Genomic DNA, 57,671 nt, shown 5'->3' on the forward strand with positions numbered 1-57,671 from the left:
TTCCGCGCCATCACCACCCAACTGACGTACGCGACACCGAAGATCCCGATCGTCTCCACCGTCACCGGCTCCCTCACGACCAGCGAACTGACCGACCCCGACTACTGGGTGCGCCAGATCCGCGAGCCCGTCCGCTTCCTCGCCGCCACCCGCACCCTCGAAGCCGCCGGCGCCACCACCCTCCTCGAACTCGGCCCCGATGCCATCCTCACCCCCCTCGCCACCGCATCGATCGGCGACGCGGACACTGTCGCGAGCATGGCCGCGCTGCGCGTCGGCCGCCCCGAGGCCGAGTCGCTGGTCGGCGCTCTCGGCGCGTTGCACAACCGGGGGGTCGGCGTCGGCTGGGCGGCGTTCTTCGCAGGCTCGGGCGGACGGCGCGTGTCCCTGCCTTCGTACGCGTTCCAGCGCGAGCGCTACTGGCTGAACCCGGCCGCGGGGACGGCCGACGCCGCCGATCTGGGTCTGGCTCCGGCCACGCATCCTCTCCTGGGCGCGACGGTCGAACCGGCGGACAACGGCCTGACGCTGTTCACCACGCAGGTGTCGCTCCGCACGCATCCGTGGCTGGCCGAGCACACGGTGCACGGCACACCGGTGCTGCCCCCTGCCGCGGTGGCCGAACTCGTCGTGCACGCGGGCGATCACCTCGGCACCAGCACCCTCGACCGTCTGACCCTCCACTCCGCTGTTCCTCTGGCCACGCCCACCCAGCTCCAGCTCGCCGTCGGCCCGGCCGACGACGAGGGCCGTCGCCCCTTCACCCTCCACGCCCGACCGACGGCCGACACACCCTGGACCGTGCACGCCGAGGGGCTGTTGGGCTCGGCCCCGGCCGTCGCGCCCAACGACCTGGCGCAGTGGCCGCCCGCCGACGCCACCGAGCACGGGCCCGCGGCCTGGCGGGTGGGGGACGTGCTCTACGCCGAGGTGGAGCCGGCCGAGGACGCCCAGGTGGACGCGGCCGGGTTCGGGCTCCACCCGTCGCTGCTGGAGGCGGCCCTGCGCGCCGCCCTGCCCGCGGACGCCGACGGGCACGACCGGCTGGTCTTCGACTGGCGCGGCTTCCAGCTGCATGCCACGGGTGCCACCGCGCTGCGGGTGCGGCTGACGCCGCTCGCGGACGGGGGCTGGTCGGCGCTGCTGGCGGACCGTTCCGGTCAGCCGGTGGCCACGGTGGAGCGTGCCGTGTGGCGGACGGTCGACACGCACGAGATCGACGAGGCACGCGACCGTCGGCAGGACGCGCTGTTCCACGTGGACTGGCGGCCGGTCGCCGCGCCCGCGGACATCGGTCCGGTCCGCTGGGGTGTCCTGGGCGCGACGTCCGCCGACGGGCCCGCCGTCGACGCCGTACTGCTCCGGGCAGCGGGCGGGGTCGGCAGTGACGGCGGGGACGGCGACGACGACGTGCCCGCCGCGCTGCACCGCCTCACCCGGCGGACGCTGACGCAGGTGCAGGAGTGGCTGGCCGACGAGCGCACGAACGGGGCACAGCTGGTCGTCGTCACCCGGGGCGCGGTGGCGGCCGCCGGCGAGGACGTGCCGGATCTGGCAGCGTCGGCCGTGTGGGGTCTGCTCCGTTCCGCGCAGTCGGAGGCCCCCGGCCGGATCGTCCTGGTCGACACGGACGGCAGCGAGGTGGGCACCGAGCTGCTGTCCTCGGTCCGGGCGTCGGGCGAGCCGCAGGCGGCGATCCGCGGGGGCAGGATTCTGCTGCCGCGGATGCGGCGCGCAGCGGCGCCGGCCGTGGGCGGGGACAGCGGGTCGGGCCGGTGGAGCCCGGAGGGTACGGTCCTGATCACCGGCGGCACGGGCAGCCTCGGCGCCCTCGTCGCCCGCCACCTGGTCACCGCCCACGGCGTACGCCACCTGCTCCTCCTCAGCCGCCGCGGCGACCAAGCACCCGGCGCCGACCAACTCCGCGACGAACTCACCGCACTCGGGGCGCAAGTCACCATCACGGCCTGCGACGCCGCCGACCGCGACGCCCTCGCCCACGTCATCAATGCCATCCCCGACGACCGGCCCCTCACCGCCGTCGTCCACACCGCAGGCATCACTGACGACGGCCTCCTCACCGCGCTCACTCCGGAACGGCTCGACGCCGTGCTGCGCCCCAAGGCCGACGCGGCCTGGAACCTCCACATCCTCACCCAGGACCACGACCTCACCGCGTTCGTCCTCTTCTCCTCCCTCGCAGGTGTCATCGGTGGTGCGGGACAGGCGAACTACGCGGCCGCCAACGCCTTCCTCGACGCCCTCGCCACCCACCGCACCGCCCACGGCCTGCCCGCCACCTCCACCGCCTGGGGCCTGTGGGCGATGGATTCGGGTATCGCGGGTGAGCTGACGGAGGCCGACATCGCCCGTATCGCACGCGCCGGTTTCCCGCCGGTCGAGGCGGACCGGGGCCCGCGGCTGCTCGACCTCGCCCTGCGGCTTCCGTACCCGGCGCCGGTCATCACACCGCTGGATGTGGCGGCGATGCGGGAGAACCCGGGCCAGGCAGGGCCGTTGCTGAGCGCACTGGTGCGCAGGCCGTCCCGGCGTACGGCGCAGAACAGCGACACGGGGGCGGGCGCCCTGAGTGAGCGGCTGGCCGGGCTGGACGAGGCGGGGCAGCTGCGGCTCGTCCTGGACGTCGTGCTCGCCGAGACGGGTGCCGTGCTCGGGCATGCGGATCCGGCGGGCATCGACACCCAGCAGGCCTTCTCCCAGGTGGGGTTCGACTCGCTGACGTCCGTGGAGCTGCGCAACCGGCTGAGCACGGGCACCGGCCTGCGGTTGCCCGCAACGCTGGTGTTCGACCACCCGACGCCCGTCGCCCTTGCCGGGTTCCTGCGGGACGCCCTGGTCCGACCGGGTGGTGGGGGCGGTGCACCGGCGCGCCAGGAGGTCGACTTCGCGGCGGAGATACGGCTGGCGGACGACATCCGGCCGGCGGCCCGGACGGTCCTGGCGGTGGAGGATCCGCGCGAGATCTTCCTGACCGGTGCGACCGGGTTCCTCGGGGCGTTCCTGCTGCGCGATCTGATGCGGGAGACGCGGGGCACGGTGCACTGCCTGGTGCGCGCCGCCGACGCCGCCGAGGGGCTGGCCCGGCTGCGGGCGAATCTCGAGTGGTACAAGGTGTGGGACGAGGTGGACCCGGAGCGGCTGCGGATCGTGACCGGCGACCTCGCACAGCCCCGGCTGGGCTTGAGCGAGGAGGAATTCGACGCCCTGGCCCGTACGGCCGACGTGGTGTACCACGCGGGGGCGACCGTCCACTGGCTGCACCCGTACACGGCGCTGAGTCCGGCGAATGTGCGGGGCACCGAGGAGGTACTGCGTCTGGCGGCCCGTCATCGCACGGTGCCGGTGCACCATCTGTCGACCACCGGCGTGTTCGACGGTGCTGCGGCGGGCGGGAAGCCGCTTCGAGTGGAGGACAGGAGCGGACCTGCCGAGGCGCTGCCCAGCGGCTATCTGCAGAGCAAGTGGGTGGCCGAGCAGGTCGTCGGGCTGGCCAGGGACCGGGGTCTGCCGGTGTCGGTCTACCGCGTCGACGTGGTATCCGGCGATGTACGCGGCGGCGCCTGCCAGACCCGTGACTTCGTCTGGCTGAGCCTGCGCGGGCTCGTTCAGGCGGGGGCGGCGCCGGCCGGTCTCGTCGGGAAGGTGCCTCTGACGCCGGTCGACTACGTCAGTGCGGCGGTGGTCGCGCTGTCGAGGAAGCCCGGCTCCGCGAGCGGTACGTTTCACCTCTACAACCAGAGCCGTCTGAGCTTCGGCGAATTCGTGACGCTGCTGCGCAAGGGCGGCTATGTGCTTGACGAGCTGGAATGGGACGCCTGGCGCCGACGCGTCGAATCGGACCCCGACAATGTGATGCTGCCCTTGCTGGAAGCCTTCGAAATGATGTCCTTCAACAACGAGTCGTTCTATCCACCGGTGGACACGAGCGTGGCCGAGCGCGCACTGGAGGGATCCGGGATCGAGTGCCCGGAAATGACCGGTGAACTCTTCGGGAAATACATTGAATTCTTTGTCGGGGCGGGCTTTTTCCCGGCGGCCGAGGTGAGGGTGTGAGTGTCCTGACGAGCCAGTGGTTCAGGCAGTACCAGCGGGACTCGGCGAGCGGGCTGCGGCTGTTCTGCTTCCCCCATGCGGGGGGCGCGGCGAGTACGTACGTTCCGCTGGCCCGCGCGCTGGCGCCCGCGGCCGAGGTGGTGGCGATCCAGTACCCCGGCCGGCAGGACCGCCGGCACGAACCGCCCGCCGAGTCGATCACCGGGCTCGCGGAGCTGATCGCGCGTGAGCTGCTCGCCTCCTTCGACGAGGACAGGCGTCCGTACGCGTTCTTCGGGCACAGCATGGGTGCGGCCGTCGCGTACGAGACGGCCCGTCTGCTGAAGACGGAGACGGAGACGGAGACGAAGGTGAAGGCGCCGGATGCCGTACGGCGTCCGGTGCGGCTGTTCCTGTCCGGGCGGGGCGCCCCGACGCCCGGGCCGCGCAGCAGCGACCGGCTGACCGGGGACGCCGCGCTGATCGCGGAGATCCGGCGGCTGGGCGGCACGGGAAGCCGGGTGCTGGACGAGCCGGAGCTGCTGGAGATGGTGCTGCCCGCACTGCGGGCGGACTACGGGGCGCTCAGGGCGTACGCATGGGTGCCGGGGCCGCCGTTGGCCACGCCGTTCACGGTGCTGGTGGGTGACTCCGACCCGGTCGTGCCGGCCGCGGACGCGCGGGGCTGGCTGGAGCACTCCGCGGTGCCGGGCGAGTTCCGGACGTTTCCCGGCGGGCACTTCTATCTCGACAGCCGTACGCGGGAGGTGGCGGAGCTGGTGACGGCGACGCTGGGGGCTGCGACGGCCCGCTGATACGCGCGCTCGACATGCCGATGGGGCGTGAACCGGAGGTCCGGTTCACGCCCCATCGGCGTTGTCACGAAGCTCGGCCGGTTCAGACGGTTCAGACGGTTCGGTGGCCGGTCAGTGGCCCGGTCCTTGCCAGGTGCGGGGACCGCGAAAGCCCCGCGCCCGTTCCGGCCTGCGCCAGTGGGTCATCGCCCGCTCGCGACGCGAGACGTCGTCCGGTTCGGCGCCGACGGCGGCCGCGCGGGTGAGGAGGACCGCGGTGAGCGCCGCGAGTTCCTCGGGGTCGGGGTTCCCTCGTTCGACGCGTACGAGCGGCTCCTCGTCCCGTAGGCGCGCCTCTGCCTCCCGCACGGGCGGCTGCGCGGCCCGCTCGCCGGGGCCCGGTCGGGCGCTCACTGCGGCGGGTTGCCGTGCTTGCGGACCGGCAGCTCGGCGTGTTTGGCCCGCAGCATGGCGAGCGAGCGGATGAGGACGGAGCGGGTGTCGCGGGGGTCGATGACATCGTCGATCAGTCCGCGCTCGGCCGCGTAATAGGGGTGGACCAGCTCGCTCTTGTAGTCCTTGATCTTCTGGGCCCGCATGGCGTCCGGGTCGTCGGCCGCAGCGATCTCCCGGCGGAAGACCACATTGGCCGCGCCCTCGGCGCCCATCACCGCGATTTCGTTGCCAGGCCAGGCCAGTGCGACGTCGGCGCCGATGGAGCGGGAGTCCATCACGATGTACGCGCCGCCGTACGCCTTGCGCAGCACCACGGAGATCCTCGGCACGGTCGCGTTGCAGTACGCGTACAGGAGCTTCGCGCCCCGCCTGATGATGCCCTCGTGCTCCTGGTCGACGCCGGGCAGGAAGCCGGGCACGTCGACGAGGGTGACGATCGGGATGTTGAAGGAGTCGCAGAACTGGACGAACCGCGCTCCCTTCTCGCTCGCCTTGATGTCGAGCACTCCGGCCATGGACGAGGGCTGGTTGGCGACGATGCCCACGGCCTGGCCGTCGAGACGGGCGAGGGTGCAGACGATGTTGGGCGCCCAGGCCGCGTGGACCTCCATGTGCTCGCCGTCGTCGACGAGTTCCTCGATCACGTCGCGGATGTCGTAGGCGCGGTTGCCGTCGGCCGGGACCAGGTCCAGCAGGGCGTCGCCCGCGCGGTCGGCGGGGTCCTCGCCGAGGTGGGCGGGCGGCAGTTCGCGGTTGTTGGACGGCAGCAGGGACAGCAGGTAGCGCACCTCGGCGAGGCAGGTGTCCTCGTCGTCGTAGACGAAGTGCGCTACTCCGGAGACGCCGCCGTGGACGTCGGCGCCGCCGAGGCCGTTCTGCGAGACCTCCTCGCCGGTGACGGCCTGCACGACGTCGGGGCCGGTGATGAACATCTGGGAGATGTCCCGCACGGCGAAGACGAAGTCGGTCAGCGCCGGCGAGTAGGCGGCGCCGCCCGCGCAGGGGCCGAGCATCACGCTGATCTGCGGGATGACGCCGGAGGCGCGGGTGTTGCGCTGGAAGATGCCGCCGTAGCCGGCGAGGGCGGAGACGCCCTCCTGGATCCGGGCGCCTGCACCGTCATTGAGGGAGACGAGCGGGGCGCCGGCGGCGATGGCCATGTCCATGATCTTGTGGATCTTCTGGGCGTGCGCCTCGCCGAGCGCGCCGCCGAAGATGCGGAAGTCATGGGCGTAGACGAAGACGGTGCGGCCCTCGACCGTGCCCCAGCCGGTGACCACACCGTCGGTGTGCGGGCGCCTGGCCTCCAGGCCGAAGCCGGTGGCCCGGTGCCGTCGCAGCGCCTCTATCTCGGTGAAGCTGCCCTTGTCGAGCAGTAGCTCTATGCGTTCATGGGCCGTCAGTTTGCCCTTGGCGTGCTGGCGTTCGGTGGCCTTGGGATCGGGCCCGTTGCGGGCGAGGCTCTTGAGCTCGGCGAGTTCGTCGAGCCGGTCGGGTGCCTGGGAGTCGACGGTCAGCAATGTTCCACACTTCCCTTGAGAGAGGTCGCGGTGGTCGGTCGCGGTGGTCGGTCGGTCGTGGTGGTGTCACGTGAGCGCGCGCGAGACCGGCAGCAGGGCGCACACGCGCGGCTCGACGGCGGCGACGATTCCGGTCGCGGTCGCGTCGTCGGCGTACAGGCTGTCCTCGGGCAGCCGGCGCACGGTGCAGCAGTGGTCCTGCGCGCTCCGGAACGCGACGGCGGCGCAGTGGCCGCTGTGGTCGCTCTGGGCGCTGTGGCGGGAGCCGGTGGGCACGTTGCGTACGGTCCAGCCGGCCGGGCCGGGCGGGGCGCCGGGGCCCTCGCGCTCGCCGAGGTAGTCGGCGGACAGGTCACGGCTGAGGCCGGTGCCGATCGCCTTGAGGTAGGCCTCCTTGCGCGTCCACAGCCGTGTGAAGGCGCGGCGGCGTTCGCCGGTGGGCAGGAGGGCCAGTTCCTTCTGCTCGGCGGGGTGGAGCGAGGGCGTGCACAGGTCCACCGTCTCCGCCGATGGCAGCTGTTCCACGTCCACGCCCACCGGGTGCGTGGCGACGGCGATGAGGACGAGGCCGTGGCTGTGGGAGAGGGAGAAGTGCAGCGGGAAGGGCGCGTCGGCGACCACGGGGCGGCCGTGCGGACCGCCGCAGCCGGGGCAGGGTTCGCGCCCCAGGAGCACGTCGCGCGGGTGGACGCCCAGACAGGCGGCGAGGACGCGACGGAGGGCGAGGTGTGCCGACACGTACAGGAGTCGGTCCTGGGGCCGTTGGAAGGAGGCGGCGCGTTCGCGTTCGCGGTCGTCGAGTCCGGACACCGTCAGCGGTCGCGCGGCGCTCTCGGTCCAGGGCCGGCGCAGCATCCACAGCTGCAGTTCGTCGTCCGTGACGGTGAGGGGGGCGGCGATCCGCCGGCCGGGGAGAACGCCCGGACGGCCCGGGAGTACGTCCAGTTGGTCCACGGTCATCGCCGAGCGCCGCCAGGACCGGTCAGGTGCGCCTCGGCACGTCCTTCCAAGCGCATCGCCAGCAGCACGGCCAGTTCGGTCACGCTGTCGTCGCGCAGGAGCTCGACGGGCGAGATCCGGACCCGCAGCCCGCGTTCCAGGAGGCCGGCGATCCGGACGGCCGCGATCGAGCCGGCACCCTGGGCGCGGAGCGGCCTGCCGGTGGCGACGCGGTCGGCGGACGGGAGCCTCAGGGTGAGGGCCAGCTCCCGGCGTATGGACTCCTCGATGCTCCGCACCCGTGTGTCGAACCGGACGGCACGCAGCGCGTCGGGGTCGGGGAAGCGCCTTCGATGAGTCAGGCGCCTTCGGTCACCGGGCACGGCCTGTGCGGTCATGGTCAATTCCCTTCGGGACATGCTCACCGCATTGAAGTCTGCGGCGATTTCCGTCGGGGTCAATGATGACCGTTAATTGTTTAATCAGTTCGCTGTCGAGTAACTGAACGGTCTGCGGTGACAAGGGAATTACCGGACGGTGATTCCGGTACGGCGGCAAGCCGGGGCAGGAGGAGTTCCCAGAAGCCGGCCAGCGTGTTCGGGGAAAGCCACTCCCGGCTCTCCCTGCCGAGCAGTCCGAACCCTACGGTGGCGGCCACGATCACGGCGACGACGTCGTGCGGGACGACGGTCCGCATCAGCCCGCCGCCGTCGCGCGCCTTGTCGATCAGGTTCTGCACGCACGCGTGCCACTCGTGCCGCAGGTCCAGGTCGGACCGGCGGGTGATGTCGAAGTTGAGCTGGAAGCCGGCACGGAACACCACATTGGCGCGCAGCAGCCGTGACACCTCCTGGGAGGCCTCGGCCAACGCCTGGAGCGCGGGTTCGGCGCTCCCGCACGCCTCGCACACGACGGCCCGCAGTTGTTCGTACGCGGCCGCCTCGACCGCGGCGGCGAGCGCCGCCTTGTTCTCGAAGTGGAAGTGCAGGGCGCCGGTACTGACGCCCGCTTGGTCGCTGATGGTCGCCAGCGTCGCCTGCACATAGCCGTACTGCTCGAACGCGACGGCCGCCGCATGGACCAGGTCACGGCGGGTGCGTACTGCCCTTTCCTGCTTCGACACGGACAGCTCCCTGCTGCTCTACTCCTGGACGTCGGACGGACGGACTCCGTACGCCCATGGGCCGATCGGCCATGGTCCGGCGAGCGCGCACGCGACGTGCGGACGTCGCTCTCCGGAATCCCCGGTGCACGGAGAGCACTGTACGGCAGCCCGGCTTATAAAACCATCCACGCTGTATGTTCTTGCCTGAAGCGACCAGTACCGGTCGGACACACCCTTTCGTTGGCCAGTTTCCGGCGTGATGCGGTATCAAACAAACCGGGAAAATGGTTTGTTTGATACCGAGATCCCGACGTCGAGATCCCGAGGTTCACTCCGGCATGCGCTCGATCGCCACCATGGCGGCGTCGTCCCCCAGATGTCCGCCGGCATGGCGCAGCAGGTCGCTGCACAGGCGGCCCAGGAGGGCGTGGGGGCCTTTGGCGGACCAGGTGCTCACCCGTTCCTCCAGGGGGTAGAACGTGCCGTTCCGGTCGCGCGCTTCGATGACACCGTCCGTGTAGAGCAGGACGATGTCTCCGGGCTCGAAGGCGAACGTCTCCACGGACAGGTCGCACTGCACGAACTCGGTGAGGCCCAGCGGCGGCAATCGCCGTCGCACGTCGAGCGGAAGGACCAGGCCGTCGCGCAGCAGCAGCGGCGACGGGTGCCCGCAGTTGATCAGGCGGAGGTCCGGTTCCTTGTCAGGGACGTCCAGGACCGCCGCGGTGATGAACGCCTCGCCCCGGTCCTCGATGTCGTCGCCGGAGGCCCCGGGGTCGTCCAGATCCGAGGAGACGGCTCCCTCCAGATGCGACACCAGCGCCAACAGGCCGGCCTGATGGTGGGCGGCGCTCCGGAAGGCGCCGAGGAGGAGGGCAGCGTCCCCGATCGCCTCCAGCCCCTTGCCCCGTACGTCACCGATGACGAACCGCGTTCCGTCGGCCGTGCGGGCGGCGGCGTACAGGTCCCCGCCGATCTGCGCCTCGCTCTCGGCGGCCAGGTAGACGGAGGCGATGCGCAGCGGGCCGATCCGCTGCGGCAGCGGCCGGAGCACCACCTGCTGTGTCGCCTCGGCGACCGTGCGCAGCTGGGTCAGTTCCCTCTCGTGGCGTTCCCGTAGATGGGCGAAGAACGTCACGAACCCCGAGATCAGGATCAGGGCGATGACCTGGATCGAGTGGTTCAGATCGGTGAGGGTGGTACGCGCCATCGAGACCACCACCTGGGCGAGGACGGCGAGCGCACCGACGCACGCGGTCGTCCGGGCCCCGGCGAACGACGCCGTGACGGCGGGGGCGGCGACGAGGAAGGGACCGAGGTGGACCTCCGGCGGCGCCAGGACGTCGACCACCGTGACGAGCGCGATCAGCGCGATCGGCACCGCCAGCAGGGCATGGTGTGGCTCCCATGACAGACGATGGGCTCCGCAGAGCCGTCGAGGAACCATACGTCCTGGATACACCGCGCCCTCGCTCGGCGCCTGCGCCGCCGTGCCGGGCCTGCCCTCCCGCCCCGTGCGCAGGGGGCGCAGCCACCGGTCAGCGCAGCGAGGCGGTGGGCGGGCGCTCGCGCACGGCGCCGTAGGCGAGGAAGTACGCGGGCACCCGGTTCAGCCACCGCGAGGTGGTGAGCAGCTCGGTCAGCCGCTGTGCCCTCCTGGGGTTGCCGACGGGCGACCGGCCGGCCAACAGCGGTGCGATGACACGCGCGTGGGCGGTCCGCTGCAGCGCCTGGGTCGCGACCGCGGTCGGCCAACGGCGGCACTGGACGGCGCGTACGTGCCGGAGTCCGACGGCGCCCCGGCGCAGCGGTCCGACGAGGTACCGGGCGGCCGCCACGGCGTCCTCGACGGCGAGGTTGATGCCGATGCCGAAGACCGGCGACATCGCGTGCGCGGCGTCGCCGATGCACAGCAGGCCCGGGCGGTGCCAGTGCCGGAGGCGGTCGAGCCGCACGTCGAGCAGCTTCACGTCCTCCCAGGAACCGATCGCGTGGACCCGGTCCGCGAGCCAGGGGACGGCGGCCGTGAATTCGGCGTTGAACCGTTCGAGGCCGGCGGCGCGGCGCGCGGCGTCGGTTCCCTTGGGGATGAGCGCGGCGCACTGCCAGTAGTCCCCGCGGTCGATCATCGCGCTGAGGAACCGGTCGCCGACGCCTCCCACGAGCCCGTGCGGGTCGTTGTCGCGCCGCGGCAGCCGGAACCACCAGGCGTCCATCGGGCAGGGGAAGCTCCGCAGCCCCAGTTCGGGCAGCGACCGGGCCAGCGAGCCCCGGCCGTCGCAGGCCACCGTGAGGCCGGCCCGCAGCGTGCCGGTACGGCCGTCGGACGTGCGGTAGCGCACCCCTGTGACCCGTCCGCGCTCCTGCAGGAAGCCGGTGGCCTCGGTGTTCATCCGTACGGAGAAGGACGGCTCCCGCCCCGCCTCGTCCACGAGGAGGTTGAGCAGGTCCCACTGCGGCACCATGGCGATGTAGTTGTACTTGCCCGGCAGCGCACCGATGTTCCCGACGGTGACCAGTGATCGGTCCGGACCGATCGGCAGCTGGACCGTCTTCACCTGCCGCTGCGGCAGCTGTGCGAACCGCTCGGCCAGGCCCAGATCGTCCAGCAGCGCCAGGGTGGACGGATGCACGGTGTCGCCGCGGAAGTCGCGCAGGAAGTCACCGTGCTTCTCCAGGACCGTCACCGCCACGCCGGCCCGGGCCAGCAGCAGGGCGAGGACCATTCCGGCGGGGCCGCCCCCCACCACACAGCACATGGTCCGCTCCATCGCCGCCCCTCCCTTCGGTGAAATCCCGGGATCTACCACACTGGGACATATACCCTCAAGCCCTGATAAGTCGCCGCGGGGACGGCGACGTACTCCGGGAGGCATCATGAGCCAGCAGCCGGTCCTTCTGCCCTACGCCGACCCCGCCTTCGTGGCGGACCCGTTCCCGCTCTACCGGCAGCTGCGCGAGGACAGCCCCGTGCGCCGCGCCCTCATCGCGGGCGGCCTGGAGGCCTGGCTGGTCACGCGCTACGAGGACGGACTCGCGGCCCTGTCCGACCCCCGGCTGAGCAGCGACGTGCGCGACGCGTCGGACCACCGGCTCCTGCAGCAGCTGCCGGAGACGGAGCGCGATTCGATGCTGAGCAACATGCTCCGCTCCGACCCGCCCGACCACACCCGCCTGCGCCGCCTGGTCTCGAAGGCGTTCACCGCGCGCCGCATGGCCGAGCTGCGGCCCCGCATCCAGGAGATCACCGACGGGCTGCTCGACGCGTTCGTGCCGGCCGGCCGGGCCGACCTCGTCGCGGACTTCGCGCTGCCGCTCCCGGTCACCGTGATCAGCGAACTGCTCGGCGTGCCGGTGGAGGACCGGCACGAGTTCCAGCGGTGGACCGACGACATGATCATGCGGGGGGCCGAGCTGCCGGACCCGGCCGTGGTGAACGCCGCCTGGCAGGACATGCGCGCGTATCTGACCAAGCTGCTGGAGACGAAACGGGCCCGGCCCGCGGACGACCTCCTCAGCGCGCTGATCACCGCCCGGGACGAGGAGCAGCAGCTGAACGAGGACGAGCTGATCGCCATGGCGTTCCTGCTGCTGGTCGCCGGGTACATCACCACGGTCAACCTGATCGGCGGCGGCATCGCGGCGCTGCTCGCGCACCCCGACCAGCTGGAGCTGCTGCGCTCCGACCCGGAGCTGCTGCCGGGCGCGATCGAGGAGTTCCTCCGCTACGACGGGCCGGTCAGCCCCGGCATCGCCCGGTTCGCGCGCGAGGACGTCGAGATCGCGGGCGTGACCGTCCCGCGCGGTGCGACCGTGCTGATCGCCTCGGCCATCGCCGACCGCGACCCGGGGCGGTTCCCCGACCCCGACCGGCTGGACATCACCCGGCGGGACAACGCCCACCTCGCGTTCGGGCACGGCATCCACTACTGCCTGGGGGCACCGCTGGCCCGGCTGGAGGGCCAGGTCGCCATCGGGACCGCCCTGCGCCGCCTTCCCGGGCTCGCCCTGGCCGTGCCCCCGGGCGAGCTGCGGTGGCGGCCGGGCGGACTGCGCGGACCCGAGAGCCTTCCGGTCACCTTCACGCCCGACGGCCAGGTCCTGGGCCGGTAGCGCGCCCGGCGGACGACCGTCCCGGGCGACAGGGCCCGCGGCGGCGAGTGATGCGCTCGGGGGCCCGCTAGCTGGATTGCCTTGTGAGGTTGGGAACGTGGCCGGCGGGTGGTTTGCCCGCGAGCGCGGCGTGTCCGCAGTGGCGGGGCCCGCCGGCGCGGGCGATGCGCTCGGAGGCCCGCGACGGGCTGGTGTCGCGCGGTAGCGTGCGACCATGATCGCTATTCAGTTCGACCGCTTCGGCGGTCCGGAAGTCCTCACGCCCGTGGAACTGGCCCCTCCCGCCCCGGGCCCGGGGGAGTTACTCCTCACGGTGGAGGCCGCCGGTGTCAACTTCGCCGACACACACCAGACCGACGGCTCCTATCTGAGCGCCGACCAGCTGCCGTACGTCCCGGGGAGCGAGGTCGTGGGACGCACCCCTGACGGCCGGCGGGTGCTGGCACGCGTGTCCCACGGGTACGCGGAACAGGTGGTCGCCAAGGAGTCGTCCGTCTTCGGGATTCCCGAGGAGCTCGACGCCGCGCAGGCGCTGGCCCTGCTGATGCAGGGACTGACGGCCTGGCACCTGCTCCGTTCCGCGGCCCGGCTGCGCCGGGGCGAAACCGTGGTGGTGCACTCCGCGGCGGGCGGTGTCGGCACCCTCGCCGTCCAACTGGCCAGGGAGTTCGGTGCGGGGCGGGTGCTCGCGCAGGTGTCCTCCCCGGCCAAGGCCCGGCTCGCCCTGGAGATCGGGGCGGACGAGGTCGTCGATTACCCACTGGAGAAGGGAGCCGACGTCATTCTCGACGCCGTCGGCGGGGAACTCCTCGACCGGGCGCTGGCGTCGCTCGCGTCCTTCGGCCGCCTCGTCACCTACGGCAACGCGTCCCGCAGCGGATTCACCCCGGTCGACCCCGCCCGCCTCAGCCGGCTCAACGCCTCCGTCGTCGGCTTCTGGCTGCGCCCCACGCTGGCGGCCCCGGGCGCCGTCGAAGGGCCGCTCGCGGAACTCCTCGACCTGGTGACGCGCGGCCGCATCACGCCCGTCACCGGAGGCAGCTACCCGCTGGCCGACGCCCGGCGCGCACACGAGGACCTGCTGGGGCGGCGCACGGTCGGAAAGGTCGTCCTGCGCCCGTAGGAAGGTCCGCAGGAACGCCCGTTGTCACCCTCGGGCGACGACGCGGACGCGCGGACAGCCGACCGAGAGGCCCCCGGACGGTCACCGTATAGGCTCACACCAGGACGCATCAGTATGAGATCGATCGCATGGCTATCCAGAGGAGTGACTCATGGTCGACACGCCCAAGGGGTTCGCTGTCCACGTGGCTCCGGTCGGCGCGGGTGACGACGGCCGGGACGACTTCACCGTGCTGCTGTCCACAGAGCCCGCACAGGTCAGCGCGGTGTTCACCCGGTCCAGGTTCGCCGGCCCCTCCGTGCTCCTGTCCCGCGAGGCCGCGGCCGACGGCGTCGCACGAGGCGTGGTGGTCGTCGCGCGGAACGCGAACGTCGCCACGGGCGCGCAGGGTGCGGCCAACGCCCTGGAGGTACGGGACAGCGTCGCCAAGGCGGTCGGCCTGCCGCCCGGGGAACTGCTCGTCGCCGCCACCGGGGTGATCGGCCGTCACCTCCCGATGGAGAGCATCAGGGCCCATGTCGCGACGCTCGGCCTGCCGTTCCCCGAGGACCAGGGCTTCGAGGCGGCCGCGCGGTCCATCATGACCACCGACACGCACCCCAAGATCGCGACGGCCCGCGTCGGCGAGGCGACGATCACCGGTATCGCCAAGGGGGTGGGCATGCTGGAGCCGGACATGGCGACGCTGCTCACCTTCTTCGCCACCGACGCACACCTCGCGCCGGAGGTGCAGGACCGGGTGTTCCGCGAGGTCATGGACGTCACGTTCAACGCGGTGAGCATCGACACCGACACCTCCACGTCGGACACGGCCGCGCTGTTCGCGAACGGGCTCGCCGGCGAGGTCGACGCGGACGCGTTCAGGACCGCGCTGCACCGCGTGGCGCTCGACCTGGTGAAGATGATCGCCTCCGACGGCGAGGGCGCGAGCAAGCTCATCCAGGTCGAGGTGGCCGGAGCCCGGGACGCGGCGCAGGCGAAGCGGGTCGGCAAGTCGGTCGTCAACTCACCGCTGGTGAAGACCGCCGTCCACGGCTGCGACCCGAACTGGGGCCGGGTGGCGATGGCGATCGGAAAGTGCCAGGACGAGACGGACATCGACAAGGACAAGGTCACCATCCGCTTCGGGGACGTCGCCGTCTACCCGCCCCGGGCCGACGAGGAGACGATCCTCGAGGCCCTGACGGAGTACCTGAGCGGAGACGAGGTCGTCATCAGGATCGATCTCGGCATCGCCGACGGCGCGTTCACGGTGTACGGCTGCGACCTCACCGAGGGATACGTGCGGCTGAACTCCGAATACACCACCTGAGCCGGGCCCTTCGCGCGCTCTCGCCCAGCTGTTTATGGGCGACGCCGTGGGTGACGCACCTTCCCGAACCAGGGGCGAGCCCCCGGTTGCCGGGAGCGCTGGGCTCCCCGAGCAGCTAACTCCGGCCTCCCCCGGCGGCGGCCGGGGCAAGCAGTTCCAGCGCGCGCTCCCACCGGAAGGGGGCCGGCGCGTCCCCGTTTCCGTCTCCGGACTCGGACTCGGACTCGGACTCGGACTCGGACTCGGACTCGGGCGCTTCCGCGTGGGTGTCCGAGGCGAAGAGCACGCCCATCCCGCGCAGCCGCTCCACGCTCGCCCGGTACGCGGGGTGAGCCGCGAGGTCAGCGTTCACGCTCGGAAGTACGACCGTCGGCACGCCGGCCCCGTACGCCTCGCAGAGCGTGGCCACCGCAAGCGTGTCGGCGATCCCGGCAGCCCACTTGTTTATGGTGTTGAACGTGGCCGGAGCCACGACCATGGCGTCCGCGGTCGGGAAGGGGCGCGCCTCGCCGGGGCGGCGCCAGGCCGACCGGACCGGATACCCCGTCCGGGCCGACACCGCGTCCGCGTCGATGAACCCGAGGCCCTGCGGGGTGGCGATGACCCCGACGTCCCACTGCTGCTCCTGCGCCGCGGTGATCAGCTTCCCCACATCGCCCGCGTTCCCGGCCGCGCACACGATGATGTACAGGAACGGCTTCCTGGGCTGGTCACTCACGCGTTTCCTCCCGCTCGACGGCTGCTTCAGGCGGTTGCTTCAGGCGGTTGCTTCAAGCAGCTGCCTCGGCTGACTGCTTCACATGACCGCTTCGGGTGATCCGGGGATGCGGGCAGCGTACGTCGAGTGCCGGGTGGGCAGGGACGGCCCAACGGAGGAGTACCATCCCTGGCTTTGGGGTCCGGCGAGGATCGCGTGGGGTCGATCACAGGAGGAATCTCATGGCATCCCCTTCCGGCTCGGGCCGGGGCGTGCTCGCGCGGCTGGCCGAGCTCAGCATCGGGGTCTCCGAGGAGCGGGGCGGAGCATTGTGGCGCCTCGCGGAGAGCACACGCCAGCTCGACGCCAATGTCGTACGGCTGCCAGCGGACGCCGGCGTCGCCGAACACATCGAGCCCGATCTGGACGTGCTGCTGTACGTCACCGGAGGCGGCGGAGTCCTCCACGTCGACGGGGAGCCGCAGAGCATTGCCGCCGGTTCGGTGGTCTGGCTGCCGCACGGCAGCCGCCGCGCCCTGCGTGCGGGACCCGAGGGACTCGTCCAACTGAGCGTCCACCGGCGCCGCCCGGGCCTGGCCATCCAGAGCACCGGCGGTGAGCCCGCATGTCTCCTGGACCGGGTCTGCATGGACTGCGGGCGCCTCGCGACGGAATCGGACGCGCGCTACTGCGCCCGCTGCGGGAAGCCCCTCCCACTCGGCAGCTGACCGCCGGACCACGGATACGCCGGGACGCCGGGACCTCTCAACCAGCGCCGGGAGGGGGCGGGTTGTCCCGGGTGGGGGATCGCCCCCTGCCGGCGCGGGGACGACCGGGACAACCCGCCCCGGCCCCGCCCGGCGGATCACGCCGGAGTCTGCGCCGGAGTCGGTACGGCAGGTGCCGACAGATATCGGCAGTTGCCGACAACGTTGTCTCGTGCGTACCTCACGACCGTACTGGCTTCTCCACCCCGCTGTCCGCCCTCCCGCGCTGTCCGCTTGCGGGCGGTGTCGTCTTTCCGTCACACGAGCGAGGCCCAGACGAGCAGCACGAACGAGGCCAGAATGAGGACAGTACGGACAATGTGGAGGCGGTTCCACTTGGCCTCGAAGGCCGCACGGACCTCGGAGTCGGGTGAACCCTCCGAGGCTGCCAGTGCGTTGTTCAGCGGGATGTTTCCGGCAATCGTGACCAGATGATTCAGCACGGCGCACACCAGCCCGGCCAGGATCAGCCATTTCTGGGTGCCCGAACGTCCGTCGATCGGCACGGCAAGCGCCGCCGCGGGGAACGCGATGATGGCCAGAAAGACCACCAGGAACACCGCCCGCGGCACCTCTTCGTTGATGCGCCGCATCGCCGGCGCGAACTGCTCGTCGGACAGCCTGGCCAGCGCGGGCATGATCGCAGTCTGGAAGATCAGCATGAAACCCGCGTACAGGCCGGTGGAAACGACGGCGAGGGCGAGCAGCAACGTGGCCATACGGCACATCATGGCGCGCCGAACGCCCTTACGCAGCACACCCACAACGCCGCACCACGCCGCATCGCATCACGCCGCATCGCATCGCATCGCATCGCGCCGCACCGCACCGCCGGCGACCACGAACCTGGCGGGCCGGGGTCGGCGTCCCGGCCCGCCACACCGGCGAGGCTTGAGCAAGGCCGGGACCGAGCGCCGGCCAGGGTCGGTCCGGGCCCCGGCCGGATTAGGGCCGGTGTCTCACTCGAGCAGCCCGTCGGCCTGTCGTATCGATTCCGCCAGCTGACGTACGGACGCGTCCTCCGTGCGCCGTGCGAGGGTGCCGGCGCGCTCGGCGAGCTCGTCCAGCCCGAGGGCGCCGGGCGTCTCGGCGCCGCGCAGGGCCTGGGCGAAGTACGCGGCCGTGGCACTCACCTGCAGCCGCGGCGCCGTCCCCGCGGACCAGAGGTCACGGTCGAGCGCACCCGCCTCCACCGTGCCGGATGCCTCGTGGGGGGACCGGTTCGCCGGGTCGAGCCAGCGCACGGTCGCCGTGGCGACGTGTCCGCCAGCCCCTTCGCGAAGCCGCACCGCATAGAGCGCGGTCACCGTGTGGCCGGGACCGACCTCGCCGCCGTCCACCCTGTCGTTGCGGAAGTCCTCGTCGGCGACAGCCCTGTTCTCGTATCCGATCAGTCGGAACTCCTTCACCGTCTGGGGGTCAAACGCGACCTGCGCCTTCGCGTCGCGGGCGCGCAACTCGATATGTGCAGGGAGCTGGTCGACGAACACCTTCCTGGCCTGCGCGGACGTGGACACATAGGTCGTGTGGCCGTCGCCCCGGTTCGTGAGCCGCTCCATCAGCTTGTCGCCGTAGTCGCTACCGACGCCGACACCGAAGAGCGCGATGCCGTACTCCCGACGGGCTTCGGCGATCCGCTCCAGGATCGCGTCGGCCTCCGTCTCACCGGTGTTGGCGAGCGCGTCGGAGAGGAGCACCACCCGGTTGTTGGCGCCCCGCCGGTGACCCTCGACGGCAACGTCGAAGCCGGTGCGGACGCCCGCCTCCACGTTGGTGGAGTCGGTCGGTTCCAGCGAGTCGACGATGCGGTGGATACGGTCCCGGTTGCCGTCGAGCCGGGTCATCGGCAGCCGAGTCTCGGCCTCGTCGCTGAAGGTGACGAGGGCGATCGAGTCGTCGTCGCGCAGCTGGTCGGTGAGGATGCCGAGCGACTCGCGGACGAGATCGAGCCTGCCGGCCTCGGCCATCGACCCGGAGATGTCGACGACGAACGTCAGCGCGGCCGGTGGCCGTTCACCGCTCCTCATCGATGTGCGGGTGGCGAGCCCCACACGTACCAGCGACCATTCCTCCTCTCCCTGGCCACCCATGCGGGCGCCGTCCACGGTCACGGTGAAGCCGTCGCCTTCGGGCCGTGGATAGTCCTGACGGAAGCTGTTGATGAACTCCTCGGGCCGTACGGAGTCGGGCTCCGGCAGCCGCCCCTCACCGAGGACGCGCCGCGCGTATCCGTACGAGGCCGTGTCCACATCGAGCGCGAAGGTGGACAGGTAGTCGGCCGGGGGTGCGAACTCCCTCTGAGCGTCGCCCTTCTGCTCACCCTCCCTTCCGCTTCCGCTTCCGCTGTCGCCTTCCGCCGGACGGCCGCCGCCGTCGGGTGGCATCGGGGCCTGCAAACCGTCCTCGGCCCGGTGCGCGCCCCCGCCGTTCGACGCGCGGTCGGCCTGCCCGCCCGCCCCGCAACCGGTCAGCAGCATCGCGCCGGCCAGTAGCGCGACGAACGCTCCCTTGTACGTCCTTGCCCGGTACGTCCTTGCGCAGAGATTCATCTGCCGCCCCCTGGATCGTCAGCACTTGTGAATGTGACGTCCGGGACGGCCCGAAGGAGCATGCGAAGGAGTTGCGGATGGATCTCAATGCGGCAACGGCGGCGACTGGGGCCGGGGTTGAGCGGGCGTTTCCGTACCGCCGCACGGCAACGCCCACCGTTCGGGTGGAGCGGGAGGGACCGGGACCTGGGGTCAGCCCTCTTCCCAGCCCACGCTGCCGACTCCGGTCCCGCCGCCGCAGGTGGCGGAGGATCGGCCGGACCAGCCCGGGTGCAGCGTCACCCAGTGGCCGTATGCGTCGGGCCACCAGCCGCAGACCACGACGACACGGAAGGCGACGACCTGGCTGCTCGGGTTGGAGCAGTCGGCCCAGCCCGTCCAGCCGTCCGTGCCGGTACTGCAGGAGAGCAGGGCGGTGGGTCCGCGGGTGTCGTCTGGGGCTTCGTCCGCCTGGGCCGTTCCTGCGCTCGGGGACAGGACGGCCAGGGGGAGCGCCGCTGCGACGGCCAGGAGTGCGCGCGGTGCCCGAACGGGCCGTCTGTTCGTGCGTCGGGTCATGCGTCGGACCATGGGTGATCTTCCCTTCTCCTCGCGGATCGCCTCTCGCGCCGCTCCTCCAGACTGGCGGGCATGTCGCTGCCGGCTGAAGCGACTGGCGGGGACTCGCCATCCCCTGAACTTGGGGTTGTCACGATGCGCAGCCGCGTGCATACATGGAGTGGCGTACGGCTCCGAGATCGGGGGGTGGTCAGCCGTGCCCAATGTCATCGCCATTCCCAGACCGGGCTCCGTCGTGTGCGGGCAGGTCCTGACCGAACAGCCCGGTCCGGGCCGGCCGGTCAGAGGACTGGCGCAGGTGAGCGCCACGCTGACCGGGCTGGTCCATGCGGCCCGGCACGAGTTGCTGACGTTCGACGACCCGGTGGGCTCGCCGACCGTGGCCGAGCCGTTCCGCGCCCTCGCAGGGGCCTGTGTGCGAGCGGCCGACGAACGGCCGGCGACGGTGCGCCGCATCGTGCCACGGCGGGCGCTGTCGCATCTGCCGCCGCCCGGGCGGCTCGGCGGCCGGGCCCGAGTGACCGACTCGATCCCGTTCAAGCTGGTCGTCGCGGACCGTTCGGTCGCTGCCGTGCCGCTCGATCTCGAACTGCACAGCAACGGGCTGCTGTTGATCCGCGACCCCGTCGTCGTCCAGGCCCTGGTCCGCACCCATCAGTCGTGGTGGGACGGCGGGGACGAGGTTGCGGTCGCCGTGTCGGGGTCGGCGCCCGCGCATCTGCGTCCCGTGCTCGACGCGATGCTGGCGGGGCTCACGGACGAGACGGCCGCGGCGCGTCTCGGGATGTCGGCGCGGACGTACAGCCGCCGTGTGGGAGAGCTCCTGGCAGCCCTGGGCACGGCGAGCCGCTTCCGCGCGGGGGTGGAGGCGGCTCGCCGTGGCTGGATCTGAGTGGACGGACGCGGCCTGCCCGGCGTCAGGCGTCAGGCGTCAGGCGTCAGGCGTCAGGCGTCAGGCGTCAGGCGTCAGGACACGATGTCCTTGCGGGCGAAGCCGCGGAAGGCGAGGGCGAAGAGGATCAGGGCGTATGTCACGGATACCGCCGTGCCCTTCAGCATCCCGCCCCATTCCAGCTGCGGCTGGAGGGCGTCCGCCCAGGCGAACTGCCAGTGCGCCGGGAGGAAGTCGCGCCAGGAGCCGAGCGCGGTCACCGCGTCCAGGACGTTCCCAATGATCGTCAGGCCGACCGCGCCGCCGACCGCGCCAAGCGGTGCGTCGGTCTTGGTCGACAGCCAGAACGCCAGGCCGGCGGCAACCAGTTGGGACACGAAGATGAACGCGACGACGAGCGCGAGCCGCGGCAGCGTTTCCGAGGTCGGGAGGGACCCTCCGGTGGGCAGCTCCAGCGGGCCCCAGCCGTAGGCCGCCGTGCCCGCCGCGAGTGCGACGAGCGGCAGCAGCAGCATCGCCGCGGCGCTGAAGCCCAGCGCCACGACCAGCTTCGACCACAGCAGTCGGGACCGCGGTACCGGTGCCGCGAGCAGATAGCGAAGGGAGGACCAGCTTGCCTCGGATGCCACGGTGTCCCCGCAGAACAGTGCGACGGGCACCACCAGCAGGAACCCCGCCGATACGAAGAGGCAGGTGGCGGCGAAGTTCGCGCCGGACGCGGTCGCCGTGTCCATCAGCGTGATCCGGTCGCCGCCGCCCCCGCCGCGCTCGCCCGGTGTGCCGCCGATCGCGAAGGCCACGATCAGGACGAACGGCAGCGCGGCCAGGATCGCGCCCATCACCAGCGTCCGCCGGCGCTTCAGCTGGCGTACGGCCTCGACGCGCAGCGGCAGGGTGTGCCGCGGCCGGTAGCCGGGGGCGGTAGCCTCGGCCGCCCTGGTGTGCACAGTGCTCATGCGGATGCTCCTCCGATCAGGGTGAGGAACGCGTCCTCCAGGCGTCGGTGCGGGCCGACACCGGTCACCGGCACGTCCAGCCGTACGAGTTCGGTGATGAGCGCGGTGGCGCTCGCCCCGTTCAGGCTGACCAGCAGCCCGACCCCGTCGTCCGTGCGGACGGCGGAGCCGATCCCGGGCAGGGCCGCGATCTTCTCCACCAGCGGCTCGGCCACCTCGGCCGCGGTCGTCACCAGCAGCGTGTCGCCCGCGCCGGTGATCTCCGCGACGGGGCCTGCCTGCACGAGCCGCCCGCGGTCCATGACCACCAGATCGGTGCAGGACTGCTCCACCTCCGCGAGGAGGTGGCTGGAGACGATGACGGTCCGGCCCCCGGCCGCATACCGGATCATCACGTCCCGCATCTCGCGGATCTGTGGCGGGTCGAGCCCGTTGGTCGGCTCGTCGAGGATCAGCAGATCCGGCAGTCCGAGCATGGCCTGCGCGATGGCGAGCCGCTGCCGCATGCCCTGCGAGTAGGTGCGCACGGCGCGGGCGAGGGCGTCGCCGAGGCCGGCGATCTCCAGGGCCTCGTCGATGTGGGAGTCCTCGGCGGGGCGGCCGGTGGCCCGCCAGTACAGTTCGAGGTTCTCCCGCCCGGACAGATGCGGCAGGAAGCCCGCGCCCTCGACGAAGGCGCCGACCCGGGAGAGGACGGGCGCGCCGGGTTTGACGGCGTGTCCGAAGACGCGGATCTCGCCGTCGTCGGGGGTGATCAGGCCCATCAGCATGCGCAGCGTGGTGGTCTTCCCCGCGCCGTTCGGGCCGAGGAGTCCGAGAACCTGGCCCTTCTCGACGCGGAAGGACAGGTCGCGCACGGCGTAGCGGTCGGCGGAGTTGGCGTACCGCTTGGTCAGTCCGGTGATCTGCAGGGGTACGTCAGCGAGCTCGGGGTCCGGCGCCGGTGCGGTGGTGCGACGGCGGGCGGTGAGCAGCAGCGCAGCGGCGACGACCGCACCCGCGGCGGGCAGTCCCCATACCCACCAGGGCAGGGCGGCCGCCTGGGTGGTGACGGCGGGCGCGGTGGGCACCGTGAGCTGCCCTGCCAGGGAGACGGTGTAGGTGGCCGGGGCGGCCGGGGACGCGTAGCCGAGGTCGGTGGCGGCGAGGACGAGGCGGAGCCGGTGGCCTGCCTCGATCTCGTGGTCCACGGCGGGCAGGGTCAGGGCGACGGCCTTGCCTGCCGTGGCGCCCTCGACCCGGACGGGGGCCACGAGTTGGGCGGGCAGCACCTGTCGGCGGCCATCGGGCCCGATGTCGTACAGCTTGCCGAAGAGGACCGCCTCCCCGCTGTCGGACGTCACTTCGACGCGGACGGTGGGCGAGCCGGTGATCCGCAGGGGCCGGTCGACGGGCCGGGAGTCGAAGCGGGCGTACTGCCCGGGAAAGTCGAGGGAGAGGCCGACGCCGAGGGAGGAGAGCTGGGAGAGTCCGCCGCCGACACCGGGGACGGCGGAGATACCGGGCGGGTTGGCGCCTGCCGGGTTGCGGAAGGACTGTGTCCGGCCGGTGAGTTCGACCGTACGGCCGCCTGCGCCCAGGCCCGGATAGCCGGGCGCGGTGGCGCCCCGCAGGGTCGCCTGTCCGTCGGTGGAGTCGACGCCGCCGGTCCGGCTGACGCGGAAGGCAGGGCCGGTGTCGGTGGCCTTGTCCTCGTTCAGATACCGGTCGAACCAGGCGGAGACCCGGCCCTGGATCCGGTCGGCCTCGAGGTCACCGCCGTCATGCCCACCCGCGATCCAGTCGACGGCCACGGGCGCACCGTTCCCCTTGATCGTCTTGGCCATCGCGTCGGCGTGCGAGAGCGGGAAGAGCGAGTCGGACTGCCCCTGCACGATGAGCGCGGGCACCTTGATCCGGTCGCCGACGGCGGACGGGCTGCGGGCCTCCAGCAGGGCGCGGGCCTCCGCATCGGGCTTCCCGGAGGTGGCGACCCGCTCGTACATGGCGCAGAGGACGGGCTGGAAGCGCCCGCATGCGGGGACGGCGGCCGCCACGCCCTCGGCCTGCCGGCTGCCGGCCTCGGCCGCGCCTTTCTCGGTCCCGCCCGTCCCGACCTGGGCGTTCCCGTCCGTCGGAGCGTTCCCGCCCGTCGGAGCGCTCGGGTCCGCCGGGGCCTCGGTGGCCTCCGGGGTGAGTCCGGCCGTGCCCGCCGAACCGGTCGTGAAGAAGATTCCCGCCCAGAGCTTCTTGAAGACGCCGTCCGGGAAGAGCGCGTCGGCGAGGTTCCAGTACGTGATCTCCGGGGCGATCGCGTCGACCCGGTGGTCGTACCCCGCCGCGAGCAGGGAGATCGCCCCGCCGTACGACGCGCCGGTCACGCCCACTCGCGGGTCGTCGGCCGCGTCCAGCCGTACCTCCGGCCGCTTCGCCAGCCAGTCGATCAGCCGGGAGACGTCCTTGACCTCGTGGTCCGGGTCGTTGAGGCCGATCCGGCCGGTGGATGCGCCGAAGCCACGCGCGGACCAGGTCAGCACGGCGTATCCGTCACGGGCCAGCGCCTCCGCCTGTTCCCGCACGGACTCCTTGCTGCCGCCGAAGCCGTGCCCGAGCAGCACGGCGGGCCGGCGACCGCCGACGCCACCGCCACCGCCGTCGCCGTCGCCGTCGCCGGAGGTGAAGTACGAGGTGTCGATCCTCGCCCCCGGCATGGTCAGCACCTGGTCCTCGCGGTGCACGGTCGGCACGTCGTCCGAAGCGGCGGCCGTCCAGGTACCGGCGCCGGCGAGCACAGCGAACGCGGCGACGCCCGCGAACCATCGCCCACGGCGCCGGCGGACGGCGGCCCGCCCGGGAAGTCGGATCTTCATGCTTGAAACCCTATGCGCGGCGCCGCCCCCATCGCGGCTGCCGCCGGGCGGAACTCCCCGACCTCCTCGGGTAGTACCGAGTACCGTCGCCGTACACCAGACGCGGTACACGGCGCACAGCGGTACACGGCGCACATTGATGCGCAGCGCCCAGCGGTAGACAGAGGAGCCCACGGAGGAGCCGCATGGAGATCCGCCGCGCGACGACCGTCGCCGAGCTCATCGCCGCCGAGCATCTGTACGACGGACCCGCGCGCACGGAGTGGGCGGAGCGCTTCCTCGCCGCCCCCGGCCATCTGATGCTGATCGCGTACGTCGACGGCGCCCCGGCCGGGATGGTCTCGGGCATCGAGATGCACCACCCCGACAAGGGCACGGAAATGTGTCTGTACGAGTTGTCCGTGGCCGAAAATCATCGGCGGCACGGTATCGGCGGGGCGCTGACCGAGGCCCTCGCGGCAGTCGCCCGGGGGCGCGGCTGCTACGACATGTGGGTCGGTGCCGACACCGACAACGACCCCGCCCTCGCGACGTACACATCGGCGGGCGCCGCGAACGAGGGCGAATTCACCATGCTGACCTGGGACTTCATGACAGGTGACGGTTCGGGCGATTCGCGCTGAGGTGCCGCTCGGGCAAGGGCACCACGTGCGCCGCGCCGATGTCGCTGATGTCCGCCAAAGTACCCATGCCACCTGGGCATTGGCTTGAACCCATCAGTAACAACCCCTTGTGCACTCGATCACCGCACGAGACGCTGTGCGGCACATCCGCAGCCCCAAGCGGATGTTTGTCGTGTTCGGATCAAAGAGAGAGGTCAGGTGCACGAGATGAGATTCACTGCCCGCCGCTCCATACGTCTGGGCGCGCTGCTCCCCGCAGTCGCCCTTGCGGCCGGTCTCCAGTTCGCCGTCACCCCCACCGCGCAGAGCGCGTCGATCGGCGATCTCCGTCTCGCCCCCACTGCAACCGCCGTACAGAACAGCTGGATCGTCGCCCTGAAGGACGGCAGCACCAGCGTCTCCGACATCGCCGCCGACCAGGGTGTGAACCCCCAGCACACCTTCCGCTCGGTCCTCAAGGGCTTCTCCGCCTCCATGTCCAAGGCGAAGGCCGCACGTCTCGCCGCCGATCCGCGCGTGGCGTACGTCGAGCAGAACGCCGTCGTCCGCCTCAACGACACCCAGGCCAACGCGACCTGGGGCCTCGACCGCATCGACCAGCGCAACCTGCCGCTGTCGACGACGTACACGTACAACACGACGGCGTCGAACGTGAACGCGTACATCATCGACACCGGCATCCGCACCTCGCACAGCGAGTTCGACGGCCGCGCGAGCGTGGGCACGGACACCGTCGGCGACGGCCAGAACGGCCAGGACTGCCAGGGCCACGGCACCCATGTCGCGGGCACGGTCGGCGGAAAGACCTACGGCGTCGCCAAGAGCGTGAAGCTCGTCGCCGTGCGCGTGCTGGGCTGTGACGGCTCCGGTACGACGGCCGGGGTCATCGCCGGTGTCGACTGGGTGACCGCGAACGCCGTCAAGCCGGCCGTCGCCAACATGAGCCTGGGCGGCGGGGCCAGCACCGCTCTGGACGACGCGGTGAAGAAGTCCATCGCCTCGGGCGTCAGCTACTCGATCGCGGCGGGCAACGGCATCCTCATCGGCATCCCCGTGAACGCCTGCAACTACTCGCCGGCCCGCGTCCCCGAGGCGATCACGGTCGGCGCGACGGACAGCACGGACCGGCGGGCGTCGTTCTCCAACTACGGCAGCTGCCTGGACCTGTTCGCGCCCGGTGTGGACATCACGTCGGCGTGGAAGGACAGCGACACCGCGACGAACACCATCTCGGGTACGTCGATGGCCACCCCGCACACGGCCGGCGTCGCCGCGCTCTACCTCGCGTCCCACCCCTCGGCCACCCCGGCCCAGGTCCGCGACGCCCTGGTGAACAACGCAACGAGCGGCAAGGTCGTGGACCCGCGCACGGGCTCCCCGAACAAGCTGCTGCACTCGCTGTTCTGATCCCGGCCGCGGCCGCCGCTACGCCGTGAGATGCCCGAGGAGCTCCTCCCCCGCGGGGTAGGCCCGCTCCTCGGGCATCAGCCGTGCGGCACCTTCACTGTCACCGCCGCGCACCAGTCCGTGGATCTCGTGCGCGAGCGGGGTGACGTCGTCGACGCCCACGATCCACTCGTCCGCGTACCGCGCCGACGCCTCCCCGCCGAGGCCGAGCTGCAGCGAGCGGTACGGGAGGGGCGCGAGGTGCAGATCCCGCTCGGGGTCCCACTGGACGCGCGCCGGTGCCTGCCGCAACTGCCGCTTCCAGGTGGCCTGATCGGGGTGGAGATCCGGGACGTAGTGCGAAAGACAGGCGTTGCGCAACGCCCAGTCGAAGCCTTCCCGGCTGATCTCGACGGCCAGGACCGTCTGCTGGCCCTCCTTGGTTCCCCAGCCGCAGCGGTACATCATCCACAGGAACGACGGCTTGATCCACGTCATGCGGTCGCGCTTCCAGGCAGCCGGAAACCGCCCGTCGCGCGCCGCGGGTACGCCGATGGCCGGGTCGTACGCCTGGTAGACGGTGATGGTGTCCGCCGTGTGGGCCGCGCGTATCTGGAACTTCGTTGCCATGGGCGGACCCTAAGCCGCGCGGCCCGTACGGGGTGAGGGATTTTCCGTACGGGCCGCGCGGCTCGGCCGTCGCTCGTCAGGGGCGGTCGGTGCGGCTCAGTGGTTGCGCGGGAAGCCCAGGTCCACGCCCGCCGGGGCCTCGGACGGGTCCGGCCAGCGGGTGGTGACGACCTTGCCGCGGGTGTAGAACTGAACGCCGTCGTTGCCGTAGATGTGGAGGTCGCCGAAGAGCGAGTCCTTCCAGCCGCCGAAGCTGTGGTAGCCGACCGGCACCGGGATCGGGACGTTCACCCCGACCATGCCCGCCTGGACCTCCAGCTGGAAGCGGCGGGCGGCGCCGCCGTCGCGGGTGAAGATCGCGGTGCCGTTGCCGAACGGCGAGGAGTTGATGAGCTCGAGGCCCTCCTCGTACGTCTCGGCGCGCAGCACGCACAGCACGGGGCCGAAGATCTCGTCCCGGTACGCGTCGGAGTCCGTGGAGACCTTGTCGAGGAGGGAGAGGCCGATCCAGTGGCCGTCCTCGAAGCCGTCCACCGTGTGGCCCGTGCCGTCGAGGACGACCTCGGCGCCCTGGTCCGCCGCGCCGTGGACGTACGAGGCGACCTTGTCGCGGTGGGCCTTGGTGATGAGCGGGCCCATCTCGGAGGTCGGGTCGTTGCCCGGGCCGATCTTGATCTTCTCGGCGCGCTCCCGGATCTTGTCCACGAGCTGGTCACCGATCGCGCCGACGGCGACGACCGCGGAGATCGCCATGCAGCGCTCGCCCGCGGAGCCGTACGCGGCGGAGACGGCGGCGTCGGCGGCCGCGTCCAGGTCCGCGTCCGGGAGGACCAGCATGTGGTTCTTGGCACCGCCGAGCGCCTGGACGCGCTTGCCGTTGGCGGAGGCGGTGGTGTGGATGTACCTGGCGATCGGCGTCGAGCCGACGAAGGAGATCGCCGAGACGTCCGGGTGCTCCAGGAGGCGGTCCACGGCGACCTTGTCGCCCTGGACGACGTTGAAGACGCCCTCCGGCAGGCCCGCCTCGGCGAGCAGTTCGGCGATCTTCAGCGACGGGGAGGGGTCCTTCTCGCTCGGCTTCAGCACGAAGGTGTTTCCGCAGGCGATGGCGAGCGGGAACATCCACATCGGCACCATCGCCGGGAAGTTGAACGGCGTGATGCCCGCCACGACGCCGACCGCCTGGCGGATCGCCGCCACGTCCACCCGGTTCGACACCTGGGTGGACAGCTCGCCCTTGAGCTGGGTGGTGATGCCGCAGGCCAGGTCCACGATCTCCAGACCGCGGGCCACCTCGCCCAGCGCGTCCGAGTGGACCTTGCCGTGCTCCGCGGTGATCAGCTCGGCGATCGCGTCGCGGTTGGCGTCGAGCAGCGCGCGGAAGCGGAAGAGGATCGTGGTGCGCTGGGCCAGCGAGGAGGTGCCCCACGTCTCGAACGCGGTCTTCGCGGCGGCGACGGCCGCGTCGACCTCCTCCACGGACGCGAGCGCGACCCGCGTGGTCACGGCTCCGGTCGCCGGGTCGGTGACCGGGCCCCAGTTGCCGGACGCGCCCTCGACGGTCTTGCCACCGATCCAGTGGTTGACGGTCTTCGTCATGACGAAAAGCTCCTTCGGTCCTTCAGAGATGGCGGCGTCGGGCTGCGGCCTGCCGGTCGTACTCCTCCCGGGCCTTGACCGCCGACGGGCGGGTCGCGGTCTCGGCCACAGGAACATCCCACCACGCCTGCGCGGGGGGCGCGCCCGACACAGTGTCTGCCGTTTCGGTCTCGGCGTAGACACATGTGGGGCGGTCGGACGCGCGTGCCTGTGTCAGGGCTTCGCGCAGGTCACGGATGGTCTTGGCGCGCAGCACCCGCATCCCGAGGGAGGCCGCGTTGGCCGCGAGGTCGACGGGGAGCGGTGCCCCCGTGTACGTCCTGTCGGCCTCCCGGTGGCGGTAGTCGGTGCCGAAGCGTTCGGAGCCGACCGACTCGGAGAGGCCGCCGATCGACGCGTACCCGTGGTTCTGGAGGATGACCACCTTGATGGGGATGTTCTCCTGCACCGCCGTGACGATTTCGGTGGGATTCATCAGATACGTACCGTCGCCGACGAGCGCCCAGACGGGCCGGCCCGGCGCGGCCATGGCCACGCCGATCGCCGCGGGGATCTCGTATCCCATGCAGGAGTAGCCGTACTCGACGTGGTACTGGTCGCGGGAGCGGGTGCGCCACAGCTTGTGGAGGTCCCCGGGGAGGGAGCCCGCCGCGTTGATCACGATGTCGTCCTCGGTGACCAGGCTGTCGAGCACGCCGAGGACCTGCGGCTGGGTGGGGCGTACGTCCTCGTCGCGCGCCTCGTACGCGGCGTCGACGCGGTGCTCCCAGCGCTCCTTGTCGTCCGTGTACTCCGTTTCGTAGCTGTGCTCGACGTGGTGGCCGCGCAGGGCCGCGGTGAGGGCGTCGAGTCCGGCGCGGGCGTCCGCGACGAGCGGGAGCGCGGCGAGCTTGTGGGCGTCGAAGCCGGTGATGTTGAGGTTGAGGAAGCGGACGTCGGGGTGGGTGAAAAGGGTGGCGGACGCGGTGGTGAAGTCGGAGTAGCGGGTGCCGACGCCGATGACGAGGTCGGCGGCTCGGGCCAGCTCGTCCGCGGTCGCGGTGCCGGTGTGCCCGATGCCTCCGACGTCGGCCGGGTGGTCGTGGCGCAGCGAGCCCTTGCCGGCCTGGGTCGAGGCGACGGGGATGCCGGTCGCGTCGGCGAAGGTCTTCAGGGCGGACTCCGCGGCGCTGTGGTGCACACCGCCGCCCGCGATGATCAGCGGCCTGCGGGCGGACCGTACCGCCTCCACCGCCGCCGCCAGCTCCTCCCCGTCAGGCTGCGGACGGCGTACGTGCCAGACCCGTTCGGCGAAGAACTCCTCGGGCCAGTCGTACGCCTCCGCCTGCACGTCCTGCGGCAGCGCGAGCGTGACCGCACCGGTCTCGGCGGGGTCGGTGAGGACCCGCATGGCCGCGAGGGCGGCCGGGATCAGGGCCTCGGGACGGGTGATCCGGTCGAAGTACTTCGACACCGGGCGCAGACAGTCGTTGACGGAGACGTCCCCCGCGTACGGGACCTCGAGCTGCTGGAGGACGGGGTCGGCGGGGCGGCTCGCGAAGACGTCGCCGGGGAGGAGGAGGACGGGGAGCCGGTTGATGGTGGCCAGCGCGGCGCCGGTGACGAGATTGGTGGCGCCGGGGCCGATGGAGGTGGTGACGGCGTGGGTGGCGAGCCGGCAGGACTGGCGGGCGTGGCCGACGGCCGCGTGGACCATGGCCTGTTCGTTGCGGCCCTGGTAGTACGGCATGTCGGGGCCGCTCTCCAGCAGCGCCTGGCCGATCCCCGCGACGTTTCCGTGGCCGAAGATGCCCCAGGTGGCACCGATCAGCCGACGCCGGCTGCCGTCGCGCTCGGTGTACTGGCGGGCGAGGAAGGCGATCAGCGCCTGGGCAGTGGTGAGACGGCGCGTGCCGGGGTTGGCCGTTCCAGGGCGGGGCGCGCCGGAGCGGGCCGTACCGGGGTCGGGTGTGCGGGGACGGAGGTCGGCCTGCCCGGTACCGGGCCGCGGGCCGGACGGCCCAGTGCTCGCTCCCGTGCTCATCGGTAGCCCTCCGTGTGGTCGGGGTGGAAGCAGATCCGCCATTCCCGCTCCGGGCCCGGGCCCGCCATGACGTTCAGGTAGTACATGTCGTGGCCGGGCGCGGCGATGGACGGTCCGTGCCAGCCGTCGGGGACGAGGACGGCGTCGCCGCTGCGGACCTCGGCGAGCAGGTCGGTGCCGCCGGGGCGCGACGGCGACACCCGCTGGTATCCGAAGCCGTGGTCACCGTCGATCTCGAAGTAGTAGATCTCCTCCAGTCTGGTCTCTTCGCCGGGCCGGTGCTCGTCGTGTTTGTGGGGCGGGTACGACGACCAGTTGCCGCCCGGAGTGAGCACCTCGACGGCGATGAGACGGTCGCAGTCGAAGGAGTCGGCGGCGGCGAAGTTGTGCACCCGGCGGGCGCAGCTGCCCGTGCCGCGCTGCTCGACCGGAACCTCCGGCGCGGGGCCGCGGCGAGCGGGGAGTCGTCGCTCGCACTTCGCTCCTGCCAGGGCGAAGCGGCCTCCCGCGCCGGAGGCGATCTGTGCATGGGCGTCGCGCGGTACGTACGCGAAGTCGGTGACTCCGGCGAACACGCTTTCCCTGCCCAGCAGTTCCATGGTCTCGTCCTCGATCCGCACCGTGCAGCCGCCGCTGAGCGGAAGGACGATCCACTCGCTGTCCCCGGCGCCCAGCAGATGCGTGCCGCCCGGCGGCAGTTCCAGGATCCGCAGCGCGGAGTAGCCCCATCCGGCGGTCTTGGGGTCGATGTCGAGCGCGTACGGCCCGTCGGCCGCTGTCCCTGCCCGTACGTGCCGCTCGGGTGCGGTGTCGTCCCTGTGGTCCATGAGTTCTCCGTACCCCCTAGAACAGTCCTACGGCCGTATCGACCGCTCCCGCGACGTCACCGTCGACCGGATAGAGCAGTGAGCGCCCCACGACCAGACCCTGGACGGTGGGCAGTTGCAGTGCCCCGCGCCATTTCTCGTACGCCGCCGCCTGCCCGTCGGCGGAGTCGCCCACATCGCCGCCGAGCAGCACCGCGGGCAGCGTCGAGGTCTCCATCACCCGTGCCATGTCGTCCGGGTTCTCGGTGACGGGGATCTTCAGCCAGGTGTACGCCGAGGTGCCGGCGAGGCCGGAGGCGATGGCGATGGAGCGGGTCACCGCCTCGGCGGACAGGTCGTTGCGCAGGACTCCGTCCACGCGGCGGCAGATGAACGGCTCGACGAAGACCGGCAGCCGGTGCGCGGCCATCTCGTCGATGGCGCGGGCGGTGGAGTGGAGGGTGTCGAGGGAGCCCGGGTCGTCGTAGTCGATACGGAGGAGCAGCTTCCCTGCGTCGAAGCGGAGCCTGGCGAGGTCCTCCGCCCGGTAGCCGGTGAACCGGTCGTCCAGTTCGAAGGCGGCGCCCGCGAGTCCGCCCCGGTTCATGGAACCGATGACGACCTTGCCGTCGAGGGCTCCGAGCAGCAGGAGGTCCTCCAGGATGTCGGCGGTGGCGAGGACCCCGTCGACGCCGGGGCGCTCCAGGGCGGTGCAGAGCCGCTCGAGGAGCCCGAGGCGGTTGGCCATGGCGAGCCGCTGATCGCCGACGGCGAGGGCGCCGCGGGCGGGATGGTCGGCGGCGATGATCATCAGTCGGCCGCTGCTCCCCACGAGCGGGCGCCTGCGCCGCCGGGCGGCCGCCTCGGCGACGGCCTCGGGGTGGTGGGCCCTGATCCGGACCAGGCCGGCGACGTCGACGCGGGTCACGACGCCGTCCCGGGGACAGGACCGGGGACAGGACCGGGGCCGGCGCCGGGACCAGGGACGGGACCCGGTCCGCTGCCGGGCGCCGGGCGGGGCTCGGGACCGGGCGCGATGCCTTCGAGGAGGGCGTCGACCTCATGGGGGTAGGGCATGGCGGACGAGCAGGCGAGGCGGGAGGCGACGATCGCGCCCGCGGCGTTGGCGAACCGCATCACCCGCTCCAGCTCCCACCCGGCCAGCAGCCCGTGCACCATCGCGCCGCCGAACGCGTCACCCGCGCCGAGTCCGTTGACCACCTCGACCTCCACCGGCGGGACTTCGGCGGTGGCGCCGTCCCGGTGCATGGCGAGGACGCCCTTGGGCCCCTGTTTGACCACGGCCAGCTCGACCCCGGCGGCCAGCAGTGCGCGGGCGGCCGCGTACGGCTCGCGCTCGCCGGTCGCGATCTCGCACTCGTCCAGGTTCCCGACGGCGACACTGGCGTGGGCGAGGGCCTGGGCGTAGTAAGGGCGCGCCTCGTCCGGAGCAGCCCGGGCCGCGCTCCCCCAGAACATCGGCCGCCAGTCCAGGTCGAAGACGGTCGTCCCGGACTTCGCCCGGTGTGCCAGGGCCGCGAGTGTCGCGCTCCTGCTCGGCTCCGTACACAGCCCGGTGCCGGTCATCCAGAAGACCCGTGCCGCGCCGATCGCCTGCAAGTCGATTTCGTCCGCGCGCAGTTCCAGGTCCGGCGCCTTGGGCTGCCGGTAGAAGTACAGCGGGAAGTCGTCGGGCGGGAAGATCTCGCAGAACGTCACCGGTGTTGGCAGCCCCGGCACCGCCGTCACCCAGCGGTCGTCGACCTCGAACTCCCTCAGCGCCTCGCGGAGGTAGTCCCCGAAGGCGTCCTGTCCGGTGCGTGTGACCACCGCGGCACGGCGGCCGAGCCGTGCCGCCGCGACCGCCACGTTCGTGGCCGAACCGCCGAGGAACTTCCCGAAGGTCTCGACCTGCGCCAGCGGAACCCCGGTCTGCAGCGGGTAGAGGTCCACTCCGATCCGGCCCATCGTGATCACGTCGTACGGCTCGGACGACCGAGACTGCTCCGACGACCGAGACGGCTGGGATGGCTGAGACGGCTGAGGCATACGTGTCCTTTCGGTTCCACGCCCGGCTGTTCCCTGGTCTAGCCCGCCCACCTGAGCACTGTCAATGTTTTGTCCTTACATTCGGACGAAAGCTTGACACCTTTCTCGGGCGGCCGGAAAGCTGACCGCCATGACCTCCTCCGCCCCCTCGTCCAACCGCATCCGGATCGGGTCGGCCCCTGACTCCTGGGGCGTGTGGTTCCCCCACGACCCGCAGCAGGTTCCCTGGCGGCGTTTCCTCGACGAGGTCGCACAGGCGGGGTACGAGTGGATCGAACTCGGCCCGTACGGCTACCTCCCCACCGACCCGGCCCGCCTCGCCGAGGAGACCGCGGCCCGCGGGCTGAAGGTCTCGGCCGGGACCGTCTTCACGGGGCTGCACCACGGACCGGCCGTCTGGGAGAAGACCTGGGCCCATGTCGCCGGGATCGCGGCGCTCACCCGGGCGATGGGCGCGGACCATCTCGTCGTCATCCCGTCTTTCTGGCGTGACGACAAGACGGGTGAGGTGCTGGAGGACCGCACACTGACCGCCGCGCAGTGGCGCGATCTCACCGCCCAGACCGAGCGCCTCGGCCAGGAGGTCGGCGACCGCTTCGGTCTGCGGATCGTCGTCCACCCGCACGCGGACACGCACATCGACAGCGAGGAGAACGTCAGCCGCTTCCTCGACGCGACCGACCCCGGACTGGTCTCGCTCTGCCTGGACACCGGGCACTACGCCTACTGCGGCGGCGACAGCGTCAAGCTCATCGAGACCTACGGCGAGCGGATCGGCTACCTCCACCTCAAGCAGGTGGATCCGGAGATCCTCGCCGAAGTGGTCGCTGACGAGGTGGCGTTCGGGCCGGCCGTGGCGCGGGGTGTGATGTGCGAGCCACCGCAGGGGGTCCCCGCGCTTGAGCCGGTGCTGGCGGCGGCGCGGAGGCTGGACGTCGACCTGTTCGCCATCGTCGAGCAGGACATGTACCCGTGCCCCCCGGACAAGCCCTTCCCGATCGCCGAGCGCACCCGTCGCTTCCTCCGCTCCTGCGGGGCATGACGGTCATACCGGCGACGTCACGGCAGTTGCCGCACCGTCACGCATGTCTCCGTTACGTGGGCGTTCCGTCACAGGGCCTCTACAGCCCCTCCCTCCCCATGGCGCCCTGTCGTTGCACCGGGCACAGGCTCAGTGATCGCCAGCGTCTGCGCCCCAGCTCCCCCGACGGCTCCCCCGGCCGCCGCTGCGGCGCGCGCAGGGAGGTGCCACAGATGACGGACAGAAGGCTCTGGTCCTACAAGGACATCGCCGCGCACATCCGGGTGCAGCCGGACACGGTTCGCTCGTACCGCAAGCACGGCCTCCTTCCGCCGCCCGACCACGTGGAAGCCGGAAAGCCCTACTGGTACGCGGACACGATCCGCCGCTGGGTGGCCAACCGCCCCGGCAACAGGGGCCGCAGGGAATGAGTTCCGCCGCCCTCGCGCCCAGGCCCGCACCACTTCCGGGGCGCCGGCCCCGAGCCGTGCGTCGGCGCGGGAGGCCGGGCCGTCGGCGCTCAGGGACGCCGGGCCGGCTCGATGATCGTCACCCCCGCGCCGGGGGTCGCGCCCATGGCGGAGAGCGCGGCCGGGGCGGCGTCCAGGGAGATCACCGAGGTGACCAGGAGATCCGGCCTCAGCACCCCCGAGCGGACCATCTCCAGCATCGGGCCGTAGGCGTGCGCGGCCATTCCATGACTGCCGAGGATCTCCAGCTCCAGGCCGATGAGGCGGCTCATGGGCACGCTCGGGTCCCCGGCCGCCGAGGGCAGCAGACCGACCTGGACATGCCGCCCGCGGCGGCGCAGGCTCTCCACCGATGCCGCACAGGTGGCCGGTGAGCCGAGCGCATCGAGCGAGAGATGGGCGCCGCCGCCCGTCAGCTCCCGCACTGCCTCGGCCGTACCGCCCGTGCCCGTACCGCCCGTGCCCGTACCGTCCGTGCCCGTACCGCCCGGGCCGGTACCGGCCGCACCCGCGCCCGTACCCGCGAGCGCCGTGGCGTCCACGCACTCCGCCGCGCCGAACTTCCGCGCCAGCTCGAGCGCCCGCGGCGAGACGTCCACCGCGACCACCCGTGCCCCGCAGGCCGCCGCGATCATCACCGCGGACAGCCCCACCCCACCGCAGCCGTGCACCGCGACCCACTCGCCCGGGGCCACCCGCCCCTGGGCCACGACGGCCCGGAAGGCGGTCGCGAACCGGCAGCCGAGTCCCGCCGCCGTCGCGAACGACAGCTCCTCGGGCACGGCGACGAGATTCACGTCCGCGTGCTCCAGTGCCACGTACTCAGCGAAGGATCCCCAGTGCGTGAACCCGGGCTGTGTCTGGCGCTCGCAGACCTGCTGGTCCCCGGCCGCACACGCGGCGCAGCGGCCGCAGGCACAGACGAAGGGGACGGTGACCCGGCCCCCGGGACGCCAGTGGGCGACGTCGGGGCCCACCGCCTCGACGACTCCGGCGAGCTCGTGTCCCGGGACGTGCGGGAGCCTGATGTCCGGGTCGTGCCCCATCCAGCCGTGCCAGTCGCTGCGGCACAGTCCGGTGGCCTCGACGCGCACGACCACGCCGTGGTCCGACGGCACCGGGTCCGGCACGTCCCGCACCACGGCATCCTGCCCGTACTTCTCGAACACCATTGCCCTCATCGGCACCGCCTTCCCTGGCTCCGCTGGCATCGGCTCGAACCTATCCGCCCCGGCATCGTTCGACACTCGCTCTTCAACACGCCGTCACGGACTCGCATTTATACCCCCTAGGGGTATAATCTGGGAGGAGAGGGACCCGGGGTGCCCCTGGGACTCTCCTGATGCACCTGATGCACCATGACGTCGTTCCGCGAAGTGCTCGCGAAGCGCACACGGCTCGAAGAGGAGAACTCCATGACCGCCGAGACGAAGACCGAGATCCCCCTGGCCACCGGCTCCTGCTGCTCGCCCGCCGGTTCCTGCCACGGCGGCGGCGCCACGGCCACCGAGCCGGCCGGCTTCACCGCGGTGTACGAGGTGAAGGGCATGACCTGCGGCCACTGCGAGGGCGCGGTGTCGAGCGAGATCTCCGGAATCGCGGGCGTCACGTCGGTCAAGGCGGTCGCCGCCACCGGGCAGGTCACGATCGTGTCCGACGCGCCGCTGGAGGAGGCCGCGGTGCGCGCCGCGGTCGACGAGGCGGGCTACGAGCTCGTCGGCCAGGCCTGACACCCGTTTCCGGCCGGGCCGTACCGCCGCGGCGCATGGCCCGGCCCGCCCGCCCTCGGAGCAAGCACCACCCTTGACCGGTACCGCCACCGAGACCGCGGATGCGGGCACGTCCCGGATCGAGTTCCTGATCGGCGGAATGACCTGCGCATCGTGTGCGGCCCGCGTCGAGAAGAAGCTCAACCGCATGGACGGCGTCACCGCGACGGTGAACTACGCGACCGAGAAGGCCCGCGTCGCCTACGGCGAGGGAACCGAGGTCGCCGACCTCGTCGCCGTGGTCGAGAAGACCGGCTACACGGCCACGCCGCTGAGCGCCCCGGCCGCGGCCCACGGCGCCGCGCCCAGAGGCACGACTGTCGCCCCCGGTCACCAGGCGAGCGAGGTCCCCCGGGGCACGACCCGCGGGCGTCGCAACCAAGCCCGCGCCGCGCCCCCGCGAGGACGACGCCCCGTCCGGCTCCGCCGCCGCGGCGCAGGGTACGCAGGTCACCGGCGTCGGCGCCGCGGCGCAGGGCGCGCTCGACCGGGTGCACCGCGATGCCTCGTGGGTCGCCGGCGCTCGTGCCGAAAGCGGCGGCCCTGCGCCCCGCCCCGGTACGCGCGCACCAGGAAGCCCGGATGCGCCGGACGCGGCCGGGGCCGGGGCCGGGGCCGGGGCCGAGACCAGCACACCCGCCGCCGCCCGGACGGAATCCGGCGACCGGGCGGCCGCACCCCCGCAGCCCCGGCCCGCGACCGCCCGCACCGCGGCGCCCCGGCCCGACGCGCGATCCGCACAGCCCCGGGCTCAGGCCCAGATCCAGCCCGAGACCGCCGGCGCCGGAGCCGGAGCCCGGCCTTCCGCCGACGACGCCGCCGTATCGCTGCGCCGGCGCCTGCGCATATCCGCGCTCCTCGCCGCACCCGTTGTGCTGCTGGCCATGGTCCCCACGCTCCAGTTCGACTACTGGCAGTGGCTCTCCCTCATCCTCGCCGCCCCCGTGGTCGTCTGGGGCGGGCTGCCCTTCCATCGCGCCGCGTGGACCAATCTCCGGCACGGCGCGGCGACCATGGACACCCTCGTCTCCCTGGGCACCCTCGCCGCCTTCGGCTGGTCCCTCTGGGCCCTGTTCTTCGGGCAGGCGGGGATGGCGGGGATGCGTCACGGCTTCGACCTCGCCGTCATCCCCACCGCAGGCCGCACCGATCCCGCATCGGCCATCTATCTCGAGGTCGCCGCGGGCGTCGTCACGTTCATCCTTCTGGGCCGCTGTCTGGAGGCGCACGCCAAGCGGAAGGCGGGTGCGGCCCTGCGCGCCCTGCTGGAGCTGGGCGCCAGGGACGTCGCCGTGCTCAGGGGCGGCACGGAGGTGCGCATCCCGGCCGCCCACCTCGCCGTCGGCGACCTGTTCGTCGTGCGCACGGGGGAGAAGATCGCGACGGACGGGACCGTCGTCGAGGGCACATCGACCGTCGACGCGTCGATGCTGACGGGCGAGTCCGTCCCGGTGGACGTGACCGTCGGCGACGGCGTCACCGGTGCGACGGTCAACACCACGGGCCGGCTCGTCGTGGAGGCCACCCGGATCGGCGCCGACACCCAGCTGGCCCGGATGGCGCGCATGGTCGAGGACGCCCAGAACGGCAAGGCGCAGGTGCAGCGTCTCGCCGACCGCATCTCGGCCGTCTTCGTTCCCGTCGTCCTGCTGATCGCCCTCGGCACCGTGGTCACCTGGCTGCTGGTCACCGACGACACGGCCGCCTCGTTCACGGCGGCCGTCGCCGTGCTGATCATCGCCTGCCCGTGCGCGCTGGGACTGGCCACCCCGACGGCCCTCATGGTCGGCACGGGCCGCGGCGCCCAGCTCGGCATCCTCATCAAGGGCCCCGAGGTCCTGGAGTCGACCCGCACGGTCGACACCGTCGTCCTCGACAAGACCGGAACGGTCACCACCGGCCGTATGCGCCTGCAGGACGTGTACGTCACCGGCCCGGCCACCGAGGAGGAGCTGCTGCGGTTCGCGGGCGCCCTGGAGCACGCGTCCGAGCACCCCGTCGCCCGTGCCGTCGCGAAGGGCGCCGCGGCCAGGGTCGGGGCGCTCCCCGCCCCCGAGACCTTCGAGAACGTTCCCGGCCTCGGCGTACGCGGCACGGTCGACGGCCGTAGCGTCCTCGTCGGCCGCCCGCCTGCTCGAGGAGGCCGGCGTGGAGCCGCCGCACGAGCTCGCCGGGATCTCCGGACGTACCGCCGTCGCCGTCGCCTGGGACGGCAAGGCGCGCGGCGTGCTGAGCGTGGCCGACGCGGTCAAGGACGGCAGCGCCGAGGCGGTCGCCCGGCTGCGTGCGCTGGGCCTGAGGCCGGTGCTGCTGACGGGCGACGAACGCGTGGTCGCCGAGGCGGTCGCGGCCGAGGTCGGCATCGACGAGGTGTACGCCGAGGTGCTGCCGCAGGACAAGGTGGCCGTGATCCGGCGGCTTCAGGCCGAGGGCCGTACGGTCGCGATGGTGGGGGATGGGGTGAACGACGCGGCCGCACTGGCCACCGCCGATCTCGGCCTGGCCATGGGAACGGGCACGGACGCGGCCATCGAGGACGGGGATCTCACGCTCGTACGGGGCGATCTGCGGGTTGCCGCCGACGCCGGCCGGCTCTCGCGGCGGACCCTCGCCACCATCAAGGGCAACCTCTTCTGGGCCTTCGCCTACAACGTCACGGCCCTGCCGCTGGCCGCAGCCGGACTGCTGAATCCCATGATCGCGGGAATTGCCATGGCCTTCTCATCCGTTCTCGTGGTGGGCAACAGCCTGCGTCTGCGATCCTTCACGTGATACACAGGACCTTCACAAAGAGATCCAGATCACAGATATTTGAGGGTAACCATTCGGGCTCTTCGCGAGTCTAAGTGGGCGATGCCAGAACGTCTTGGGGGACGTTCATGGGATGTCTTGGGGGACGTCCCAGGCAAGCGTTGGCCGGGGCACGTAGACCGGGGAGCTTTGAGCGGCCCTCCCGACATACGTACCCCGGCAGACCGCGAAGAGCTTCTGCTGGGTATCAGCAGACGCCCGGGCCGGATCCCGTGGGGGGAATCCGCACCGGGGATATGGGAAGCGCCCCGCTCGCCGACCCGTGGGGGGATCGGCAGCGGGGCGCTTCTCGCCTTGTTCAGGCCCGTTCAGGCCTTCTCAGCCTTGTCCGGACGGCGGCGTCGCTCGTCAGCGGGCCTCGACCGGGACGAAGTCACGCAGGACCTCGCCCGTGTAGATCTGGCGCGGGCGGCCGATGCGGGAACCCGGCTCCTTGATCATCTCGTGCCACTGGGCGATCCAGCCGGGCAGCCGGCCGAGCGCGAACAGCACGGTGAACATCTCGGTCGGGAAGCCCATGGCCCGGTAGATCAGACCGGTGTAGAAGTCCACGTTCGGGTAGAGCTTGCGCTCGACGAAGTAGTCGTCCGAGAGCGCGTGCTCCTCCAGCTTGAGGGCGATGTCCAGCAGCTCGTCGGACTTGCCGAGCGCGGAGAGCACATCGTGGGCGGCAGCCTTGATGATCTTGGCGCGCGGGTCGAAGTTCTTGTAGACCCGGTGGCCGAAGCCCATCAGGCGGACGCCGTCCTCCTTGTTCTTCACCTTGCGGATGAAGGTGTCGACGTCGTTGCCGGAGGCCGCGATGCCCTCGAGCATCTCCAGCACCGACTGGTTGGCGCCACCGTGCAGCGGGCCCCACAGGGCGGAGATGCCGGCCGAGATCGAGGCGAACATGTTCGCCTGCGAGGAACCGACCAGGCGCACGGTGGAGGTCGAACAGTTCTGCTCGTGGTCCGCGTGCAGGATGAGCAGCTTGTCGAGCGCGGCGACCACGACCGGGTCGAGCTCGTACTCCTGCGCCGGGACCGAGAAGGTCATCCGCAGGAAGTTCTCCACGTACCCGAGGTCGTTGCGCGGGTAGACGAAGGGGTGGCCGATCGACTTCTTGTATGCGTACGCCGCGATCGTCGGCAGCTTGGCCAGCAGCCGGATCGTCGAGAGGTGGCGCTGCTTGTCGTCGAAGGGGTTGTGGCTGTCCTGGTAGAACGTCGACAGCGCGCTGACCACGGACGACAGCATCGCCATCGGGTGGGCGTCGCGCGGGAAGCCGTCGAAGAACCGCTTGACGTCCTCGTGCAGCAGCGTGTGCTGGGTGATCTCACCCCGGAACGCGGCCAGCTCGTCGACCGTCGGGAGCTCCCCGTTGATCAGCAGGTACGCCACCTCGAGGAAGGAGGAGCGCTCGGCCAGCTGCTCGATCGGGTAGCCGCGATAGCGCAGGATGCCCTGCTCGCCGTCGAGGTAGGTGATCGCGGATTTATAGGCGGCCGTGTTGCCGTACCCGCTGTCCAGGGTCACCAGACCGGTCTGCGCCCGGAGCTTCCCGATGTCGAAGCCCTTGTCACCGACGGTGCTCTCGACCACCGGGTAGGTGTATTCACCGTCCGCGTACCGCAGTACTACAGAGTTGTCGCTCACGTCATCCCTCACCGACGTAGTCCTCTTCTTCGAGGTGCCCTGACTGTCTCTACCATCCCCCATTTGGCTGAGGAGAGTGCACTCGGGGTCGACCATGGGGTCATTTGGCGGCACTCAGTGCCGCCAACCTGCTCATCCTGCCCCCTTCGCCCCGGTTCCGGAAGTCTTAGGTGATCTTTCCCACGAAGCCTTCACCTGCCAGCCGGTGGTCGAGTGCGGTAAAGCGCCTGCCTGCGGATACGGTCCGCACCGCCTGCCCTATGGCCTTGCGAGAGCCGACGAGGACCACGAGCTTCTTGGCGCGCGTGACGGCCGTGTAGAGCAGATTCCGCTGGAGCATCATCCAGGCACCCGTGGTGACCGGAATCACGACCGCCGGATACTCGCTGCCCTGGGAGCGGTGGATCGTCACGGCGTACGCATGCGCGAGCTCGTCCAGCTCGTCGAAGTCGTACGGCACCTCCTCGTCCTCGTCCGTCAGCACCGTCAGTCGCTGATCGACCGGATTGAGCGAGGTCACCACGCCGACCGTGCCGTTGAAGACTCCGTTCTTCCCCTTCTCATAATTGTTGCGAATCTGCGTCACCTTGTCGCCGACGCGGAACACCCTCCCGCCCAACCGCTTCTCCGGCAGGTCGGGGCGGGCGGGTGTGATCGCCTGCTGAAGCAGCCCGTTGAGGGTGCCCGCGCCGGCCGGTCCGCGGTGCATGGGGGCGAGCACCTGCACATCGCGCCTCGGGTCCAGGCCGAACCGGGCGGGGAGGCGCCGCGCCGCGACGTCCACGGTGAGCCTGCCCGCCTCCTCGGTGTCGTCCTCGACGAAGAGGAAGAAGTCGTCGAGGCCCTGGGTGAGGGGCTGTGACCCGGAGTTGATGCGGTGGGCGTTGGTCACGACCCCGGACTGCTGGGCCTGCCGGAAGATACGGGTCAGCCGGACGCTCGGCACCGGCCCGGATCCGGCGAGCAGATCCCGCAGCACCTCCCCCGCGCCGACGCTCGGCAGCTGGTCCACGTCCCCGACCAGGAGCAGATGCGCGCCCGGCGCCACGGCCTTCACCAGCTTGTTGGCGAGAAGCAGATCGAGCATGGACGCCTCGTCGACGACCACCAGGTCGGCGTCGAGCGGCCGGTCCCGGTCGTACGCCGCGTCACCGCCCGGCTTGAGCTCCAGCAGCCGGTGCACGGTGGACGCCTCTGCGCCGGTGAGCTCGGCGAGCCGCTTCGCAGCCCGGCCCGTGGGCGCGGCGAGCACCACCTTGGCCTTCTTGGCACGGGCCAGCTCCACGATCGAGCGGACGGTGAAGGACTTGCCGCAGCCCGGGCCACCGGTGAGGACGGCCACCTTGCTGGTGAGCGCGAGACGCACGGCCTGCTCCTGCTCGGGCGCCAGCTCCGCGCCCGTGCGGTCCACGAGCCAGGCCAGCGCCTTGTCCCAGGCCACGTCCTGGAAGGCCGGCATACGGTCCTCGTCCGTGCGCAGCAGACGGATCAGCTGGGCGGAGAGGGACAGCTCGGCGCGGTGGAACGGCACCAGATAGACCGCGGTGACCGGGTCCCCGCCGTCCGGGGCGGGGACCCGCTCCCGCACGACTCCTTCCTCGTCGGCCGCGAGCTCGGCGAGGCAGTCGATGACCAGGCCGGTGTCGACCTGGAGCAGCTTCACGGCGTCGGCGATGAGCTGCTCCTGCGGGAGGAAGCAGTGGCCCTGGTCCGTGGACTGCGACAGGGCGTACTGCAGGCCGGCCTTGACCCGGTCCGGGCTGTCGTGCGGGATGCCGACGGCCTGGGCGATCCGGTCGGCGGTGAGGAACCCGATGCCCCAGACGTCCGCCGCGAGGCGGTAGGGCTGGTTCCGCACGACGGAGATCGAGGCGTCCCCGTACTTCTTGTAGATCCGCACGGCGATGGAGGTGGAGACACCCACGCCCTGGAGGAAGACCATCACTTCCTTGATGGCCTTCTGCTCCTCCCAGGCGACGCCGATCATCTTCGTCCGCTTCGGGCCGAGCCCCGGGACCTCGATGAGCTTCTTGGGCTCCTGCTCGATGATGTCGAGGGTGTCCGCGCCGAAGTGGTCGACGATCCGCTCGGCGATCCTGGGGCCGATGCCCTTGATGAGGCCGGAGCCGAGATAGCGGCGGATGCCCTGGACGGTGGCGGGGAGGACCGTCGTGTAGTTCTCGACGCTGAACTGCTTGCCGTACTGGGGATGGGAGCCCCAGCGGCCCTCCATGCGCAGCGATTCGCCGGGCTGCGCGCCGAGGAGGGAGCCGACCACCGTGAGGAGCTCACCGCCGCCGCGACCGGTGTCGACGCGGGCGACCGTGTACCCGTTCTCCTCGTTGGAGTAGGTGATCCGCTCCAGGACCCCTTCGACCACTGCCAGATTGGACATGATCCGACGCTACCGTCCGGGTCGGACAACCCGCCGCGCCTGTGGACAACTGGTCGAGGGGGGCCTGGCAAGTCAAGGGGCCCGGTCACATGACCGGGCCCCGCTCACTCCCCCTCCGACAGAACTCCCCGATCCCCCCAGATCCCTCCCCCGGGAGCCCTGACGCCAAGTACGACTCGTCTCACGCCAGAAGGGTTGCACGATCGCAGGCAGTTATTTTCGCGGAATCTCGAAATGCCGACATAGCGGGGCACTCTTAGCGTTTTCGCCATGAATGACGATTCATTTCAGCAGGACGTACTGAGCTCAGGGCAGCCTCGGCGAGGTGCTCGGCGATCTGCTGGGTGGCGGCCCCAAGAAGCAGTGAGCGCCGCGCGTCCGCCGGCCGAGCGCCCGCCGACCGGACCCGCAGAACCCGCAGAACCCGGGAATCCCCGGAGAGCCGGGAGACCCCGGGGAACTGCACCCCGGAAAGCTGCATCCCGGAGTGCTACAGCACGTGCCGGACGTAGCGCGCCACCGTGTCCGCCAGCAGCACCACCCCGTCGAGAGCCCACAGCGCGTCGTTGAAGAGCTCCACCTCGATCGGGCCCGTATAGCCCGCAGCCTCGACCTGTTCGCGCCATGTGCGCAGGTCGATCGCGCCCTCGCCCAGCTGACCCCTGCCGTTGAGCACCCCTTCCGGCAACGGGGTGATCCAATCGGCCAGTTGGAACGAGTGGATCCGCCCGCCCGCTCCGGCGCGCGCGACCGCCGCGGGCGCCTGGTCGTCCCACCAGATGTGGTACGTGTCCACGACGACGCCGACCTGCTCGGCGGGGAAGCGCTCGGCGAGGTCGAGGGCCTGGGTGAGCGTGGAGACGGCACAACGGTCCGCCGCGTACATGGGATGCAGCGGTTCGATCGCCAGGCGCACGCCCCGCTCCCCCGCGTACGGCGCGAGTTCGCCCAGCGCGTCCGCGATGCGCTCGCGCGCCCCCGGCAGGTCCTTGCTGCCGGCCGGCAGCCCGCCCGAGACGAGGAGGAGGGTGTCCGTACCCAGGGCCGCCGCCTCGTCGACGGCCGCGCGGTTGTCCTCCAGGGCCCGGGCCCGCTCCCCGGGGTCGGTCGCGGTGAAGAAGCCGCCACGGCAGAGCGTGGTGACCGTGAGCCCCGCGTCCCGCACGAGCTTGGCGGCGGCCTCGATCCCGTACGCCTGTACGGGTTCGCGCCACAGCCCGACACCGGGCACGCCGAGCCGTGCGCAGGCATCCGTGAGCTCCGGCAGCGTGAGCTGCCTGACCGTCATCTGGTTGATGCTGAACCGCGAGAGGCTGTGGGTCACTGCTCGACTCCGTACACCGTGAGCAGGGATTTCATCCGGGCCTCGGCCAGCACCGGGTCGGGGAACAGCCCCAGCCCGTCCGCCAGCTCGTAGGCCCGCGCGAGATGCGGCAGCGATCGGGCGGACTGGAGGCCGCCGACCATCGTGAAGTGGGACTGGTGGCCCGCCAGCCATGCCAGCAGGACGACTCCCGTCTTGTAGAACCGGGTCGGCGCTTCGAAGAGGTGGCGTGACAGTTCGACCGTCGGGTCGAGGAGTTCACGGAAGCCCTTGGCGTCGCCGGTGTCCAGGACACGTACGGCTTCGGCGGCCACGGGCCCCAGAGGGTCGAGGATCCCGAGCAGGGCGTGGCTGAAGCCCTGGTCGTCGCCCGCGATCAGCTCGGGGTAGTGGAAGTCGTCGCCCGTGTAGCAGCGCACGCCGTCGGGGAGGCGCCGGCGCAGGTCGATCTCGCGCTCCGCGTCCAGCAGCGAGATCTTGACTCCGTCGACCCTGTCCGGGTGCTCGGCGATCACCTGGAGGAAGGTCTCGGTGGCGGCGTCGAGGTCCGCGCTCCCCCAGTAACCGTCCAGCGCAGGATCGAACATCGGGCCGAGCCAGTGCAGGATGACCGGCTCGCTCGCCTGCCGCAGCAGGTGCCCATACAGGGTCAGATAGTCCTCCGGGCCGCGGGCGGCCGCGGCCAAGGCCCTTGAGGCCATGAGGATCGCCTGCGCGCCGCTCTCCTCGACGAGCGCGAGCTGCTCCTCGTACGCCGCGCTCACGGTCGCGAGGTCCGCGCCGGGGTGAGTGAGCTGGTCGGTCCCGACACCGCAGGCGATGCGGCCACCCACCGCCTTCGCCTCCGCGGCCGAGCGCCGGATGAGCTCCGCCGCCCCCGCCCAGTCCAGGCCCATCCCCCGCTGCGCGGTGTCCATGGCCTCCGCGACGCCGAGTCCGTGCGCCCACAGGTGGCGGCGGAAGGCGAGGGTGGCGTCCCAGTCGACGGCCGCGGGGCCGTCGGGGGTGGTGTCCGCGTACGGGTCGGCGACGACGTGCGCCGCCGAGAAGACCGTACGGGAGACGAGCGGAGCACTACCTACGGAGTAGGTAGTCGTGCGTTCGGCGACGCGCGGCTCGTACGTGCGGAGCGTGCCGTCGTCGCCCGGCAGTCGGATCGTCACAGCGTCAGCTCCGGAACGTCGAGCCTGCGCCCCTCCGCCGACGACTTCAGCCCGAGCTCGGCGAGCTGCACCCCGCGCGCGCCCGCGAGCAGGTCCCAGTGGTACGGCTCGCCCAGGGCGACATGCCGCAGGAACAGCTCCCACTGCGCCTTGAAGCCGTTGCCGAAGTCCATGTTGTCCGGCACTTCCTGCCACTGGTCGCGGAACGACTCGGTGGCGGGGAGATCCGGGTTCCACACGGGCTTGGGCGTCGCGCTGCGGTGCTGCACGCGGCACCTCCGCAGCCCGGCGACTGCCGAGCCGTGCGTGCCGTCGACCTGGAACTCGACCAGCTCCTCGCGGTTCACCCGCACCGCCCAGGAGGAGTTGATCTGGGCGACGGCCCCGCCCTCCAGCCGGAAGACGGCGTACGCAGCGTCGTCGGCCGTCGCCTCGTACGGCTTGCCGCGCTCGTCCCAGCGCTGCGGAATGTGGGTCACGACCTGCGCCTGAACGCTCGTCACCCGGCCGAACAGCTCGTGCAGTACGTACTCCCAGTGCGGGAACATGTCGACGACGATGCCGCCGCCGTCCTCGGAACGGTAGTTCCACGAGGGCCGCTGGGCCTCCTGCCAGTCCCCCTCGAAGACCCAGTAGCCGAACTCCCCCCTGATGGAGAGGATCTCCCCGAAGAAGCCGCCCTCCACGAGGCGCTTCAGCTTCAGCAGTCCCGGCAGGAAGATCTTGTCCTGGACGACACCGTGCCGGACGCCGGCGGCCTGGGCGAGCCGGGCCAGTTGGAGGGCGCCCTCGAGGTCGGTCGCGGTGGGCTTCTCCGTGTAGATGTGCTTGCCCGCGGCGATCGCCTTCTTGATGGCCTCTACGCGGGCCGAGGTGACCTGGGCGTCGAAGTAGATGTCGACGGTCCCGTCGGCGAGCACCGCGTCGAGGTCCGTGGACCACTCCGTCAGCCCGTGCCGCTCGGCGAGCTCCCGCAGGGCGTGCTCGCGGCGACCCACGAGGACGGGCTCGGGCCAGAGGATCTCTCCGTCGCCGAGGTCGAGGCCGCCCTGCTCGCGGATCGCGAGGAGGGAGCGCACAAGGTGCTGCCGGTATCCCATGCGTCCCGTCACGCCGTTCATGGCGATCCGCACTGTCCTGCGTGTCACGAAGATGCCTCCATGTTTCCCTCGTCCCCTCGTTTCCTTGCGTCCTCGTGTCCTCGATGTGTCTTCGATACGGTCGCGAAACGGTGACAGCAAGCGCTTTCTATGCGCTATGACGCTAGCCTGCGCACAGTGGCCCTGCAAGGGCTCGGTCCGATCTCCCCCCGGAGGAAAGCGATGACAGTCACGCTGGCGGATGTTGCGGCCCGCGCCCGGGTGTCCCCGGCGACCGTCTCCCGGGTGCTCAACGGCAACTACCCCGTCGCCGCGACGACTCGGGAGCGGGTACTGCGCGCCGTCGACGAGCTGGACTACGTACTCAACGGGCCGGCCAGCTCGCTCGCCGCGGCCACGTCCGACCTGGTCGGCATCCTGGTCAACGACATCGCCGACCCGTTCTTCGGGATCATGGCCGGAGCGGCGCAGACCGCGATCGGCGAGGGCGCTTCCGGCCGCGCGGGCGGCGAGAAGCTGGCGGTGGTCTGCAACACGGGCGGCTCGCCCGAGCGCGAACTGACCTACCTCACCCTGCTGCAGCGGCAGCGGGCCGCGGCGGTCGTCCTCACCGGTGGAGCTCTCGAGGACCCGGACCACATCGCCGCGATGTCGGCCAAGCTGGCCAAGCTCGCCGACGCGGGGACGACGGTGGTGCTGTGCGGCCGGCCGCCCGTGCCGGGCGAGTCCGTCACGGCGACGCTCACCTTCGACAACCGGGGCGGCGGGCGGCGGCTCACCGAGCACCTGATCGCGCTGGGGCACCGGCGGATCGGGTACGTGGCCGGGCCGGTGGAGCGGACGACGACCCGGCACCGCCTCGAGGGCCACCGGGCGGCGCTCACTGCGGCAGGGATCGACCAGGGCCCCGATGATCACGCGCGGCTGACCGTGCACGGCTCGTACGACCGGCGCTCCGGCTACGACGCCACGCTGGAGCTGCTGCGCCGCGACCCGGATCTGACGGCGATCGTCGCCGCCAACGACACGGTGGCACTGGGCGCCTGCGCGGCCCTGCGGGACCAGGGCCTGCGCATTCCGGAGGACGTGTCGGTGGCCGGCTTCGACGACCTTCCGTTCTCGGTGGACGCGGTCCCGGCCCTGACGACGGTACGGCTGCCGCTCCACGAGGCCGGGGTACGGGCAGGGCGGCTGGCCATGGGCAAGGAGGCGCCGCCGCCCGGGGGTATCGCCACGATCGGCGCGGAGCTCATGGCGCGGGCGTCGACGGCGCCGCCGAAGAGGGGGTAAGGCCGGGGCACGGCCGGGCGGGGCGGCCTGAGCGGCGCGACCTGGGCGCGGCGGCCTGAGCAGGGCGACCTGGGCGCGGCGGCCTGAGCAGGGCGGCCAGAGCGCGGCGGCCCGAGCGGGGCCGAATGCAAGGCGACGCGGGCGGGCCCGCACGCCGGCCGGGCATGGTCGTGGCGCGTCCGCGGTCCGCCAGGCTCGGGGCTCGGGGCTCGGGGCTCGGGGCTCGGGGCTCGGGGCTCGGGGCTCGGGGCGAAGTTATCCACAGGCCTTGTCGGGGGTTGCCGCCCGGACCTAGCCTTGACTCAGTCAAAGAAAGGTCAGGGGTGGATCATGGCTATTCACGAGGTCCGCGCTTTCAACCGCTTCTACACGAACCTCATCGGCGCGCTCGACTACAGCAAGCATCTGTACACGCCGTACACACTGACCGAGTCCCGCGTGCTGTACGAGCTGGCGCACGCCCCGCGCACGGACGCAGCCGACCTCCGGATGGAGCTCTCCCTGGATGCGGGGTATCTGAGCCGGCTGCTCGGCAAGTTCGAGCGGGACGGTCTGGTCGAGCGTGCCCCCTCGGAGGTGGATTCGCGGCGCCAGCGCATCACGCTCACCGAGCGCGGGCGTGAGGCGACCGCGCTGCTGGACGAGCGGTCGCGGGAAGCCGTCGGCAAGCTGCTGTCCGCCGTGCCGACGGACGACCGCCCCCGTCTGACGGAGGCGATGCGCACGGTGCGGGGCATACTGGGCGAGGCCCGCCCCGACCAGGACCGCCACCGCGAGGGACCCGTGCTGCGCGATCCAGTCCCCGGCGACCTCGGCTGGATCGTCCAGCGCCATGGCGCGCTCTACGCCGCGGAGTTCGGGTGGAACACGGACTTCGAAGGCCTGGTCGCCCGCATAGTCGCGGACTTCGCCCAGGACCACGACCCGCATCTGGAGCGCGTGTGGATAGCGGAGCTGGACGGCCGCCCGGTCGGGTCGGTGATGTGCGTACGGGACGAGGCACCGGCCACCGCCCGGCTGAGACTGCTTCTGGTCGAGCCGGAGGCACGCGGGCACGGCCTCGGTGACCAACTGGTCGGCGCAGTGGTGGACTTCGCCCGCGATGTCGGTTACCGCGAGCTGGTCCTGTGGACGAACGACGTACTGACCGCCGCCCGCAAGATCTATCAGCGTGCCGGTTTCACCCTCGTCGCCGAGAAGCCCCACCGCTCGTACGGGGCGGATCTGGTCGGCCAGGACTGGCGGCTGCCCCTCCAGGAAGGATCACCCAAGTGAAGCTCGCCTTCTCGACGCTCGGAGTTCCCGGGATGCCCGTCCCCGAGGTTGCCGCCCTCGCCGCCGCGACCGGCTACCAGGGAGTGGAGCTGAGGGCCGACGCCGAGGAGCCGGTTCATCCGGGAATCGGCATGCGCGAACGGGTGGCGGTGGTGGACGAGTTCGCCCGCGCAGGCGTGGAGATCCTGACGGTCGCCGGCTACGCACGGGTGGCGGCCGCGGGCGACGACGAGGCCGTACGCCGGGAGATCGACGAACTACTCGGTCTGGCCAGGGACTTGGGCGCCTCGTACATACGGGTCTTCCCCGGTGGCGGCGACCAGGACCAGGACACGGCGGACGCGACGGCAGCGCGACGGCTGGCCGCGGCGGCGGAGACCGCGGCGGACCTGGGCGTGCGGATCCTGCTGGAGACGCACGACTCGCACCGGACCGGCGAAGCGGTCTCCCGCATCCTGGGCACGGTCGGCCACCGCCATGCGGGGGCGCTGTGGGACGTCATGCACCCGTGGCTGGGCGACGAGGCCCCGGCGACCACCCATGCCGCCCTCGCCCCGTTCCTCGGCTATGTCCAGGTCAAGGACATCGCCTCGCGGGAGAACCGCACCCCCCTCCCCCTGGGCAGCGGCGTCCTGCCCCTCGCCGAGTGCCTGGCCCTCACGGGCGAGGACGGCTGGGTGTGCTGGGAGCACGAGAAGCGTTGGCATCCACAGGCGCCGGACCTGCCGGGGCTGCTGGAGGCGGGGAGGAAGCACCTGGAGTCGTTGTCCGCGCCAGGGAGGTGAGCGCGACTCCGCCGACGAGGAGGGCTGCCGCGCACCAGCGGAGGGGGCTGACCGACTCGTCCAGGAAGAGGGCCGCGGACGACATGCCGAAGACCGGGACGAGAAGGGAGAACGGAGCCACGGACGAGGCGGGGTGGCGGCGAAGGAGCCATCCCCAGGCACCGAAGCCGAAGACCGTGGTGATCCAGGCGACGTAGACGATGACGCCGACGCCCGGCCAGTCGAGGGCGCGGAGTGCGGCGAGGTCCTGGTCCGGGCCTTCCAGCAGAAGGGAGAGGGCGAACAGGGGGAGCACGGGAACGGCCGACACCCAGACCATGAAGTTGAGGGCGTCGGGCGGGGACGCCCTGCGGGTGAGGACGTTGGAGACGCCCCAGCAGGCCGCCGCGGCGATCACCAGGGCGAAGCCGGTCAACGGGCCCGAGCCGCCTTCGTCGACCGCGGCCACCCCGATGCCCGAGAGGGCGATCAGCATGCCGAGTACGCGTGTCCGACCCGGTCGCTCGCCCAGGGCCAGGAATGCGAAGAGCGCGGTGAAGACGGCCTGGATCTGGAGGATCAGGGAGGACAGTCCGGCCGGGGCGCCTTCGTTCATACCGGTGAAGAGCAGGCCGAACTTGGCGACGCCCAGCACCAGGCCGACGGCGACGACCCACTTCCAGGCCACCTTGGGGCGGCCGACGAAGAACACCGCCGGCAGGGCGGCGACGAGGAAGCGCAGGGCCGAGAAGAGGAGAGGGGGGAAGTGCTCGAGGCCGATCTCGATAACGACGAAGTTCACGCCCCAGACGGCGGCGACGAGGGCAGCGAGTGCGACATGGGCGGGGCGCATGGATAGATCTTCGCCGGTGGCAACCATGTAGCACCAGTGCGGATTACTTCATGGTTGATGGAAGCAACGCTAAAGCGGAGCCGGTGGGGGGTGGAGGGGAGGTGAGTAGGCTGGAGGCGGTGGTTCCATCGGCAACCCGTGGAGATTCCCCGTGAGCCAGGACCGGCACGACCAGCACCCGCAGGTCACGCGGAACCCCCAGGCCGCCCGCCACCACGCCCCCGTCCTCATCGGCTGGAGCCACGGCGACCGGGTCGTGCGCTGGACGGACGACGGGCGGACCGTGGAGAAGGTGTACGCGCGCCCCACCCAGGCCGCGCTGGCGTGGGACGGCCGGGTTCTCGTCGTCGAGGCGCTGGACGACACGCCGTACACCCCGTCGGACAACGCGGTCGTGTACGAGGCCGACGGGAATGAGCTGGTGCGGCTCAAGCCTCCGCGGGACCTGGTTGCGGAGCCGTCGTGGGTGTTCGGGTTCTACACGGCTCACCTCGGCACCGATGGGCAGCCGGTGCTCGTCGTGGCGACCCAGGTCGGGGACTTCTGGGGACGTCCGGACCTCACGGCGGGCACGCTCGTGGACGTACACGAGTGGCGCTGACGTACGTCGACGTACGCACAAACCCGGACGGGGTCACACCCGGGAGGGGTCACACCCGGGAGGGGTCACACCCGGAAGGGATCACACCCGGACAGGGTCACAACGGCATCATCCGCATCATTGCTCAGGAATGCAGGAAATCTTCGCAGTACGGGGAACCTGCGGCGATCCCGCACCGTCCAAGTCCCGTCCTGCCGGTGAGTCACCGCAGAGCGGTGTCGGCCCTCGCTGCTGGCTGCGATCGCTGACTCCCCTCTCCAGCCGCCTGCGGCCGGCAGTCCACGCCGCCACCGGTGCGCCCCCTCCCTAGCGCCGGTGGCGGCCCTCCTCCGGGCACGTCCCACTCCCCGGCCCCGAACCCACGGCCCACGTCACGCCGCCATGCCCCGCCGTCGCCGGGCTCCGTCACGCCCACCCCGCGCACCCGTCCCTGCCGGATCCCTTGACTGGCAGTTACTTTCCGGATATCCGTGGCTCCTTGGAAGTTTCCTTCACGGGAGGAGCACCAGTGCAGGACCGAACGACCCCCTCCAGACGTACTCTCCTCGCCGCGACCGCCGCCGGAGCCGCGGCCGTCGCGCTCGCCCCGGCCTCGGCCCTCGCCTCCGCCCCGGGCGACGCCGAAGCCGCCACGCGCAACCGCCTCAAGCACCTCATCTCGCGGATGAGTCTGGAGGAGAAGGTCGGCCAGCTCTTCGTCATGCGGGTGTACGGGCACTCCGCCACCACCCCCGACCAGGCCGACATCGACGCCAACCTCAAGGAGATCGGCGTCAGGACCGCCGCGGAGCTGATCGAGCGTTACCACGTGGGCGGCATCATCTACTTCGCCTGGGCGCACAACACCCGCGAACCCCACCAGATAGCCGACCTCTCCAACGGCATCCAGCAGGCGGGCCTCGCCCAGCCCACGCCCGTTCCCCTGCTGATATCCACCGACCAGGAGCACGGCATCGTCGCCCGGGTCGGCAAGCCCGCGACCCTCGTGCCGGGCGCGATGGCGCTGGGGGCGGGCGGCTCGCGCTCACGCGCCCACGAGGCCGCGCGGATCGCGGGCACCGAGCTCGCCGCGATGGGCATCACGCAGAACTACGCGCCGGTCGCCGATGTGAACGTGAATCCGGCCAACCCCGTCATCGGCGTACGCTCCTTCGGCGCCGACCCGCAGGCCGTGGCCGGGCTCGTCGCCGCCCAGGTGCGCGGCTACCAGGGCGCGGGCATCGCCGCGACGTCCAAGCACTTCCCGGGGCACGGCGACACGAAGGACGACAGCCACTACGCCCTGCCCACCATCCACCACACGCGTGAGCAGTGGGGCGAGCTGGACGCGCCGCCGTTCCGGGCGGCCGTCGCCGCCGGGATCGACTCGATCATGACCGCGCACATCGTGGTCCCCGCGCTCGACCCGAGCGAGGACCCGGCGACGCTCTCCCGGCCCATCCTCACGGGCATCCTGCGCGAGCAGCTCGGCTACGACGGGGTCGTGGTCACCGACTCCCTGGGCATGGCGGGCGTGCGCCAGAAGTACGGTGACGAACGTGTCCCGGTACTCGCGCTGAAGGCGGGCTGCGACCAGCTGCTCAACCCGCCGAGCCTGAGCATCGCCTGGAACGCTGTGCTCGAGGCGGTCAAGAGCGGCGAGCTGACCGAGGAGCGCGTCGAGGAGTCGATCCTGCGCATCCTCCTCCTGAAGTCGAAACTCGGGCTGTTCCGCGACCCGTTCGTCTCGCACGAGGGCGTGGACCGCATGGTCGGGACCCACAGCCACCTCGCCGCCGCCGACCGGATCGCCGAGGAGACCACGACCCTGCTGGTGAACGAGAACGGCTTCCTGCCGCTCTCCCGCCGCAGCCACGGCAACGTCCTCGTCGTCGGCGCGGACCCGGCGTCCCCCTCCGGCACGACCGGCCCGCCCACGGCCACCCTGGCCAAGGCCTTCACCGAACTGGGCTTCACCGCCACGGCCGTGTCCACCGGCATCACCCCGACCGCCGCAAAGATCGACGAGGCGGCGGCCGCCGCGGCCGGCAAGGACGTCGTGGTCGTCGGTACGTACAACGTCTCGGCGACCAGCCCCCAGCGCACCCTCGTGTCCCGGCTCGCCGCGACCGGCGTGCCCGTGGTCACGGTCGCCATCCGCAACCCGTACGACATCGCCCAGCTGACCGGCACCGGCTTCGCCGCCTCGCTCGCCGCGTACAGCTGGACGGACGTCGAACTCCGCGCCGCCGTAAGGGTGATCGCGGGGCACGCCGGGCCGGAGGGCAGTCTGCCGGTGCCCGTGCAGCGCGCGGCCGATCCGACGCAGGTGCTCTACCCGGTCGGATACGGGCTGACGTACTGACCGGGCCGACGCAGTAAGACGTAGCGCGGGGTACGCCGCGCTACCGGCGCACCACCCCCACACGACGGAAAGCCCCCCGCTCCCCTGGCGTGTGCCCGCTTCCGCGGGCCACGCTGGGACGGACCGACCGGGGGGAAGTGCATGCGTATGCGTCAGCTGGGCGTGGGGGTGGTGTGCGTCACGCTCGTCCTCGGCGGCGCCCTAGGCTGCCAGGGGCCGTCGGGGCGCGGCGGCTCGGACGCGGACGGATCCCGGCAGACCGAGACCGGGACAGGCTTGGTGCCGGCCGGGCCGTCCGGGTACGGGGCGGTGTTCCTGGGGCCCGGCGACTGCAGCAGCCGCGGCGGCGGGGGCGACGTCCGTGAGGTGCCGTGCACGAGCGAGAAGGCGTCCGCCCGGGTCGTCGTGCGCCACGAAGGGCGCCGGGCGGACGGCCCGGCCTGCCCGACCGCGACCGACTTCGTCCTGCACATCTCCCAGAGCCGACCGTCGGCCGACGAGGACGGCGACGGGACCGTGCCGCAGGGCTATGCGTGCATGCGCAATCTGGAGCCGCCCCATCCGGGTGACCCGGGCGGGGGCGGCGGACCGCACACCGTACCGGGCGACTGCGTCTACACCTCCCGCAAGGGGCAGGTGAAGGAGACGGCGTGTGACGGTTCGGGCGAGCAGCGGCCCGAGTTCGAGGTGGCTTCCGCGGTGGAGAGGCGGGCGCAGTGCCCGCCGGCGACCGATCTGTACGTCCAGTTGGACGGCGAAAGGCCGGTGGGCTGCGCCCGCCGTGTGTAACCACACAGCGAACGCAGCCCACAGCGACAACGGCCGCGCACCACGCGGTTGTGCACCGCGTGGCCGCTCCCTACGGCCGCAGCGTGAACGGCTCCCGCTCGAGGTCCAGCCTGTCGAGCTTCGCGTCGGGCTGGGTCAGCCGCTTCGCCTTGGACGGGTCGGCCTGGACGGCGGCCGGCGCGACGCCCGCCCACTCCAGGATCCGGGCGGTGGCCTTCGCCTTCTCCTCAGGGTTCAGACGGGCCACGTTGGCACCGTGGTTGGCACCCGGCGCCGTGAAGACGTAGCTGTCCCGCACCCCCTTGCCGAGGCGGAAGGGCTCCGCACCCCACGGGTCGTTCTGCCCGTAGACGAAGAGCATCCGCTGGGCGTTGTGCCTGACCCAGCTGTCCACGTCGTTCATGACCCACGGCTTGAACCGCATGGGGATGTCCCCCGGCACGAAGTTCCGCGGCGGCTGGTAGCCGTAGCGGCTGAGGCCCTCGAGGTGCGGCAGCGTGATGTCGGGCGAGCCCAGCTCCGTGCCGGCCTGGTAGTAGTACGGCGTGTACGGGGCCAGCCCCTGGTCGGTGTAGAAGGAGAAGCCGGAGATCGCGTCGACGCTGTCCCAGATCTCCTGGTCGGTGGCGGTGGACGCGACCGGCACGGTGTCGCAGTCGGCCAGCAGGCTGTACTGCCAGAAGGCCCAGGTGTAGTCGAGGACGACGGCCTCGAACGCCTTGTCGAGCGATCCGACCGTGCTGAAGGTGTAGCCGTTCTCGGCCGCGTAGGCGGTGTAACGGGCCTCCAGCGGCTCGCGCCGGACGAGGGCCTCGCGCTGCACCGCGTTCAGCCTGTCGCGGCACTCCTTGGTGCCGACCCCCTCGAAGAACCGGTCGTAGGCCGAGTCCTCCTGGTTGTTCACGTCGTTGGGGGCGACGTACGCGACGACGCCGTCCATGTCACGCGGGTAGAAGCGCTCGTAGTAGGTGGCGGTCATACCGCCCTTGGAACCGCCCGTGGCTATCCACTTCTTGTCGTAGATCTTCTTCAGCGCGGTGAAGACACGGTGCTGGTCGCTCGCGGCCTGCCAGATGTCGAGCTTGGACCAGTCCGCCGGGTCGGGCCGGGACGGAGTGAAGAAGCGGTACTCCAGCGAGACCTGGTTGCCGTCCACGATCTGCGTCGGCTCCCGACGGCCGGGGTTCGTGGAGACGTTGTAGCCGCTGGTGTAGAAGACGGTCGGGCGTGACGTGTCCTTGTGCAGCAGGGTGATGCGCTGCTGGAACGTGCCCTTGGACGGATGCCGGTGGTCGACCGGCTGGGTGAAGTTGAGGACGAAGTAGCGGTAGCCGGGGTACGGCTTCTCCTCGATCAGGCTCACTCCGGGGATCGCGAGAATCCGGTCCTTGATGTCGGTGGACGCTTCCGATGAGCCGGTGGCCGGCTCGGCGGCGGTGGCCGCGCTCGCCGTCGCTCCCGCCATGCCTATGAGCACGACCAGCGACAACAGCCATCTGAGCGTTCTGCGCATGCACCCTCCCCTTGGTTCACAACGGTGTCGGTGAACCTAGCGGGCGCAACACCCGTATCGCCAGACCCAGTTGGATCGCCGTACAACAGCCGGCGCCGGCGCCGGCGTGCCGGCGCCGGCGTCAGCAGAGGATCCAGCCGGTCGAGACGCTCTTTCCGGCGATGGAACCCGAGGCGCGGACGCAGCGATTGAGCGCATGGACGGTGACCGGTCCGGCCTGCCGGGTGAAACGCCCCTTGTCCACTGCGGCGTGGCCGCCGCGCGGCTGGAGGGACACCGACATGACCCGCCGGGTGCCGGGCTGCCTGGCGACGGTGAGGGCGCACACGTACTGCCGGGTCTTGAAGACACGCAGCTCACCCGTGGCGAACCCGACGGTCTTCGACGGGCGTCCGGAGCACACGGATGCGGCCGCGGCCTCCTGCGTCGCCGGACCCGTCAGCGACAGCGCCACGACGACCGAGAGCACCGCGAGCACATGCACCAGCAGTCTTCCGAACACCCTTGCTCCCCTCAGACACCAAGCCGTACTGACGTACGACGCAGCGAGGGCCCGGACGGTTGCCGTCCGGGCCCCGCGGCCCGCCCTGCGCGTGTCCGGTTCAGGCCGGAGTGGGTGCCTCTTCCCCGACGAACGTCCGCCACAGCTCGGCGTACCGCCTGCCCAGGGCCAGCAGTTCGTCGTGCGTGCCGTCCTCGACGACCCGGCCGTGTGCCATGACGACCACGCGGTCGGCGCGGGCCGCGGTGGT

Annotated in this window: 46 protein-coding genes and 3 pseudogenes (1 of these 49 running past the window's edge); 20 read left to right on the forward strand and 29 right to left on the reverse strand. The window is 71.5% G+C overall.

What is annotated here, in order from left to right:
• A partial coding sequence (locus tag ACFV9O_RS08355; RefSeq protein WP_385414003.1) for a thioester reductase domain-containing protein occupies positions 1–4,074 on the forward strand: 4,074 nt, incomplete at its 5' end.
• Complete coding sequence (locus tag ACFV9O_RS08360; protein ID WP_385414006.1) at positions 4,071–4,868, forward strand: thioesterase II family protein; 798 nt, start codon at positions 4,071–4,073, stop codon at positions 4,866–4,868. The genes ACFV9O_RS08355 and ACFV9O_RS08360, both read left to right, overlap by 4 nt.
• Positions 4,869–4,979: 111 nt before the next feature.
• Here ACFV9O_RS08360 and ACFV9O_RS08365 read toward each other — a convergent pair whose 3' ends face one another.
• From ACFV9O_RS08365 to ACFV9O_RS08395, 7 genes are all read right to left on the reverse strand, one after another.
• The gene (locus ACFV9O_RS08365; protein WP_385414008.1) at positions 4,980–5,261 is read right to left on the reverse strand and encodes an acyl-CoA carboxylase subunit epsilon; all 282 of its coding nucleotides are present in this window, start codon (positions 5,259–5,261) and stop codon (positions 4,980–4,982) included.
• Positions 5,258–6,820, reverse strand: coding sequence for an acyl-CoA carboxylase subunit beta (locus ACFV9O_RS08370; protein ID WP_385414287.1), 1,563 nt, complete (start codon positions 6,818–6,820; stop codon positions 5,258–5,260). Before ACFV9O_RS08370 ends, ACFV9O_RS08365 begins: the two co-directional genes overlap by 4 nt.
• A 69-nt stretch (positions 6,821–6,889) precedes the next feature.
• Positions 6,890–7,783: a 4'-phosphopantetheinyl transferase family protein gene (locus ACFV9O_RS08375; RefSeq protein WP_385414011.1), complete on the reverse strand. Its 894-nt coding sequence runs from the start codon at positions 7,781–7,783 to the stop codon at positions 6,890–6,892.
• Positions 7,780–8,160 (reverse strand): acyl carrier protein, encoded by a 381-nt coding sequence (locus ACFV9O_RS08380; protein ID WP_385414014.1) that lies wholly within the window; start codon positions 8,158–8,160, stop codon positions 7,780–7,782. The genes ACFV9O_RS08375 and ACFV9O_RS08380 overlap by 4 nt, the downstream gene beginning before the upstream one ends.
• 80 nt (positions 8,161–8,240) lie before the next feature.
• Positions 8,241–8,885: a ScbR family autoregulator-binding transcription factor gene (locus ACFV9O_RS08385; RefSeq protein ID WP_385414017.1), complete on the reverse strand. Its 645-nt coding sequence runs from the start codon at positions 8,883–8,885 to the stop codon at positions 8,241–8,243.
• 310 nt (positions 8,886–9,195) lie between these two features.
• Positions 9,196–10,314 carry a PP2C family protein-serine/threonine phosphatase gene (locus tag ACFV9O_RS08390; protein WP_385414020.1) on the reverse strand — a complete coding sequence of 373 codons (1,119 nt, stop codon included), beginning with the start codon at positions 10,312–10,314 and terminating at the stop codon, positions 9,196–9,198.
• 91 nt (positions 10,315–10,405) lie between these two features.
• Positions 10,406–11,638, reverse strand: a complete 1,233-nt coding sequence (locus ACFV9O_RS08395; protein ID WP_385414023.1) for an FAD-dependent oxidoreductase — start codon at positions 11,636–11,638, stop codon at positions 10,406–10,408.
• Between the two features lie 106 nt (positions 11,639–11,744).
• On the opposite strand from ACFV9O_RS08395, the gene ACFV9O_RS08400 reads away from it, so the two are divergent.
• The 3 genes from ACFV9O_RS08400 (at position 11,745) to argJ (ending at position 15,415) form a co-directional block, all read left to right on the forward strand.
• Positions 11,745–12,980, forward strand: a complete 1,236-nt coding sequence (locus tag ACFV9O_RS08400; RefSeq protein ID WP_385414026.1) for a cytochrome P450 — start codon at positions 11,745–11,747, stop codon at positions 12,978–12,980.
• A gap of 214 nt (positions 12,981–13,194) precedes the next feature.
• Positions 13,195–14,103, forward strand: coding sequence for a zinc-binding alcohol dehydrogenase family protein (locus tag ACFV9O_RS08405; protein ID WP_385414028.1), 909 nt, complete (start codon positions 13,195–13,197; stop codon positions 14,101–14,103).
• Between the two features lie 151 nt (positions 14,104–14,254).
• Positions 14,255–15,415, forward strand: a complete 1,161-nt coding sequence (argJ, locus tag ACFV9O_RS08410) for a bifunctional glutamate N-acetyltransferase/amino-acid acetyltransferase ArgJ (RefSeq protein ID WP_385414031.1) — start codon at positions 14,255–14,257, stop codon at positions 15,413–15,415.
• A gap of 115 nt (positions 15,416–15,530) precedes the next feature.
• Here argJ and ACFV9O_RS08415 read toward each other — a convergent pair whose 3' ends face one another.
• A complete protein-coding gene (locus ACFV9O_RS08415) occupies positions 15,531–16,133 on the reverse strand; it encodes a flavoprotein (RefSeq protein WP_385414032.1) in 603 nt (200 codons plus the stop codon).
• 221 nt (positions 16,134–16,354) lie between these two features.
• Here ACFV9O_RS08415 and ACFV9O_RS08420 point away from each other — a divergent pair, with 221 nt between their 5' ends.
• Positions 16,355–16,840, forward strand: coding sequence for a cupin domain-containing protein (locus ACFV9O_RS08420; protein WP_385414035.1), 486 nt, complete (start codon positions 16,355–16,357; stop codon positions 16,838–16,840).
• Positions 16,841–17,136: 296 nt separating this feature from the next.
• On the opposite strand, the gene ACFV9O_RS08425 is transcribed toward ACFV9O_RS08420, so the two are convergent.
• From ACFV9O_RS08425 to ACFV9O_RS08435, 3 genes are all read right to left on the reverse strand, one after another.
• Entirely contained in the window at positions 17,137–17,598 is a 462-nt protein-coding gene (locus ACFV9O_RS08425; RefSeq protein WP_385414038.1) for a DUF1772 domain-containing protein, read from the reverse strand.
• 240 nt (positions 17,599–17,838) lie between these two features.
• On the reverse strand, positions 17,839–19,428 hold the full coding sequence (locus tag ACFV9O_RS08430; RefSeq protein ID WP_385414040.1) for a von Willebrand factor type A domain-containing protein: 1,590 nt from the start codon (positions 19,426–19,428) through the stop codon (positions 17,839–17,841).
• A 192-nt stretch (positions 19,429–19,620) separates the two neighbouring features.
• Complete coding sequence (locus ACFV9O_RS08435) at positions 19,621–19,986, reverse strand: hypothetical protein (RefSeq protein ID WP_385414042.1); 366 nt, start codon at positions 19,984–19,986, stop codon at positions 19,621–19,623.
• Positions 19,987–20,284: 298 nt separating this feature from the next.
• On the opposite strand from ACFV9O_RS08435, the gene ACFV9O_RS08440 reads away from it, so the two are divergent.
• Positions 20,285–20,878, forward strand: coding sequence for a DNA-binding response regulator (locus tag ACFV9O_RS08440; protein ID WP_385414045.1), 594 nt, complete (start codon positions 20,285–20,287; stop codon positions 20,876–20,878).
• Between the two features lie 74 nt (positions 20,879–20,952).
• On the opposite strand, the gene ACFV9O_RS08445 is transcribed toward ACFV9O_RS08440, so the two are convergent.
• Positions 20,953–21,834, reverse strand: coding sequence for an ABC transporter permease (locus tag ACFV9O_RS08445; RefSeq protein ID WP_385414048.1), 882 nt, complete (start codon positions 21,832–21,834; stop codon positions 20,953–20,955).
• Entirely contained in the window at positions 21,831–24,683 is a 2,853-nt protein-coding gene (locus tag ACFV9O_RS08450) for an alpha/beta fold hydrolase (protein WP_385414049.1), read from the reverse strand. The genes ACFV9O_RS08445 and ACFV9O_RS08450 overlap by 4 nt, the downstream gene beginning before the upstream one ends.
• Positions 24,684–24,868: 185 nt before the next feature.
• Here ACFV9O_RS08450 and ACFV9O_RS08455 point away from each other — a divergent pair, with 185 nt between their 5' ends.
• Entirely contained in the window at positions 24,869–25,306 is a 438-nt protein-coding gene (locus ACFV9O_RS08455) for a GNAT family N-acetyltransferase (protein ID WP_385414052.1), read from the forward strand.
• A gap of 207 nt (positions 25,307–25,513) precedes the next feature.
• Complete coding sequence (locus ACFV9O_RS08460) at positions 25,514–26,713, forward strand: S8 family peptidase (protein WP_385414055.1); 1,200 nt, start codon at positions 25,514–25,516, stop codon at positions 26,711–26,713.
• 18 nt (positions 26,714–26,731) lie between these two features.
• Here the strand turns inward: ACFV9O_RS08460 and ACFV9O_RS08465 are convergent, their stop codons facing one another.
• The 6 genes from ACFV9O_RS08465 to iolC all read right to left on the reverse strand — a co-directional run bounded on the left by ACFV9O_RS08465 (position 26,732) and on the right by iolC (position 33,718).
• A complete protein-coding gene (locus ACFV9O_RS08465) occupies positions 26,732–27,322 on the reverse strand; it encodes a DUF4291 domain-containing protein (RefSeq protein ID WP_385414057.1) in 591 nt (196 codons plus the stop codon).
• A 96-nt stretch (positions 27,323–27,418) separates the two neighbouring features.
• Entirely contained in the window at positions 27,419–28,921 is a 1,503-nt protein-coding gene (locus ACFV9O_RS08470; RefSeq protein WP_385414060.1) for a CoA-acylating methylmalonate-semialdehyde dehydrogenase, read from the reverse strand.
• Between the two features lie 22 nt (positions 28,922–28,943).
• The gene (iolD, locus tag ACFV9O_RS08475) at positions 28,944–30,944 is read right to left on the reverse strand and encodes a 3D-(3,5/4)-trihydroxycyclohexane-1,2-dione acylhydrolase (decyclizing) (RefSeq protein ID WP_385414063.1); all 2,001 of its coding nucleotides are present in this window, start codon (positions 30,942–30,944) and stop codon (positions 28,944–28,946) included.
• The gene (gene iolB / locus ACFV9O_RS08480; protein ID WP_385414066.1) at positions 30,941–31,771 is read right to left on the reverse strand and encodes a 5-deoxy-glucuronate isomerase; all 831 of its coding nucleotides are present in this window, start codon (positions 31,769–31,771) and stop codon (positions 30,941–30,943) included. Before iolB ends, iolD begins: the two co-directional genes overlap by 4 nt.
• 16 nt (positions 31,772–31,787) lie before the next feature.
• Complete coding sequence (locus tag ACFV9O_RS08485) at positions 31,788–32,678, reverse strand: deoxyribose-phosphate aldolase (RefSeq protein ID WP_385414068.1); 891 nt, start codon at positions 32,676–32,678, stop codon at positions 31,788–31,790.
• Positions 32,675–33,718 carry a 5-dehydro-2-deoxygluconokinase gene (gene iolC, locus ACFV9O_RS08490; RefSeq protein WP_385414290.1) on the reverse strand — a complete coding sequence of 348 codons (1,044 nt, stop codon included), beginning with the start codon at positions 33,716–33,718 and terminating at the stop codon, positions 32,675–32,677. Before iolC ends, ACFV9O_RS08485 begins: the two co-directional genes overlap by 4 nt.
• A gap of 211 nt (positions 33,719–33,929) precedes the next feature.
• Here iolC and ACFV9O_RS08495 point away from each other — a divergent pair, with 211 nt between their 5' ends.
• Together ACFV9O_RS08495 and ACFV9O_RS08500 are read left to right on the forward strand one after the other, a co-directional pair.
• Entirely contained in the window at positions 33,930–34,841 is a 912-nt protein-coding gene (locus ACFV9O_RS08495; RefSeq protein WP_385414071.1) for a sugar phosphate isomerase/epimerase family protein, read from the forward strand.
• 212 nt (positions 34,842–35,053) lie between these two features.
• Positions 35,054–35,251 (forward strand): helix-turn-helix transcriptional regulator, encoded by a 198-nt coding sequence (locus tag ACFV9O_RS08500; RefSeq protein WP_385414073.1) that lies wholly within the window; start codon positions 35,054–35,056, stop codon positions 35,249–35,251.
• Positions 35,252–35,340: 89 nt separating this feature from the next.
• On the opposite strand, the gene ACFV9O_RS08505 is transcribed toward ACFV9O_RS08500, so the two are convergent.
• Positions 35,341–36,471 (reverse strand): zinc-dependent alcohol dehydrogenase family protein, encoded by a 1,131-nt coding sequence (locus tag ACFV9O_RS08505; protein WP_385414076.1) that lies wholly within the window; start codon positions 36,469–36,471, stop codon positions 35,341–35,343.
• Between the two features lie 234 nt (positions 36,472–36,705).
• Here ACFV9O_RS08505 and ACFV9O_RS08510 point away from each other — a divergent pair, with 234 nt between their 5' ends.
• From ACFV9O_RS08510 to ACFV9O_RS08520, 3 genes and pseudogenes are all read left to right on the forward strand, one after another.
• Positions 36,706–37,020: a heavy-metal-associated domain-containing protein gene (locus ACFV9O_RS08510; protein WP_385414293.1), complete on the forward strand. Its 315-nt coding sequence runs from the start codon at positions 36,706–36,708 to the stop codon at positions 37,018–37,020.
• Between the two features lie 139 nt (positions 37,021–37,159).
• Positions 37,160–37,261, forward strand: a pseudogene (locus ACFV9O_RS08515) (cation transporter); the annotation flags it as partial.
• Positions 37,262–37,550: 289 nt separating this feature from the next.
• A pseudogene (locus ACFV9O_RS08520) lies at positions 37,551–39,831 on the forward strand (copper-translocating P-type ATPase).
• 387 nt (positions 39,832–40,218) lie between these two features.
• Here the strand turns inward: ACFV9O_RS08520 and ACFV9O_RS08525 are convergent.
• From ACFV9O_RS08525 to ACFV9O_RS08545, 5 genes are all read right to left on the reverse strand, one after another.
• A complete protein-coding gene (locus ACFV9O_RS08525; protein WP_385414079.1) occupies positions 40,219–41,508 on the reverse strand; it encodes a citrate synthase in 1,290 nt (429 codons plus the stop codon).
• Positions 41,509–41,674: 166 nt separating this feature from the next.
• Complete coding sequence (locus ACFV9O_RS08530; protein WP_385414082.1) at positions 41,675–43,903, reverse strand: ATP-dependent RecD-like DNA helicase; 2,229 nt, start codon at positions 43,901–43,903, stop codon at positions 41,675–41,677.
• A gap of 490 nt (positions 43,904–44,393) precedes the next feature.
• Positions 44,394–45,191: a sugar phosphate isomerase/epimerase family protein gene (locus ACFV9O_RS08535; RefSeq protein ID WP_385414296.1), complete on the reverse strand. Its 798-nt coding sequence runs from the start codon at positions 45,189–45,191 to the stop codon at positions 44,394–44,396.
• Positions 45,192–45,223: 32 nt separating this feature from the next.
• Positions 45,224–46,390, reverse strand: a complete 1,167-nt coding sequence (locus ACFV9O_RS08540; RefSeq protein ID WP_385414085.1) for a dihydrodipicolinate synthase family protein — start codon at positions 46,388–46,390, stop codon at positions 45,224–45,226.
• On the reverse strand, positions 46,387–47,538 hold the full coding sequence (locus ACFV9O_RS08545; RefSeq protein WP_385414087.1) for a Gfo/Idh/MocA family protein: 1,152 nt from the start codon (positions 47,536–47,538) through the stop codon (positions 46,387–46,389). The genes ACFV9O_RS08540 and ACFV9O_RS08545 overlap by 4 nt, the downstream gene beginning before the upstream one ends.
• Positions 47,539–47,712: 174 nt before the next feature.
• Here ACFV9O_RS08545 and ACFV9O_RS08550 point away from each other — a divergent pair, with 174 nt between their 5' ends.
• The 3 genes and pseudogenes from ACFV9O_RS08550 to ACFV9O_RS08560 all read left to right on the forward strand — a co-directional run.
• Positions 47,713–48,780 (forward strand): LacI family DNA-binding transcriptional regulator, encoded by a 1,068-nt coding sequence (locus ACFV9O_RS08550; protein WP_385414090.1) that lies wholly within the window; start codon positions 47,713–47,715, stop codon positions 48,778–48,780.
• Positions 48,781–49,110: 330 nt separating this feature from the next.
• Positions 49,111–50,055, forward strand: a complete 945-nt coding sequence (locus tag ACFV9O_RS08555) for a GNAT family N-acetyltransferase (protein ID WP_385414091.1) — start codon at positions 49,111–49,113, stop codon at positions 50,053–50,055.
• A pseudogene (locus tag ACFV9O_RS08560) lies at positions 50,052–50,831 on the forward strand (sugar phosphate isomerase/epimerase family protein); the annotation flags it as partial. The gene ACFV9O_RS08555 and the pseudogene ACFV9O_RS08560, both read left to right, overlap by 4 nt.
• On the opposite strand, the gene ACFV9O_RS08565 reads toward ACFV9O_RS08560, so the two are convergent.
• Positions 50,713–51,672 carry an EamA family transporter gene (locus ACFV9O_RS08565; RefSeq protein WP_385414093.1) on the reverse strand — a complete coding sequence of 320 codons (960 nt, stop codon included), beginning with the start codon at positions 51,670–51,672 and terminating at the stop codon, positions 50,713–50,715. The pseudogene ACFV9O_RS08560 and the gene ACFV9O_RS08565 overlap by 119 nt on opposite strands.
• A 151-nt stretch (positions 51,673–51,823) precedes the next feature.
• Between ACFV9O_RS08565 and ACFV9O_RS08570 the strand changes: the two genes are divergently transcribed.
• From ACFV9O_RS08570 to ACFV9O_RS08580, 3 genes are all read left to right on the forward strand, one after another.
• The gene (locus ACFV9O_RS08570; protein WP_385414096.1) at positions 51,824–52,273 is read left to right on the forward strand and encodes a hypothetical protein; all 450 of its coding nucleotides are present in this window, start codon (positions 51,824–51,826) and stop codon (positions 52,271–52,273) included.
• A gap of 508 nt (positions 52,274–52,781) precedes the next feature.
• Positions 52,782–54,617: a glycoside hydrolase family 3 protein gene (locus tag ACFV9O_RS08575; protein ID WP_385414098.1), complete on the forward strand. Its 1,836-nt coding sequence runs from the start codon at positions 52,782–52,784 to the stop codon at positions 54,615–54,617.
• 147 nt (positions 54,618–54,764) lie between these two features.
• The gene (locus ACFV9O_RS08580) at positions 54,765–55,406 is read left to right on the forward strand and encodes a hypothetical protein (RefSeq protein ID WP_385414300.1); all 642 of its coding nucleotides are present in this window, start codon (positions 54,765–54,767) and stop codon (positions 55,404–55,406) included.
• A 70-nt stretch (positions 55,407–55,476) separates the two neighbouring features.
• Here ACFV9O_RS08580 and ACFV9O_RS08585 read toward each other — a convergent pair whose 3' ends face one another.
• From ACFV9O_RS08585 to ACFV9O_RS08595, 3 genes are all read right to left on the reverse strand, one after another.
• The gene (locus tag ACFV9O_RS08585) at positions 55,477–56,919 is read right to left on the reverse strand and encodes a S28 family serine protease (RefSeq protein ID WP_385414101.1); all 1,443 of its coding nucleotides are present in this window, start codon (positions 56,917–56,919) and stop codon (positions 55,477–55,479) included.
• Between the two features lie 121 nt (positions 56,920–57,040).
• Entirely contained in the window at positions 57,041–57,421 is a 381-nt protein-coding gene (locus ACFV9O_RS08590; protein ID WP_385414104.1) for a hypothetical protein, read from the reverse strand.
• A 100-nt stretch (positions 57,422–57,521) separates the two neighbouring features.
• Positions 57,522–57,671 carry the final stretch of an ABC transporter ATP-binding protein gene (locus tag ACFV9O_RS08595; protein WP_385414107.1) on the reverse strand. It continues 3,564 nt past the right edge of the window, so only the last 150 of its 3,714 coding nucleotides appear in the window; its start codon lies beyond the right edge, outside the window; it ends in the stop codon at positions 57,522–57,524.

Source organism: Streptomyces sp. NPDC059909 (genome assembly GCF_042730885.1).
GTDB lineage: Bacteria > Actinomycetota > Actinomycetes > Streptomycetales > Streptomycetaceae > Streptomyces.

Bases quoted from the DNA above. Each gene is read 5' to 3' on its own strand.
- ACFV9O_RS08375 (WP_385414011.1), bottom strand. From the start codon at position 7,783: ATGACCGTGGACCAACTGGACGTACTCCCGGGCCGTCCGGGCGTTCTC.
- ACFV9O_RS08380 (WP_385414014.1), bottom strand. From the start codon at position 8,160: ATGACCGCACAGGCCGTGCCCGGTGACCGAAGGCGCCTGACTCATCGA.
- ACFV9O_RS08390 (WP_385414020.1), bottom strand. From the start codon at position 10,314: ATGGTTCCTCGACGGCTCTGCGGAGCCCATCGTCTGTCATGGGAGCCA.
- ACFV9O_RS08395 (WP_385414023.1), bottom strand. From the start codon at position 11,638: ATGGAGCGGACCATGTGCTGTGTGGTGGGGGGCGGCCCCGCCGGAATG.
- ACFV9O_RS08400 (WP_385414026.1), top strand. From the start codon at position 11,745: ATGAGCCAGCAGCCGGTCCTTCTGCCCTACGCCGACCCCGCCTTCGTG.
- ACFV9O_RS08405 (WP_385414028.1), top strand. From the start codon at position 13,195: ATGATCGCTATTCAGTTCGACCGCTTCGGCGGTCCGGAAGTCCTCACG.
- argJ (WP_385414031.1), top strand. From the start codon at position 14,255: ATGGTCGACACGCCCAAGGGGTTCGCTGTCCACGTGGCTCCGGTCGGC.
- ACFV9O_RS08420 (WP_385414035.1), top strand. From the start codon at position 16,355: ATGGCATCCCCTTCCGGCTCGGGCCGGGGCGTGCTCGCGCGGCTGGCC.
- ACFV9O_RS08425 (WP_385414038.1), bottom strand. From the start codon at position 17,598: ATGGCCACGTTGCTGCTCGCCCTCGCCGTCGTTTCCACCGGCCTGTAC.
- ACFV9O_RS08430 (WP_385414040.1), bottom strand. From the start codon at position 19,428: ATGAATCTCTGCGCAAGGACGTACCGGGCAAGGACGTACAAGGGAGCG.
- ACFV9O_RS08435 (WP_385414042.1), bottom strand. From the start codon at position 19,986: ATGACCCGACGCACGAACAGACGGCCCGTTCGGGCACCGCGCGCACTC.
- ACFV9O_RS08445 (WP_385414048.1), bottom strand. From the start codon at position 21,834: ATGAGCACTGTGCACACCAGGGCGGCCGAGGCTACCGCCCCCGGCTAC.
- ACFV9O_RS08450 (WP_385414049.1), bottom strand. From the start codon at position 24,683: ATGAAGATCCGACTTCCCGGGCGGGCCGCCGTCCGCCGGCGCCGTGGG.
- ACFV9O_RS08455 (WP_385414052.1), top strand. From the start codon at position 24,869: ATGGAGATCCGCCGCGCGACGACCGTCGCCGAGCTCATCGCCGCCGAG.
- ACFV9O_RS08460 (WP_385414055.1), top strand. From the start codon at position 25,514: ATGAGATTCACTGCCCGCCGCTCCATACGTCTGGGCGCGCTGCTCCCC.
- ACFV9O_RS08465 (WP_385414057.1), bottom strand. From the start codon at position 27,322: ATGGCAACGAAGTTCCAGATACGCGCGGCCCACACGGCGGACACCATC.
- ACFV9O_RS08470 (WP_385414060.1), bottom strand. From the start codon at position 28,921: ATGACGAAGACCGTCAACCACTGGATCGGTGGCAAGACCGTCGAGGGC.
- iolD (WP_385414063.1), bottom strand. From the start codon at position 30,944: ATGAGCACGGGAGCGAGCACTGGGCCGTCCGGCCCGCGGCCCGGTACC.
- iolB (WP_385414066.1), bottom strand. From the start codon at position 31,771: ATGGACCACAGGGACGACACCGCACCCGAGCGGCACGTACGGGCAGGG.
- iolC (WP_385414290.1), bottom strand. From the start codon at position 33,718: ATGGGCCGGATCGGAGTGGACCTCTACCCGCTGCAGACCGGGGTTCCG.
- ACFV9O_RS08495 (WP_385414071.1), top strand. From the start codon at position 33,930: ATGACCTCCTCCGCCCCCTCGTCCAACCGCATCCGGATCGGGTCGGCC.
- ACFV9O_RS08500 (WP_385414073.1), top strand. From the start codon at position 35,054: ATGACGGACAGAAGGCTCTGGTCCTACAAGGACATCGCCGCGCACATC.
- ACFV9O_RS08505 (WP_385414076.1), bottom strand. From the start codon at position 36,471: ATGAGGGCAATGGTGTTCGAGAAGTACGGGCAGGATGCCGTGGTGCGG.
- ACFV9O_RS08510 (WP_385414293.1), top strand. From the start codon at position 36,706: ATGACCGCCGAGACGAAGACCGAGATCCCCCTGGCCACCGGCTCCTGC.
- ACFV9O_RS08530 (WP_385414082.1), bottom strand. From the start codon at position 43,903: ATGTCCAATCTGGCAGTGGTCGAAGGGGTCCTGGAGCGGATCACCTAC.
- ACFV9O_RS08535 (WP_385414296.1), bottom strand. From the start codon at position 45,191: ATGACGGTCAGGCAGCTCACGCTGCCGGAGCTCACGGATGCCTGCGCA.
- ACFV9O_RS08550 (WP_385414090.1), top strand. From the start codon at position 47,713: ATGACAGTCACGCTGGCGGATGTTGCGGCCCGCGCCCGGGTGTCCCCG.
- ACFV9O_RS08555 (WP_385414091.1), top strand. From the start codon at position 49,111: ATGGCTATTCACGAGGTCCGCGCTTTCAACCGCTTCTACACGAACCTC.
- ACFV9O_RS08565 (WP_385414093.1), bottom strand. From the start codon at position 51,672: ATGCGCCCCGCCCATGTCGCACTCGCTGCCCTCGTCGCCGCCGTCTGG.
- ACFV9O_RS08580 (WP_385414300.1), top strand. From the start codon at position 54,765: ATGCGTCAGCTGGGCGTGGGGGTGGTGTGCGTCACGCTCGTCCTCGGC.
- ACFV9O_RS08585 (WP_385414101.1), bottom strand. From the start codon at position 56,919: ATGCGCAGAACGCTCAGATGGCTGTTGTCGCTGGTCGTGCTCATAGGC.